At 64.9% G+C, this 53,673-nt stretch carries 57 protein-coding genes; 22 read left to right on the forward strand and 35 right to left on the reverse strand.

All coding sequences use genetic code 11. The features are described 5' to 3' along the window. Positions 1–120: 120 nt before the first annotated feature. Positions 121–1,047, reverse strand: a complete 927-nt coding sequence (gene argF / locus AC4HIX_RS05005) for an ornithine carbamoyltransferase (RefSeq protein ID WP_490398133.1) — start codon at positions 1,045–1,047, stop codon at positions 121–123. A 78-nt stretch (positions 1,048–1,125) separates the two neighbouring features. Further along, positions 1,126–2,301 carry an aspartate aminotransferase family protein gene (locus AC4HIX_RS05010; RefSeq protein WP_490398134.1) on the reverse strand — a complete coding sequence of 392 codons (1,176 nt, stop codon included), beginning with the start codon at positions 2,299–2,301 and terminating at the stop codon, positions 1,126–1,128. Positions 2,302–2,740: 439 nt separating this feature from the next. Between AC4HIX_RS05010 and AC4HIX_RS05015 the strand changes: the two genes are divergently transcribed. Beyond that, positions 2,741–3,652, forward strand: a complete 912-nt coding sequence (locus AC4HIX_RS05015; protein ID WP_490398135.1) for a DMT family transporter — start codon at positions 2,741–2,743, stop codon at positions 3,650–3,652. Positions 3,653–3,688: 36 nt separating this feature from the next. Here the strand turns inward: AC4HIX_RS05015 and AC4HIX_RS05020 are convergent, their stop codons facing one another. Continuing rightward, positions 3,689–4,501 (reverse strand): ABC transporter permease, encoded by an 813-nt coding sequence (locus AC4HIX_RS05020; protein ID WP_490398136.1) that lies wholly within the window; start codon positions 4,499–4,501, stop codon positions 3,689–3,691. Positions 4,502–4,663: 162 nt separating this feature from the next. On the opposite strand from AC4HIX_RS05020, the gene AC4HIX_RS05025 reads away from it, so the two are divergent. Beyond that, on the forward strand, positions 4,664–5,260 hold the full coding sequence (locus AC4HIX_RS05025) for a GcrA family cell cycle regulator (RefSeq protein ID WP_027234793.1): 597 nt from the start codon (positions 4,664–4,666) through the stop codon (positions 5,258–5,260). Positions 5,261–5,558: 298 nt separating this feature from the next. On the opposite strand, the gene AC4HIX_RS05030 is transcribed toward AC4HIX_RS05025, so the two are convergent. From AC4HIX_RS05030 to AC4HIX_RS05050, 5 genes are all read right to left on the reverse strand, one after another. Further along, on the reverse strand, positions 5,559–6,389 hold the full coding sequence (locus AC4HIX_RS05030) for a metallophosphoesterase (protein ID WP_490398137.1): 831 nt from the start codon (positions 6,387–6,389) through the stop codon (positions 5,559–5,561). Positions 6,390–6,453: 64 nt separating this feature from the next. After that, entirely contained in the window at positions 6,454–7,701 is a 1,248-nt protein-coding gene (locus tag AC4HIX_RS05035; protein ID WP_490398138.1) for an ABC transporter substrate-binding protein, read from the reverse strand. A 110-nt stretch (positions 7,702–7,811) separates the two neighbouring features. Then, positions 7,812–8,774: a carbohydrate ABC transporter permease gene (locus AC4HIX_RS05040; RefSeq protein ID WP_490398139.1), complete on the reverse strand. Its 963-nt coding sequence runs from the start codon at positions 8,772–8,774 to the stop codon at positions 7,812–7,814. Then, the gene (locus AC4HIX_RS05045; protein ID WP_490398279.1) at positions 8,771–9,733 is read right to left on the reverse strand and encodes a carbohydrate ABC transporter permease; all 963 of its coding nucleotides are present in this window, start codon (positions 9,731–9,733) and stop codon (positions 8,771–8,773) included. Before AC4HIX_RS05045 ends, AC4HIX_RS05040 begins: the two co-directional genes overlap by 4 nt. A gap of 22 nt (positions 9,734–9,755) precedes the next feature. After that, the gene (locus tag AC4HIX_RS05050) at positions 9,756–10,913 is read right to left on the reverse strand and encodes an ABC transporter ATP-binding protein (RefSeq protein ID WP_490398140.1); all 1,158 of its coding nucleotides are present in this window, start codon (positions 10,911–10,913) and stop codon (positions 9,756–9,758) included. A gap of 110 nt (positions 10,914–11,023) precedes the next feature. On the opposite strand from AC4HIX_RS05050, the gene AC4HIX_RS05055 reads away from it, so the two are divergent. Further along, positions 11,024–11,887 carry a LysR family transcriptional regulator gene (locus AC4HIX_RS05055; protein ID WP_490398141.1) on the forward strand — a complete coding sequence of 288 codons (864 nt, stop codon included), beginning with the start codon at positions 11,024–11,026 and terminating at the stop codon, positions 11,885–11,887. 150 nt (positions 11,888–12,037) lie between these two features. Here AC4HIX_RS05055 and AC4HIX_RS05060 read toward each other — a convergent pair whose 3' ends face one another. Continuing rightward, on the reverse strand, positions 12,038–12,556 hold the full coding sequence (locus tag AC4HIX_RS05060) for a YHS domain-containing (seleno)protein (protein WP_490398142.1): 519 nt from the start codon (positions 12,554–12,556) through the stop codon (positions 12,038–12,040). Positions 12,557–12,829: 273 nt separating this feature from the next. On the opposite strand from AC4HIX_RS05060, the gene yghU reads away from it, so the two are divergent. Next, the gene (gene yghU / locus AC4HIX_RS05065) at positions 12,830–13,705 is read left to right on the forward strand and encodes a glutathione-dependent disulfide-bond oxidoreductase (protein ID WP_490398143.1); all 876 of its coding nucleotides are present in this window, start codon (positions 12,830–12,832) and stop codon (positions 13,703–13,705) included. 66 nt (positions 13,706–13,771) lie between these two features. Here yghU and AC4HIX_RS05070 read toward each other — a convergent pair whose 3' ends face one another. From AC4HIX_RS05070 to AC4HIX_RS05080, 3 genes are all read right to left on the reverse strand, one after another. Further along, positions 13,772–14,185 carry an ester cyclase gene (locus tag AC4HIX_RS05070; protein WP_490398144.1) on the reverse strand — a complete coding sequence of 138 codons (414 nt, stop codon included), beginning with the start codon at positions 14,183–14,185 and terminating at the stop codon, positions 13,772–13,774. 94 nt (positions 14,186–14,279) lie between these two features. Further along, positions 14,280–15,071, reverse strand: a complete 792-nt coding sequence (locus AC4HIX_RS05075; protein WP_490398145.1) for an SseB family protein — start codon at positions 15,069–15,071, stop codon at positions 14,280–14,282. Beyond that, positions 15,068–15,685 carry a uracil-DNA glycosylase family protein gene (locus AC4HIX_RS05080; protein ID WP_490398146.1) on the reverse strand — a complete coding sequence of 206 codons (618 nt, stop codon included), beginning with the start codon at positions 15,683–15,685 and terminating at the stop codon, positions 15,068–15,070. The genes AC4HIX_RS05075 and AC4HIX_RS05080 overlap by 4 nt, the downstream gene beginning before the upstream one ends. A gap of 240 nt (positions 15,686–15,925) precedes the next feature. On the opposite strand from AC4HIX_RS05080, the gene AC4HIX_RS05085 reads away from it, so the two are divergent. From AC4HIX_RS05085 to AC4HIX_RS05100, 4 genes are read left to right on the forward strand one after another with little or no spacing between them, the layout of a single operon-like run. Next, complete coding sequence (locus AC4HIX_RS05085; RefSeq protein WP_475050764.1) at positions 15,926–16,585, forward strand: ABC transporter ATP-binding protein; 660 nt, start codon at positions 15,926–15,928, stop codon at positions 16,583–16,585. Next, on the forward strand, positions 16,563–18,254 hold the full coding sequence (locus tag AC4HIX_RS05090) for a KpsE/RkpR family capsule polysaccharide export protein (RefSeq protein WP_490398147.1): 1,692 nt from the start codon (positions 16,563–16,565) through the stop codon (positions 18,252–18,254). Before AC4HIX_RS05085 ends, AC4HIX_RS05090 begins: the two co-directional genes overlap by 23 nt. A gap of 15 nt (positions 18,255–18,269) precedes the next feature. Next, positions 18,270–19,103 (forward strand): 3-deoxy-8-phosphooctulonate synthase, encoded by an 834-nt coding sequence (gene kdsA / locus AC4HIX_RS05095; protein WP_490398148.1) that lies wholly within the window; start codon positions 18,270–18,272, stop codon positions 19,101–19,103. A 21-nt stretch (positions 19,104–19,124) separates the two neighbouring features. Further along, positions 19,125–20,621: a phosphomannomutase/phosphoglucomutase gene (locus tag AC4HIX_RS05100; protein WP_490398149.1), complete on the forward strand. Its 1,497-nt coding sequence runs from the start codon at positions 19,125–19,127 to the stop codon at positions 20,619–20,621. Between the two features lie 208 nt (positions 20,622–20,829). Here AC4HIX_RS05100 and AC4HIX_RS05105 read toward each other — a convergent pair whose 3' ends face one another. After that, the gene (locus AC4HIX_RS05105) at positions 20,830–22,743 is read right to left on the reverse strand and encodes an AsmA family protein (RefSeq protein WP_490398150.1); all 1,914 of its coding nucleotides are present in this window, start codon (positions 22,741–22,743) and stop codon (positions 20,830–20,832) included. 461 nt (positions 22,744–23,204) lie between these two features. Between AC4HIX_RS05105 and rimO the strand changes: the two genes are divergently transcribed. The 3 genes from rimO to AC4HIX_RS05120 all read left to right on the forward strand — a co-directional run bounded on the left by rimO (position 23,205) and on the right by AC4HIX_RS05120 (position 25,590). Further along, a complete protein-coding gene (gene rimO / locus AC4HIX_RS05110; RefSeq protein WP_490398151.1) occupies positions 23,205–24,623 on the forward strand; it encodes a 30S ribosomal protein S12 methylthiotransferase RimO in 1,419 nt (472 codons plus the stop codon). 20 nt (positions 24,624–24,643) lie between these two features. Further along, positions 24,644–25,174 (forward strand): hypothetical protein, encoded by a 531-nt coding sequence (locus AC4HIX_RS05115; protein ID WP_490398152.1) that lies wholly within the window; start codon positions 24,644–24,646, stop codon positions 25,172–25,174. Between the two features lie 173 nt (positions 25,175–25,347). Beyond that, the gene (locus AC4HIX_RS05120) at positions 25,348–25,590 is read left to right on the forward strand and encodes a CDGSH iron-sulfur domain-containing protein (protein ID WP_490398153.1); all 243 of its coding nucleotides are present in this window, start codon (positions 25,348–25,350) and stop codon (positions 25,588–25,590) included. 75 nt (positions 25,591–25,665) lie between these two features. Here the strand turns inward: AC4HIX_RS05120 and AC4HIX_RS05125 are convergent, their stop codons facing one another. The 5 genes from AC4HIX_RS05125 to AC4HIX_RS05145 form a co-directional block, all read right to left on the reverse strand. Continuing rightward, the gene (locus AC4HIX_RS05125; RefSeq protein ID WP_490398154.1) at positions 25,666–25,941 is read right to left on the reverse strand and encodes a DUF6455 family protein; all 276 of its coding nucleotides are present in this window, start codon (positions 25,939–25,941) and stop codon (positions 25,666–25,668) included. Further along, positions 25,941–26,198, reverse strand: coding sequence for a DUF6455 family protein (locus tag AC4HIX_RS05130; protein ID WP_475050743.1), 258 nt, complete (start codon positions 26,196–26,198; stop codon positions 25,941–25,943). Before AC4HIX_RS05130 ends, AC4HIX_RS05125 begins: the two co-directional genes overlap by 1 nt. Before the next feature lie 43 nt (positions 26,199–26,241). Beyond that, a complete protein-coding gene (locus AC4HIX_RS05135; RefSeq protein ID WP_490398155.1) occupies positions 26,242–26,505 on the reverse strand; it encodes a DUF6455 family protein in 264 nt (87 codons plus the stop codon). A gap of 86 nt (positions 26,506–26,591) precedes the next feature. Then, positions 26,592–26,984 (reverse strand): YigZ family protein, encoded by a 393-nt coding sequence (locus tag AC4HIX_RS05140; protein WP_490398156.1) that lies wholly within the window; start codon positions 26,982–26,984, stop codon positions 26,592–26,594. Positions 26,985–26,986: 2 nt separating this feature from the next. Next, a complete protein-coding gene (locus tag AC4HIX_RS05145) occupies positions 26,987–27,700 on the reverse strand; it encodes a M48 family metalloprotease (protein ID WP_475050737.1) in 714 nt (237 codons plus the stop codon). Positions 27,701–27,851: 151 nt separating this feature from the next. On the opposite strand from AC4HIX_RS05145, the gene AC4HIX_RS05150 reads away from it, so the two are divergent. Then, entirely contained in the window at positions 27,852–28,100 is a 249-nt protein-coding gene (locus AC4HIX_RS05150; RefSeq protein WP_421054140.1) for a DUF8831 family protein, read from the forward strand. A 3-nt stretch (positions 28,101–28,103) separates the two neighbouring features. Here AC4HIX_RS05150 and AC4HIX_RS05155 read toward each other — a convergent pair whose 3' ends face one another. Then, positions 28,104–28,385, reverse strand: coding sequence for a DUF167 domain-containing protein (locus tag AC4HIX_RS05155; RefSeq protein ID WP_490398157.1), 282 nt, complete (start codon positions 28,383–28,385; stop codon positions 28,104–28,106). Positions 28,386–28,576: 191 nt separating this feature from the next. On the opposite strand from AC4HIX_RS05155, the gene AC4HIX_RS05160 reads away from it, so the two are divergent. Together AC4HIX_RS05160 and AC4HIX_RS05165 are read left to right on the forward strand one after the other, a co-directional pair. Next, complete coding sequence (locus tag AC4HIX_RS05160) at positions 28,577–29,155, forward strand: nitroreductase family protein (protein ID WP_490398158.1); 579 nt, start codon at positions 28,577–28,579, stop codon at positions 29,153–29,155. Beyond that, positions 29,152–29,841 (forward strand): EI24 domain-containing protein, encoded by a 690-nt coding sequence (locus AC4HIX_RS05165; protein WP_475050721.1) that lies wholly within the window; start codon positions 29,152–29,154, stop codon positions 29,839–29,841. The genes AC4HIX_RS05160 and AC4HIX_RS05165 overlap by 4 nt, the downstream gene beginning before the upstream one ends. Before the next feature lie 318 nt (positions 29,842–30,159). Here AC4HIX_RS05165 and AC4HIX_RS05170 read toward each other — a convergent pair whose 3' ends face one another. Further along, complete coding sequence (locus AC4HIX_RS05170; RefSeq protein ID WP_490398159.1) at positions 30,160–30,435, reverse strand: DUF1467 family protein; 276 nt, start codon at positions 30,433–30,435, stop codon at positions 30,160–30,162. Positions 30,436–30,491: 56 nt separating this feature from the next. Further along, positions 30,492–30,896, reverse strand: a complete 405-nt coding sequence (gene mce / locus AC4HIX_RS05175) for a methylmalonyl-CoA epimerase (protein ID WP_008557322.1) — start codon at positions 30,894–30,896, stop codon at positions 30,492–30,494. Between the two features lie 176 nt (positions 30,897–31,072). Here mce and AC4HIX_RS05180 point away from each other — a divergent pair, with 176 nt between their 5' ends. Together AC4HIX_RS05180 and AC4HIX_RS05185 are read left to right on the forward strand one after the other, a co-directional pair. Then, on the forward strand, positions 31,073–31,792 hold the full coding sequence (locus tag AC4HIX_RS05180) for a response regulator (protein WP_490398160.1): 720 nt from the start codon (positions 31,073–31,075) through the stop codon (positions 31,790–31,792). A 1-nt stretch (position 31,793) separates the two neighbouring features. Next, on the forward strand, positions 31,794–31,934 hold the full coding sequence (locus tag AC4HIX_RS05185; RefSeq protein WP_475050714.1) for a hypothetical protein: 141 nt from the start codon (positions 31,794–31,796) through the stop codon (positions 31,932–31,934). A gap of 607 nt (positions 31,935–32,541) precedes the next feature. Here AC4HIX_RS05185 and AC4HIX_RS05190 read toward each other — a convergent pair. From AC4HIX_RS05190 to AC4HIX_RS05210, 5 genes are all read right to left on the reverse strand, one after another. Further along, on the reverse strand, positions 32,542–33,762 hold the full coding sequence (locus AC4HIX_RS05190) for a DUF1501 domain-containing protein (RefSeq protein ID WP_490398161.1): 1,221 nt from the start codon (positions 33,760–33,762) through the stop codon (positions 32,542–32,544). A 14-nt stretch (positions 33,763–33,776) separates the two neighbouring features. After that, positions 33,777–35,162 carry a DUF1800 domain-containing protein gene (locus AC4HIX_RS05195; RefSeq protein WP_490398162.1) on the reverse strand — a complete coding sequence of 462 codons (1,386 nt, stop codon included), beginning with the start codon at positions 35,160–35,162 and terminating at the stop codon, positions 33,777–33,779. Between the two features lie 259 nt (positions 35,163–35,421). Further along, positions 35,422–37,200 carry an aspartate--tRNA ligase gene (gene aspS, locus AC4HIX_RS05200; protein ID WP_490398163.1) on the reverse strand — a complete coding sequence of 593 codons (1,779 nt, stop codon included), beginning with the start codon at positions 37,198–37,200 and terminating at the stop codon, positions 35,422–35,424. A 283-nt stretch (positions 37,201–37,483) separates the two neighbouring features. Next, positions 37,484–38,137: an aminotransferase class IV family protein gene (locus AC4HIX_RS05205; protein WP_490398164.1), complete on the reverse strand. Its 654-nt coding sequence runs from the start codon at positions 38,135–38,137 to the stop codon at positions 37,484–37,486. Beyond that, positions 38,080–39,285 carry an aminodeoxychorismate synthase component I gene (locus tag AC4HIX_RS05210; protein WP_490398165.1) on the reverse strand — a complete coding sequence of 402 codons (1,206 nt, stop codon included), beginning with the start codon at positions 39,283–39,285 and terminating at the stop codon, positions 38,080–38,082. Before AC4HIX_RS05210 ends, AC4HIX_RS05205 begins: the two co-directional genes overlap by 58 nt. A 199-nt stretch (positions 39,286–39,484) precedes the next feature. On the opposite strand from AC4HIX_RS05210, the gene carB reads away from it, so the two are divergent. Continuing rightward, the gene (gene carB, locus AC4HIX_RS05215; protein ID WP_490398166.1) at positions 39,485–42,841 is read left to right on the forward strand and encodes a carbamoyl-phosphate synthase large subunit; all 3,357 of its coding nucleotides are present in this window, start codon (positions 39,485–39,487) and stop codon (positions 42,839–42,841) included. 83 nt (positions 42,842–42,924) lie between these two features. On the opposite strand, the gene AC4HIX_RS05220 is transcribed toward carB, so the two are convergent. The 3 genes from AC4HIX_RS05220 to AC4HIX_RS05230 form a co-directional block, all read right to left on the reverse strand. Next, positions 42,925–43,638 (reverse strand): trypsin-like serine peptidase, encoded by a 714-nt coding sequence (locus AC4HIX_RS05220; protein WP_490398167.1) that lies wholly within the window; start codon positions 43,636–43,638, stop codon positions 42,925–42,927. A gap of 636 nt (positions 43,639–44,274) precedes the next feature. Beyond that, positions 44,275–45,003: an arsenical resistance protein ArsH gene (gene arsH / locus AC4HIX_RS05225; RefSeq protein ID WP_490398168.1), complete on the reverse strand. Its 729-nt coding sequence runs from the start codon at positions 45,001–45,003 to the stop codon at positions 44,275–44,277. Further along, the gene (locus AC4HIX_RS05230) at positions 44,996–45,460 is read right to left on the reverse strand and encodes a hypothetical protein (RefSeq protein WP_475050699.1); all 465 of its coding nucleotides are present in this window, start codon (positions 45,458–45,460) and stop codon (positions 44,996–44,998) included. Before AC4HIX_RS05230 ends, arsH begins: the two co-directional genes overlap by 8 nt. A 378-nt stretch (positions 45,461–45,838) precedes the next feature. Here AC4HIX_RS05230 and AC4HIX_RS05235 point away from each other — a divergent pair, with 378 nt between their 5' ends. Then, positions 45,839–46,420 (forward strand): thymidine kinase, encoded by a 582-nt coding sequence (locus tag AC4HIX_RS05235; RefSeq protein ID WP_490398169.1) that lies wholly within the window; start codon positions 45,839–45,841, stop codon positions 46,418–46,420. 75 nt (positions 46,421–46,495) lie between these two features. Next, positions 46,496–46,753 (forward strand): hypothetical protein, encoded by a 258-nt coding sequence (locus tag AC4HIX_RS05240; protein ID WP_490398170.1) that lies wholly within the window; start codon positions 46,496–46,498, stop codon positions 46,751–46,753. Between the two features lie 9 nt (positions 46,754–46,762). Here the strand turns inward: AC4HIX_RS05240 and AC4HIX_RS05245 are convergent, their stop codons facing one another. The 6 genes from AC4HIX_RS05245 to AC4HIX_RS05270 all read right to left on the reverse strand — a co-directional run bounded on the left by AC4HIX_RS05245 (position 46,763) and on the right by AC4HIX_RS05270 (position 50,765). Further along, on the reverse strand, positions 46,763–47,716 hold the full coding sequence (locus tag AC4HIX_RS05245; RefSeq protein ID WP_490398171.1) for a 2-hydroxyacid dehydrogenase: 954 nt from the start codon (positions 47,714–47,716) through the stop codon (positions 46,763–46,765). Position 47,717: 1 nt separating this feature from the next. Next, the gene (locus tag AC4HIX_RS05250; protein WP_475050693.1) at positions 47,718–48,056 is read right to left on the reverse strand and encodes a tRNA-binding protein; all 339 of its coding nucleotides are present in this window, start codon (positions 48,054–48,056) and stop codon (positions 47,718–47,720) included. Further along, positions 48,049–48,864 (reverse strand): pyrroline-5-carboxylate reductase, encoded by an 816-nt coding sequence (gene proC / locus AC4HIX_RS05255; protein ID WP_490398172.1) that lies wholly within the window; start codon positions 48,862–48,864, stop codon positions 48,049–48,051. The genes AC4HIX_RS05250 and proC overlap by 8 nt, the downstream gene beginning before the upstream one ends. A 39-nt stretch (positions 48,865–48,903) precedes the next feature. Then, a complete protein-coding gene (locus AC4HIX_RS05260) occupies positions 48,904–49,404 on the reverse strand; it encodes a type III secretion system chaperone family protein (RefSeq protein WP_475050690.1) in 501 nt (166 codons plus the stop codon). 358 nt (positions 49,405–49,762) lie between these two features. Continuing rightward, the gene (locus tag AC4HIX_RS05265) at positions 49,763–50,314 is read right to left on the reverse strand and encodes a 2OG-Fe(II) oxygenase (RefSeq protein ID WP_475050689.1); all 552 of its coding nucleotides are present in this window, start codon (positions 50,312–50,314) and stop codon (positions 49,763–49,765) included. A gap of 202 nt (positions 50,315–50,516) precedes the next feature. After that, positions 50,517–50,765 (reverse strand): accessory factor UbiK family protein, encoded by a 249-nt coding sequence (locus tag AC4HIX_RS05270; protein WP_421054680.1) that lies wholly within the window; start codon positions 50,763–50,765, stop codon positions 50,517–50,519. A 97-nt stretch (positions 50,766–50,862) separates the two neighbouring features. Between AC4HIX_RS05270 and lgt the strand changes: the two genes are divergently transcribed. From lgt to pgeF, 3 genes are read left to right on the forward strand one after another with little or no spacing between them, the layout of a single operon-like run. Next, entirely contained in the window at positions 50,863–51,762 is a 900-nt protein-coding gene (gene lgt / locus AC4HIX_RS05275; RefSeq protein WP_490398173.1) for a prolipoprotein diacylglyceryl transferase, read from the forward strand. Beyond that, on the forward strand, positions 51,759–52,826 hold the full coding sequence (locus AC4HIX_RS05280) for a class I SAM-dependent methyltransferase (protein WP_490398174.1): 1,068 nt from the start codon (positions 51,759–51,761) through the stop codon (positions 52,824–52,826). Before lgt ends, AC4HIX_RS05280 begins: the two co-directional genes overlap by 4 nt. After that, positions 52,823–53,578, forward strand: a complete 756-nt coding sequence (pgeF, locus tag AC4HIX_RS05285) for a peptidoglycan editing factor PgeF (RefSeq protein WP_475050680.1) — start codon at positions 52,823–52,825, stop codon at positions 53,576–53,578. The genes AC4HIX_RS05280 and pgeF overlap by 4 nt, the downstream gene beginning before the upstream one ends. Positions 53,579–53,673 lie beyond the last annotated feature (95 nt).

The raw sequence follows: 53,673 nt of genomic DNA on the forward strand, positions 1-53,673 counted from the left end.
CCGCAGGCCCGGCGCCACTCCCAACGGTCAGGGCGCATTCCGGGGAATGCGCCGCGGCGGGCGGGAGTGCCCCATCCCCGCAGGCCGGGAGTTCAGGAACCTGACGGTGCCCCGGCAGCCTTAGCCGCCGGCGCACCAGCGCATGATGGCCTTTTGCGCGTGCAGCCGGTTTTCGGCCTCGTCAAAAATCACCGAGTTCGGCCCGTCCATCACCTGGCTGGTCGCCTCCTCCTCGCGGTGGGCCGGCAGGCAATGCATGAACAGCGCGTCCGGCTTGGCGTGGGACATCAGTTCGGCATTGACCTGATAGGGCCGCAGCATGTTGTGGCGGCGCTCTTTAGAGGACTGGCTGTCATGCATCGACACCCAGGTATCCGTGACCACCAGGTCCGCGCCTGCGACCGCCTTGGCCGCGTCGCGCTCGATCACCACCTTGGAGCCCGCCTGGCGCGCCAGACCGACAAACTCGTCTTCGGGGTCCAGCTGCGCCGGGCCCGCAAAGGTGAGGTCAAAGCCGAACTGGCCGGCCGCGTGCAGGAAGGAGGCGCAGACGTTGTTGCCGTCACCGCACCAAACCACCTTCTTGCCCTGGATCGGGCCGCGGTGCTCCTCATAGGTGAGGATGTCGGCCATGATCTGGCAGGGGTGGGTGCGGTCGGTGAGGCCGTTGATCACCGGCACGTCGGAGTATTCCGCCATCTCGGTCAGCACGGTCTCATCAAAGGTGCGGATCATGATCATGTCGACATAGCGGCTGAGCACCCGGGCAGTGTCGGCGATGGTCTCGCCATGGCCCAGCTGCATGTCCTTGCCCGACAGCACCATGGTCTCGCCGCCCATCTGGCGCACGCCGACGTCAAAGGACACCCGGGTGCGGGTCGAGGGTTTCTCAAAAATCAGCGCCACCATCTTGTCTTTCAGCGGCAGCTCATCATCCAGCGCCGCCTTGGGGCGGCCAAGGCGGGCCTGCTTGGTGGCCTTGGCCTGGTCGATGATCGCGCGCAGATCGGCGGGGCCGGTTTGGTGGATGTCGAGCAAATGGTTCATGTCGGTATCGCTTTGTTCGGGCGACGGCCGGGGGCGCCTCCCCCCGGACCCCCGGGAGTATTTCTGCAAAGGTGAAAATCAGGCAGCTTCGACCTGGGCGGCGGTTTTTTCCAGGCGGCTGACGGCCTCGGCGATGTCCTCATCGGTCAGGGTCAGCGGCGGCAGCAGGCGGATCACATTGTCGGCTGCCGGAACGGTGATCAGTTCGTTGTCGTAGCCTGCCTTGACCACGTCGGCGTTCACCGCCTTGCACTTGAGGCCCAGCATCAGGCCGGAACCGCGCACCTCTTCGAACACCTCCGGGTGATCGGCCACCAGCCCTTCCAGCTTCTGCCGCAAGAGGCCCGCCTTGCGGTTCACCTCGGCCAGGAAGGCCTCATCCGCAATGTGGTCCATCACCGCGCAGCCCACGGCACAGCCCAGCGGGTTGCCGCCATAGGTGGAGCCATGGGTGCCCGCGGTCATGCCGCTGGCCGCGTTTTCCGTGGCCAGCACCGCGCCCAGCGGGAAGCCTCCGCCGATGCCCTTGGCCACCATCATGATGTCTGGCGCGATGCCCGCCCATTCATGGGCAAACAGCTTGCCGGTCCGCCCGACGCCGCATTGCACCTCATCGAGGATCAGCAGCAGGCCGTTGTCATCGCAGATCTGGCGCAGCGCCTTCAGCTCCGCATCCGGGACCGGGCGGATGCCGCCCTCGCCCTGCACCGGTTCGATCATGATCGCGGCAGTGCTTTCGCTGATCGCATCGGTCACACCGTCCAGATCGCCGAAGGTCAGATGCACGAAACCGGGCAGCAGCGGGCCGAAGCCCTTGACCATCTTCTCAGACCCCGCGGCGGCGATGCCGGCCGAGGACCGGCCATGGAAGGAGCCGTCAAAGGTGATGATCTCCACCCGCTCCGGCTGGCCTTTGTCATAGAAATACTTGCGCGCCATCTTCACCGCCAGTTCGCAGGCCTCAGTGCCGGAGTTGGTGAAGAACACGGTGTCGGCAAAGGTATGCTCGACCAGCTTGTCCGCCAGCGCCTGCTGCTGCGGGATGTGGTAGAGGTTGGAGACATGCCACAAGGCTTGCGCCTGGGCGGTCAGCGCCTCCACCAGTGCCGGATGGGCATGCCCCAGCGCGTTCACCGCGATGCCGGAGCCCAGATCCAGAAAGCGGCGCCCGTCCGCCGTGGTCAGCCAGGCGCCTTCGCCTTTGACGAATTCCAGCGGTGCACGGTTGTAGGTCGGCAGAACGGACGGGATCATCAGGATCATCCTTTTCACAGATAGAAGCCAAAGCTGTGACGTAAGCTTGGCCTTGGGTCAACGGGGGATCATAGGATTTCGAAGGGGGGATGTGCCGCATGGCAGGCACAACAGATCAGGGGCCGGTCACGCCAGGCGACGTCGGCGTCGCGAAATGGTGGTATGTGCGCGTTTGATCATGGGCAGGTTCCATAGTGGAGGTTTCATCGAAAGAAAACCCCTTTTGCGCACCCCTCCCCGCCAAACCGCCGCAGCGCGCCGCCCGTCCCCTTCACCTTTGCTGAAATACTCCGGGGTGAATTGGCCGCCAGGCCAAGAGGGGCAGCGCCCCTCTCCTTCGCAAAACCGCGGGGCCGCGCCCCTTCTGGCCCTTCAGCGTAAGGCAGGCACCGAACCATTTCCCCTTGCATCCCGCCGCGGCTTGCCGCACCGCTTGGCGATGAGCCGCGACACCCCTGAGAACCCGCCCCTGGCCGCTGCCCTGATCCTGGCAGCGACAACCTTCATTGCCGGCACCACGCTGATGGCCAAGGCGTTGGGGACGGATCTGCTGGGGACGCCGCTTCACCCGATGCAGATCAGCCATGGCCGCTTCCTGTTTGCCTTCATTGCGATCTCAACCGCCGTGCTGATCCTGCGGCCGCGGTTCACCCGCCCGCATTGGGGCTATCACATCGGCCGCACGTCCTTTGGCTGGGCGGGGGTCACGCTGATGTTTGCCTCCGTCGCCTATATCCCGCTGGCCGACGCCACCGCGATTACCTTCCTGAATCCGGTCTTCGGGATGCTGCTGGCCATTCCGCTACTGGGTGAGCGGGTCGGCCCCTGGCGCTGGGGCGCTGCGCTGATTGCCATGATCGGTGCGATGATCCTGCTGCGGCCCACGCCGGCCAGTTTCCAGCCCGCGGCGCTGCTGGCGCTGGCAGCGGCGGCGGTGATGGGGCTGGAGCTGATCTTCATCAAGAAGCTGGCGGGCCGCGAGGCGCCCTTGCAGGTCTTGTGGGTGAACAACCTGCTGGGGCTGGCAATTGCCAGCTGCGCGGTGCTGCCGGTCTGGCAGATGCCCACCCCGGGACAGTGGGGCGCGCTGGCGGCGCTGGGGCTCTTGATGGCCTGCGCGCAGGCCTGTTTCATCAACGGGATGGCGCGCGCCGATGCATCGTTTGTGGCGCCGTTCAGCTATGCCACGCTGGTGTTTGCGGCGCTTTATGATTTTCTGGGTTTTGGCGCGGTGCCGGATGCGGTCTCCGTCCTCGGCGCCGTGATCATCCTGGCCGGCGCCGCCCTCCTCGCCTGGCGGGAGGGACGGCGCAAACCAACCGCCGCCTCAGCCGCCCCCGCCGCGCGGTAAGGCCGGCGCCCGGCAGGACGCCGCCTGGCCGCCGGATCAGGGCTTCAGCCGGTAGCCGGTGCGCAGCATGAGCCAGGCCAGGCCGCAGACCGCCAGGGTCGCGCCGCCGCAGACCGCCAGCCCCAGCCAGGGCGAGCTGTCCGACGTGCCGATCACCCCGAATCGCACCCCGTCGATCAGATAGAACACCGGGTTCAGATGCGAAATCGCCTTGAGCACCGGCGGCAGCGCTTCCACCGAATAGAAGGTGCCGGATAGAAACGCCAAAGGCGTCACGATGAAATTGGTGATCGCCGCCATCTGGTCGAACTTGTCGGCAAAGACCCCCGCAACGATGCCCAAGGCCCCCAGAAAGGCCGCGCCCAGCACGATGAACAAAAGCGCCACCGTCGGATGCGCGGGCACGATCTGCAAGACCGCCATCAGCCCCAGCCCGATGCCCAGCGCCACCAGCGTGCCGCGGGCCACCGCGCCCGCCAGGTAGCCCAGCAGGATCTCCAGCCCCGACAGAGGCGGCATCAGCGTGTCGACGATATTGCCCTGCACTTTGGCAATCACGATGGAGGATGAGGTGTTTGCAAAGGCATTCTGGATCACCGTCATCATCATGATGCCCGGCGCCAGGAAAGTCAGGAACGGCACGCCCATGACGTCGCCGCGCCTGGGGCCGATGGCAATGTTGAAGATCATCAGGAACAGCGCCGCGGTCACCAGCGGCGCCAGCAGGGTCTGGGTCCAGACCACCAGGAACCGCTTCACCTCGCGCCAGGCCAGCGCCTTGAGCCCCAGCCAGTTCACCTGCCCGGACCTGCGCGCGCCCAGTTCGACCTGATACCCCTGATCTGCCATGATGCCCCCTGTGTTTTTGCTGCTTTGCCTGCATAACGGCTGCCGCTTGGGGCGCAAGATGCCTTGTAACTCCGCCCGCAGTGATTAGAATAGAGCGATCACACGGAATATGATGGCGGCCGCAGAACCCCTGGGGCCGCTATTAGCTTGGAAAGGCAACAGATGTCCTGGACAGACGAGCGCGTCGAACTGCTCAAGAAAATGTGGGGCGAAGGCCAGTCGGCCAGCCAGATCGCCAAGGAACTGGGCGGCGTGACCCGCAACGCCGTGATCGGCAAGGTGCACCGGCTCGGCCTGTCCAACCGCAACAGCGGCGGCGCCAAGGCTGCCGAGCCCAAGGAAAAGCCCGCGGCAGCCCCGGCCGCTGCCGCGCCGAAACCGGCCGCGGCGCCCAAGCCCAAGCCGCAGCCCAAGACCGAACCGGCCCGTCCGGCCGCGGCCCAGCCTGCAGCCGACGCCAAGCCCGCAACGCCTGCGCGCCGCCAGATCATCCCGGCCGGCCAGCCGCTGCCGCCGCAGCCCTCCGCCAATGAAATCAGCCCCGAGGCGCTGGCCAAGGTCAACGAGGTCGAGAAGAAAGCCAAGAAGCTGGGCCTGATGGAGCTGACCGAGCGCACCTGCAAATGGCCGGTGGGCGACCCGGCGACTGAGGACTTCTGGTTCTGCGGCCTGCCCGCCCAGCAGGGCAAACCCTATTGCGAGGCGCATGTGGGCGTGGCCTTCCAGCCGATGTCCTCCCGCCGCGACCGCCGCCGCTGAGCGCGTCCGGCAGCTTGAGATATCAAAGCCCCGGCAGTGCGTCCGGGGCTTTTTGTTTTTGAGGGGCCTCCCGTCTTCCAGGAAGGTCTGCATGGCAGGATGCATCCGGCACAAGCGCAGGACACGGCTATCTCTCGCCGCATGTGTCGATTGGCTGGCAAGCGGCGCCCGGTTTGCGCAAATATGGGACCTGGCAGTATCCCAATCTATTTGACTTGTGAGCGGACAGAGCTTCCGTCCGTGCCGCATTGGCCAACGACTGCAAGCAGCCCGTCACGGACTTGCGGAAGACAAGGCTTCATTCCGCTGCCTCGACCGGTTTTGCCCAATCTTCCCATCCTGTTCCAGCTGTCATGACCGGGCCTTCCCATGCAAAGGGGATCTGATGGATGGTGGTGTCGCGCCCGTCGATCTGAAACACAAAATAAGCCGGATCCATCGGGGCACCTTTCAGCAGTTCAGTTTCACTCAGGTCTGGGATTGACTGGTTGCCTGTCGAAGGCACGCTGGCAAAAGGGACCCCCGCCAGGCACCCGTGGATGGGCGCATGGACATGGCCGAAATGGATGTAGTCAATTTTCTCTGCATGGGCTCTGATCAGGTCCTGAAAAGGGCTGCGATCATCCTTGTTCAAGGCGATCTTGTCTTCGGCGGGCAACCCCAACAGCATCGGGTTGTGATGCAGAAAAACGCGTGCGCGTTCGCAACTTTCAAGCTCGGCCCGCAGCCAAGCCCGGCGGACTGCGCAGAAATGCCCGGCATGGGTGCGCTCGCCCACGCTGTCGAGATAGATGAAGCGCGCACCGTCGACAGTTTCAGCATGATTGACGAAGCCGTTTTCGTCCACGGGATGATCCGCAAAAACGGACCGGAAGGTTGCCCGGTCGTCGTGGTTGCCAATCATCAGCCGCACCGGAACCGGCAGATCGGCGACGGCAGCTTGCAGCGCTTCATAGGCTGCGCGTTCCCCCCAGTGGGCCAGATCGCCAGTAATGATAATGCGTGCGGCATCGGCATGGTTTTCCACCACGTGCGCCAGAGCGCGTGCGAACCGGGCATGGGGGTTCAGCCCGCCCATTTCCTCGCCGGGGACTGTCAGGTGAATGTCTGAAATATGGATGATTTTCATTTTCTTACTCTGCCCGAAGAAGAACCGGCCGCACGCAGGTGCGCGCGCAGCCGGAAAGAAGGCGTTAGCCGTTGGGAAGCAGGTCGGCGACTTCTTCGACCATCTCTTGCTGCAGCGCTTTCATGTCGGTGGCGTCGCCGGTGACAATGCGTTCGATGCCGTCGTAAATCACCTGAGTGACCGCCAGACCATTGTCGCCCGGATAAGCCAGCCAGTCGCGCAGCAGCGGCAGCTGATCCACGGCAGTCTGCTTGTTCGGGTTCTGGTCATAGAAATCGGCTAGGATCACCTCGTTCGCGGCCTTGTTCGGCGGCATGTAACCGGTGGTCTTGGCCACTTCGGCTGCGCCTTCGCCGCTGGTGATGAACTTGAGCCAGGCCCAGGCGGCCTCCTGCACTTTCGGATCATCCGACGTTGAGGTCAGCATGGCGGCGTTACCGCCCGCAGGCAGGCCTTTGGGAGTTTCGCCCATGCCGGGGAACGGGCCGGTTTTCAGCGCGAACTCACCTTGCGAGCGTTCGACAGCGCCCAGGGCCGAGGTCGACCAGAACATCATGCCGATCTCACCCGCCGAGAAGGAGGCCAGCGCCGCCTTCCACTCGAGGTTCTGCATGTCGCATTTGGTGAAGATCTCCTGCATCTGCTCCATGGCGGCCAGTGCCTCGGGGCTGTCCAGAGTCACACGGCCGTTGTCGACAATCGCCTTGTCCTGTGACCACATCAGCGCCTGCATGAACCAGTTGCCGGTGATGTTCCAACCCCAGAAAATCGGGTTGTCGATGCCGTTGGCCTTCATGGTTTCGCACATGCCGATCACCTCGTCCCAGGTGGTGGGCAGGGTTTCAACTCCGGCTTCTTTCAGGAGGTCCATGTTGTAATAGCCAACCGGCAGCGAGACCGAGAACGGCAGGCCGTGAACGTTTTCGCCAAAGGTCGACAGCGACAGCATGGCCTCGTGGTAGCCATTCTTGGCAAAGTCCGCTTCTTTGGCGATGAACGGTTCCAGCGATTTGGCGATGCCCTTGTCGACCAGGATCTGCTGGCGGTTCAGACCCTGCATTGTGACATCGGGAAGGTTGCCGGACACTGCTTCGCGCAGGATGGTGTTGGTGCCGTCCTCGTAGGATTCATAGGTGGCGCGGAATTTCACATCAATATTCGGATGCGCTTTCTTGAAGGCCGGCATCATGGCCTCATAGGTGACGTCGAACAGATGGCTGTAGGGATAGGCGAATTCGATGGTCACGGTGTCTTCGGCCATCGCGGCGGCAGCGGTCAGCGCCAGGGCCATTGCAGACAGGGCGGTTTTCATGGAAATCTTCCTCTCATTCCAAACGTGGAGCGCTTGTGTTTGGCGATGCACGCTCCGGGTTGATCCCAGTCGGGATTACGGGAGGGTGCGGGGCAGCCCGCACCCGAAACTCATTTCATTCCGTTCAAGGTGATCCCTTCAATGAAGCGCTTCTGCGCCAGCAGGAAGGCAACGATCAGCGGGGTGACGATCACGGTGGCGGTGGCCATCATCGGGCCAAAGAATGACCCGTCGCCATCTCCCTTGAACTCGCGCAGGCCCAAAGGCGGCGTAAACAGGTCGCGGTTTCCGGTCACCACAATGCGGGGCCAGAAGTAGTCGTTCCAATGGGCCACGATCGAGAAAATGGCAAAGGCCAGCAGCGCCGGGATTGCGGTGGGCAGCATGACCCGCCAGACGATGGCGAATTCGCCCATCCCGTCCATGCGCGCCGCATCAATCAGATCATCCGGCACCGTCATGAAGAACTGGCGCATCAGGAAGATGCCAAAGACCGAAATCGTCCAGGGCACAACAAGCGCGGCATAGGTATTGGTCAGCCCCAGCTTGGCCAGCATGATGTAAAGCGGCAGCGCAATGGCGTGAACGGGGATCAAGAGGCAGAACAGCACCAATCCGAAAACCGCATCCCGGCCCCAGAATTTCAGCTTGGCCAGGGCGTAGGCCGCAGGCAGCGCGACCACGACCTGGATCAGGAAGATCGACGCAGTCACAATGACCCCGTTCAGCAGATAGCGCAGCAGCGGCGCCTCGGTGAAGGCCTTGGAATAGTTGAAGACGACAGGCCGCATCGAGCAGTCAGCCGTAGCCTCTGCCACCAGCAGCTCCCGGATCGCACTGTCGCTTTGCCCCGGGAAACGGTTCGCTGCGGCGGCGATATCATCACGGCCGGGGTCGCGCAGCTTGACACAGCGCTCATCCACCATCATTTCCTGCCGTCCGAAAAATCCGCCCTCTCCCCGGTCAATCTCACCTGGGGATTTGAACGAATAGCTGACCATCATGTAGAACGGCGCAAGGACAACGATCACGCCAAGGATCAGGATCAGGTGCTTCCACCAGTCACGGGTCATTTGTAATGGACCTTTCGTTCCACCAGCCAGCGCTGGATCAGCGTGAGAAACATGACGAAGGCAAGGAACAGCATGGTGATTGCCGAGCCGATCCCGATCAGGTTCTGCTGGATGCCCTTCTCAAAAATGGCAAACATCATCACATAGGTGGACTTGTTCGGCCCGCCGCCCTGCGGCCAGAAGGCCTCGATGGTGTCAAAGACCTGAAAGGCGCGGATGCAGGTGATGGTGACGACAAATACAGTGGTCGGCCCCAGCGCAGGCCAGGTTACCAGCCGGAACCGCTCCCAGGCGGATTTGGCCCCGTCCATCTCTGCGGCGTGATACAGCTCACGGTGGACGCTGGTCAGCCCGGCCAGATACAGCACCATGTTAAAGCCGAACCCCTGCCAGATGCCGATAAAGCATATCACCCAGATCGCATAGCGCTTGTCGCCCAGCCAGACCGGGAAGCGGTCAGCGCAGCCCTGCGCCAGGAAGGGCCAGATCTGTTCCAGAAATGTGCCGCAGCTCATTTCCAGCGTGCGGTTCACCATACCGATTGACGGGTGAAGCATGAACTCCCACGCAATCGCCATCGCCAGAAGCGTCGCCATGACCGGCAGGAAGTAGATCGTCTTGTAGATCTCGCGGAACCGGCCCAGCGAATTGATCAGCAGCGCGGCCCCCAGCCCAAGCCCGACCGAGATCGGCACCACGGTCACCACATAGGTCAATGTGGCCAGAAACATCTTTTCATAGGCCGAACGGGTAAACAGCTTTTCATAGTTGCGGCTGCCGACCCAATCAAAACCGCTGTTTCCAAGCGAATAGCTGGTGAAGGACAGCAGCCCCGCGATGGTGATTGGCACCAGCAGGACGATCACCATCAATACCAGGGCCGGCGCGGTCAAGACCCATGCGGCGCGTCGTTCTTTGGTTGCGTGACCTGCAACTGCCCTTGGTGCTGTATCAGTCATGGAGGTTTCGATGGCTGACATCTCAGGCCACCTCAGAGGTTGCAGCGTTCGGATGACGAAGCCTGCGTACGCGTGCCCCATCCGCATCGAAAACCAGCGCTTTGTCCGCATCAAACGCCAGGGCGACAGGTGCTCCCAGCGCCAAAGCTGCGCGTTGCTCAGGCTCTGCGCGCAGCGTAACGCGCTCCTCCAGGCCCGCGACTTCGACTTGAACGAACAGCTCTGAACCCAGGTTTTCGCTATGAACAACACGGCCGCGGATCGGACTGTATCCGCTTGTCAGCCGAAGCGCCTCGGGCCGGATACCCAGTGAGCCGACACCTCTGCCCCCGTCGATAACGGCAAGGTCCAAGGCGTGATCCAGCAGGCTCAGCCGTCCGTCAGCTGCGATTTCAAGCGGCAGGATGTTGATTTTTGGAGAGCCGATGAATTCAGCAACCTCGATCCGGTCAGGATCTTCATAGACCACATCAGGGGCTGCACATTGCAGGATGCGCCCGCCCATCATCACCGCGATGCGGTCTGACATCGTCATCGCCTCGACCTGATCATGAGTCACATAGATAAATGTCGCTGCCAGACGGCGGTGCAGCTGCGCGATCTCAGCCCGGGTCTGGACCCGCAGTTTCGCGTCGAGATTGGACAGCGGTTCATCCAGCAAAAACGCGGCAGGCTCCCGCACCAGGGCCCGCCCCAGAGCCACCCGCTGGCGCTGGCCACCGGAAAGCTGACCCGGCTTGCGGTCCAGAAGATGCCCGATCTCGAGCATTTCAGCAGCATGGCGGACATCCCGGCCTATACCGCCAGCCACGGCGCCTGCGCCGGGCATAAAGCCGCCGACGACCGGCAGCCGCTGCAACCCGTTCATGCGCCGCATCCTGAGCGGCACCGCGATGTTTTCGCCCACGCTCAGATGCGGGTAAAGCGCATAGGACTGGAACACCATCGACAGATTGCGGTCCGCCGCGCGCTGGCCTGCAACGGAGTGCCCGCCGATCTGGATGACTCCGTCGCATTGGTCTTCCAGTCCGGCGATGATCCGCAGCAGTGTGGACTTACCGCAGCCTGACGGACCAACCAGCGAGATAAATTCCCCGTCGGCAATATCGAGGGATACCCCTTTGAGCACCTCGGTCTCGCCAAAGCGCTTGGTTACATTTTTGATGCTCAGCCCTGCCATCCGATTCCTCCATCTGACAGGGGCTGTCTAAGCAGCTGAGCCTTCACTTTTGTGACGTCATATTAGTGAGACTAATGGCGGCTATGGCCTTGCTCAAAAGGAGGCCAAACATGCGCGCCAACCATCACCAGTTTGTTGCCTTTGCCTATGTTGTCCGCGAGGGCAGCTTCTCAGCCGCTGCCGTGCGGCTGGGTGTGACGCAGTCAGCCGTGACCCAGCATATCGCCAAACTGGAGAAACAAGTCGGCTCGCAGCTGCTGGTGCGAGGCCGGGATGGCATTTCACTTACCCGGACAGGGCAGGAGTTCTATGGCCTGGCCGACCGTATGGTTGCACTGAATTCCGAAATCAGCGAGCGGCTCGAAGGGTATGAAGCCATGGCCCGCGGCCACATCAAGATTATCGCCAACGCCCCTCTTCCCGCGCTCAAGGCGATCAGCCGGTTCAGGCAAGCCTATCCTGATGTCGAGATCGACTTTGCCCTTTATGGCTGGACAACCGCAATCAGCCTTTTGCAGGAGCGGCGCGCGGATGCCGGCCTGATCACGGATCCGCCGCGCTCTGATGACTGGGAGCGCGTGACGGTGCAAAAGAACCAATACGTGGCCTATCTCCTGCCCTCTTCTCCGCTCGCCGAACGTGACATTCTGAGCTTCGAGGATCTTCAGGGGGAAACCATCATCCTGCCGGAAACCGGATCTCTGACGGAACGTGTCGTGCGCGAAGCACAACTAAAAAGCGGGGTGCGATTTCAGCGAACAATAACGATGAGCACGTTCCCCTTGATGTGTGAGGCGGTGTTGCAAGGGGCCGGAACAGCGATATTCCTTGGTAAGAGCGGGTTGATTTCGAGAGGTTTGGCCGAAGTTCCGATTGCTGAACTGACCCAGCAGCACGAAACCGCAATTGTGGCTCCAAAGGACAGAGCAAAACTGCGGCTGGTAAAGGCTTTCATTGGAATTGCCTCCTCCTGACCCCAAGTCGCAATCTGCGCTTCCTGGACATTCGCACCACGCGCAGCGTTCGCCGCGATGAGCTTCAGTACAGGTATTCGCTCCGTTGGCTCTCAATGCCCCCTTTGAGGGTCGTGCAGGCAAAGCCGTCGCCCTGCCTGCATACTCAGATCAGTTCGCGACCGGCCCCTCAGACGTGAACTTCGGGATCACGCTGTCGGAGGCTGCCTTGGGCTCGATCCCCGGCCAGTTGCCTTCGGCCAGGTTGATGTTGCCGGGGATGTCTTCCTCCCAGAAGCCGACCACCACATCGGTGATGTTCAGGTACAGCTTGTCGTCGACGATGCGCCACAGGTTCGGGTTGGCCGGCACCTTACCGCCCTTGGAGACGCCATAGGCGCAGTGGCCGTCATACTGCGGCGCGTAATAGGCCGGGTTTTCCAGGAACTTGTCGCGGTTTTCCTCGGTCGAGAACGCCCAGGTGGCGCCGTTGTAGTCGGCGGTGAATTCAGTGCTGCCCCGCACCGGCGCGGTTTGGGGCGTGCCCACCGGGTTCATCTCCAAGCTGCGGTAAGCGACCACGTCATAGCCGGACACGGCATAGCCGGTGCCATCGACGTACTGCTCCCCGGCAAAGGCCGGCAGGGCAAAGGACAGCGCTGCCGCAGCAGCAAATGCAAGACGCTTCATGAAATCATCCCTTTCATCGGTGATCGGTTCAAATTGGGCACCGGTCCTCGGCACCAGCCTTGGCACTGACATTACTGCCGCTGCGGCAAATGCGAAGGGGGGCTCACGTCTCTGTGTCCGGGGACGAGAGGATGTGAGCGTTTTGTAAAATTTCCGCGGCCCAGACCTTCCAGTCATTGGAATTTCCGATTTTCCCCTTATCTCTGCCAAAGCCGGCCGCCGCGACCCTGCGGGCGGCCTTGAACCGGAAACAATCAGAACAAGGCCCGACAGATGAGCGATACCTCCTACACCCCGCCGAAGGTCTGGAAATGGGAAAAAGGCAACGGCGGCCAGTTTGCCTCCACCAACCGCCCCGTTGCCGGCGCCACCCATGATAAGGAGCTGCCGGTAGGCGAGCACCCCTTCCAGCTCTACTCGCTGGCGACACCGAACGGGGTCAAGGTCACCGTGATGTTCGAGGAACTGCTGGCCGCGGGCCACAAGGGCGCCGAGTATGACGCCTGGCTGATCGACATCGGCGAAGGCGACCAGTTCGGCTCGGGCTTTGTGGAGATCAACCCGAACTCCAAGATCCCGGCGCTGATGGACCGCAGCGGCACTGAGCCGGTGCGGGTGTTCGAGAGCGGCTCGATCCTGGTGCATCTGGCGGAGAAATTCGGGGAGTTCCTGCCCCAGGACGGCCCGGCCCGCACCGAGACCCTGAACTGGCTGTTCTGGCAGATGGGCAGCGCGCCCTACCTGGGCGGCGGTTTCGGCCATTTCTACGCCTATGCGCCGGAGAAGTGGCAATACCCGATCGACCGATTTGCAATGGAAACCAAGCGCCAGCTTGACGTGCTGGACCGGCAGCTGGCGGACCGCACCTATATCGCGGGCGAGGACTACACCATCGCCGATATGGCGATCTGGCCCTGGTACGGCCAGCTGGTTCTGGGCCGCCTCTATGACGCCGCCGAATTCCTGGACGCGGAAAGCTATACCAATGTGGTCCGCTGGGCCAAGGCGATCGACGCCCGCCCGGCGGTGCAGCGCGGCCGCAAGGTGAACCGCTCCTTCGGCGATCTGCACATGCAGCTGCACGAGCGCCACGACGCCAGCGATTTCGAATCCCGCACCCAGGACAAGCTGGAAGCGGCGGCGGAGTAACCCGCTCCGCCCCTTGAGATGACCCAAGCGCCCGCGGCAACGCGGGCGTTTTCGCTTTTCGCGCCCCTACATCCAGCCCAATTGCGTCAGGGCGTGCACATCGTTCCAAACCTTCGTCATATGGCGGATCTTCGGCCCGTCGAAATCCAGCACATAGACATAATCCGAGGCCACTTTCTTGCCCGTCGGCGCGCCGTTTCCGGCATCTGCCGTGTGGGTGCCGTGAAAGACGGCAAACAGGATCGCGCGGTTGCTGTCCTCATCCACAGCAAGGGATTTGAACTCGGCATGGGCGTCCGGCATCGGCACGAGCAGCCCCTTGGCCCATTCGGTATAGTCTGCCAGCGTCCTGATCTCCGCCAGCGCGTCCGACTGGACCGCGAAGGTGGCGTCCGGCATGCACCATTCCTGGCACACGTCCCAACCCTTGCCGGCGTCGCAGGCTTCGCAGAAATCATGTGCGGTCTGTTTGATGGACATCGTTCTCTCCCTCCCTGCTGGGTCGCCGGGCATGGCGCTTGGCCACGCCCTTGCAGCAGCAGATAAGGCGAAAACGGCCACGGGCGAGGCCGGGCTACTTGAGGCGCGGCGGTTTATCGGGGTCGCTGCCCGGCGTCACCGGCGTGTACTCCTGCGGGGCTTGCGGCTGCGGCAGGTCAAAGCGCAGCCCTGCGCGGGCAAGCTTGGCCGCCGCCGGGTCCTCCGCTTCGAAAAACGCCACATCCATCGCCCCGGCCTCGATGCCGGAAAAGGTCAGCGCCTCACCGGCCGCCTTGGCGAGCGAGGCCTGCGCCGCCTCCTTGGCGCCGACAAAGCCCAAGAGATGCCCCTGCCCGCCGCCGGCATAGCGCACACCAGCCAGATAAGCCGCCGCCGCCAGCCCGCCCGCAGTGGCCAGCTTGGCATCCAGCGCCGTCAGCAGCGCCTCCGGCAACCCCTTGGGCGCCGTGAACATCTCCACCGCGGCCTCCACCTCATCCGGCGCGTGCCCCAGCGTCTGGTGCAGCCAGCCGACCGCCTCTGCCGGGATCAGAATGGCAGAGGGCGCCACCTCCAGGTTCAGCCCCAGGCCAATGCCCTGCCCGGCCAGCATCTGCGCAATCACCCGGCCTGACAGCGCCGCGTAAGGCACAGGTTTGCCTGCGAACTGCGCCAGCCGTTCCTCGCGGTCGAACACCAGCACAAAGGCCCCGTCCGGCGTCTCGAACAGCTCCGGCGAGATTTGCTCGCCCTCCGCCTCCGCCGCCAGCATCAGGAACAGCTCACAATCCGCCAGCCGCTCATAGAACCGCAGGCGCGCGGCATGATCGGCGGGTGCTGCCTCCATCGCGGCATGGGCCAGATCCAGCGGGGTTTCATCTGTCATCGCATCAGCTCCTTCACCCGGGCCTGCAGCACCGGCAGCAGCTCGGCCTCGAACCAGGGGTTTTTCTTCAGCCACCCGGTATTACGCCAGGACGGGTGCGGCAAGGGGAAGACCTGCGGCGCATGATCCCGCCAGCCGCGCACCAGCTCTGTCAGCGGCCCCTTCACCCCCAGGTGATAACGCTGCGCATGGGCCCCGACCAGCACCTTGAGCCGGACTTCCGGCAGCTGCGCCATCACCAGGTGATGCCAGGTCTTGCCGCAAATGGCAGGCGGCGGCAGGTCGGCTTTCTTGTCATTATAGCCGGGAAAGCAAAAGCCCATCGGAACCACCGCGACGTGGTCCTTGTCATAGAATTCTGCCTCCGAAAGCCCCAGCCAGGCCCGCAGCCGGTCGCCGGAGGGGTCGGTAAACGGCCTGCCGCTTTCATGCACCCGCGCCCCTGGCGCCTGGCCTGCGATCAGGATGCGGGCGGTGGGGCGGAACCAGACCACCGGACGGGGGGCGTGCGCGGTTGCGGTGGCGGCAAAGCGGTCGGCACAGAGCCGGCAGTTGCGAATCTGGGCCTTAAGCTTCCCGCTGCCGCTCATTGTTTCGCATCTGGAAACAGCCATCCACCGCTCCGCTTGTCCGGTTTGCCCTTAAAGACCCGCCCGGGACACCCGCTGACGGCTCAATTCGTTAAAACTTCGTTGAACATCTATGACACAATTCGACATAATAAGGTCAAATTCGCCACCTATGCCATTAACACTCTTTTGATAGGAAGAAGACGCGGGCACGCAAGAAAGCCTGCGCAGGACGAGGCAGATTGAGCCGGCCGCAGGGCCGCACGGGCAGTACCGGAACAAGCAATGCTTGAGTTTGAAAACGTCAGCAAGTCCTTCTGGACGGGAACCCAGCGCAAGGTGATCCTTGACCGCGTGTCGTTCCGCGTCGAGCCGGGCAAATCGCTGGGCGTTCTGGCCCCGAACGGCACTGGCAAGACCACGCTGATCAACATGATGGCCGGGCTGGAAAAGCCGGATGAGGGCGAGATCCGCCGCAACTGCAAGATTTCCTTTCCGCTGGGCTTCATGGGCGGGGTCATCAGCCGCCTGTCGGCGATGGAAAACAGCCGCTACATTGCCAAGCTTTACGGACTGGACCCGGATTACGTGGAGGCCTATTGCCGCTGGCTGTGCGGCCTCAAGGAGTATTTCGACCAGCCGATCGGCACCTATTCGGCGGGTATGCGGGCGCGGTTCAGCTTCTCGCTGATGCTGGCGCTGGATTTCGACATCTACCTGATCGACGAAGGCATGCCGAGCACCACCGACGTGGAGTTCAACCGCAAGGCCGGCGAGATCCTGCAGGAGCGCTTGCAGACCACCACCATTATCATCGTCTCGCACCAGGCCAAGACGCTGGAGAAATTTGCCCGTTCCGCGGCTGTCCTGCTGCAGGGACAGCTGCATATGTTTGACACTTTGGAAGAAGCGAAACAGCTCTATGACTACGAAACCGAGAGCTAAGAAGTTCCGCATCCGCCGCAGCACTGCGGCGGCCGGGGCCCGCGATGCCGGCACCTCTCCTGCGGCGCCGGGCGCTGCTGCAGCGGCCGGGCAGCCCCAGCCGGGCCAGCAGGCTGCCGCCGCCTCTGCCGTCCGGCCCGCTGCGGCCTCCTCTGCGCCGGCCAAGAACACCGCGACGGGCGGCACGCCGCTCTCCGGCATGGTCAGTTCCGCGCGCGAAACCAAACTGGAAACCGATATTGATGCGATCCGCCGCGAAGGGCTGACCGGCCGCCAGCTGCGCCTGGCCCGGCGCATGGCGCAAAAGCACAACCTGCCCGCCACCTCGGATTTTGAGGCGGTGCGGATGCTGCGCGAGCGCGGTATCGACCCGTTCCAGCGCACCAATATGCTGGAACTGGTGGTGCCCCAGAACAAGTCGCAGCCCGCAGGCACCCCGCCCGCGCCGGGCTCTGTGCAGCTGCCGCAGACCGTGCCCGCCGCCAACACCACCCTGCCCTCGACCGAGCTCAGCCCGGCTGAGCGGCGCAACCGCGAAATCCAGGAAATTCAGCGAGATATCGCGCGGCGCCGCCGCCGCAAGCTGTCGCTGCTGGCGGCGCGGCTGGCGTTCTTCGTGCTGCTGCCGACCCTGGCCGCGGGCTATTACTTCTATTCGGTGGCCACGCCGATGTATTCGTCGAAATCGGAATTTCTGGTGCTCAAGGCCGACAGCGCGGCCGGCGGCGTCGGCGGGCTGCTGTCCGGCACCCAGTTCGCCACCAGCCAGGACTCGATTGCGGTGCAAAGCTACCTGATGTCCAAGGAGGCGATGCTGCGGCTCGACCGGGAGGCGGGCTTCAAGGCGCATTTCACGCAAGACTGGCTGGACCCGATCCAGCGGCTGGAGAGCGCCCCCACCAACGAGGAGGCCTATGCCACCTACAGCCGCAACGTGAAAATCGGCTATGACCCGACCGAGGGCGTGGTGCGGATGGAAGTGTCCGCTGCCGACCCCGAAGCAGCAGCGGAGTTTTCGCGCAAGCTGATTTCCTATGCGCAGGAAAAGGTGAACAACCTGTCGCAGCAGAAACGCGCGGACCAGATGTCTGAAGCGGAAACAGCCCTCGCAGATGCAGAGGCCCAGCGCCGCGCCGCGCAGCAGCGGCTGGTGGTGCTGCAGCAGCAGGGTTCCGTGCTGGACCCTGAGGGCGTGGTCGCCTCCCTGCGCCAGCAGATCAGCACCTTTGAAATCCAGCTGGAGGAGAAGCGGCTGGAACTTGCCGCCTTGCAGGACAACGCCCGCCCCAACCGGGCCAAGGTCAGCGGTGCCGAGGCCGACATCCGGCGGCTGGAAGCGGTGATCAGCAGCCTCAACAACCGGATGGTCGATGCCTCGGCCGGCGAAAACTCGCTTGCCAACCTGCGCATCCAGATCCAGATGGCCCAGGCCGACCTCGCCACCCGCGACCTGATGCTGCAATCGGCCTTGCAGCAAGTGGAAACCACCCGGCTGGAGGCCAACCGCCAGGTCCGCTACCTGACCACCGCGGTGGAGCCGGTGCCCAGCGACGAACCCTCCTATCCGCGCAAGTTCGAGAATACCGTTTTGGCATTCCTGATCTTTTCCGGTATCTACCTGATGTGTTCGCTCACCGCGTCCATCCTGCGGGAGCAGGTGTCATCGTAAAGCCATCGGGTACCCATGAAAAACATCGATATCGCCGGCCTCACCATCGGCAATGACCGTCCGCTGACCATCATTGCCGGCCCCTGCCAGCTGGAAACCGCGGACCACGCCCGGATGATCGCAGGCGCCCTCAAGGAGGCCTGCGAGAAGGCAGGCGCCCAATTCGTGTTCAAGGCCTCCTACGACAAGGCCAACCGCACCTCGCTCTCCGGCAAGCGCGGGCTTGGCATCGACGAGGGGCTGAAGGTTCTGGACACCATCCGCAGCGAATTCGGCGTGCCGGTGCTGACCGACGTGCACACCGAGGCGCAATGCGCGGCCGCGGCCGAGGCCGTGGACATCCTGCAGATCCCCGCCTTCCTGTGCCGCCAGACCGACATGCTGCTGGCCGCAGGCAACACCGGCAAGGCGGTCAACATCAAGAAGGGCCAGTTCCTGGCGCCCTGGGACATGGCCAATGTGGTCGCCAAGGTGGAAAGCACCGGCAACCAGAACATCCTGCTGACCGAACGCGGCACCTCCTTCGGCTACAACACGCTTGTGGCCGACATGCGCTCGCTGCCGCAGATGGCGCAGGGCGGCTACCCGGTGGTGATGGACGCCACCCATTCCGTCCAGCAGCCCGGCGGCAAGGGCGGCTCCACCGGCGGCCAGCGCGAATTTGCCCCGCTGATGGCGCGCGCCGCTGTCTCGCTCGGCATCGCCTCCGTCTTCATCGAGACCCACCAGGACCCCGACAACGCGCCCTCTGACGGGCCGAACATGATTTACCTTGACCAGATGCCGCAGCTGATCGAAAGCCTGATGCGCTTTGATGCGCTGGCCAAGGCCGACCCCATCCGTATTTGATCCAGTAAAGAGATTTCAGACATGACCAAACCGCAGCCTGAGGTGACCCCGAACACCTGGAGCTTTCTGCGTGACGCGATGATCAAGCCCACCGGCTTTCGCGAATATGACGCCCGCTGGAAGTACCCGGAGGAGATCAACCTCCCCGGCATGACCGCCCTGGGCCTCGGCCTTGGCACCCAGATGCGCAAGCGCGGCATCGAACCGGTGATCGCGGTCGGCAACGACTACCGCGACTATTCGCTGGCGATCAAGAACGCCCTGATCCTGGGCCTGATGCAGGCCGGTATTCAGGTCAAGGACATTGGCCCGGCACTGTCGCCGATGGCCTATTTCGCCCAGTTCCATCTGGATGTGCCCGCGGTCGCCATGGTCACCGCCTCGCACAACCCGAACGGCTGGACCGGCGTCAAGATGGGCTTTGACCGCCCGCTGACCCACGGCCCCGATGAGATGGCAGAGCTGCGCGATATCGTTCTGAACGGCGAAGGCCAGCCCGCGCCCGGCGGCTCTTATGAGTTCGTGGAGGGCGTCAAGGAAGCCTATCTCGACGATCTGGCCGGCGATTTCAAAATGTCCCGCCCGCTCAAGGTGGTCTGCGCTACCGGCAACGGCACCGCATCGGCCTTTGCGCCGGAGCTGTTCAAGCGCATCGGCGTCGAGGTGGTGGAGAGCCACAACGAGCTGGACTACACCTTCCCGCACTACAACCCGAACCCCGAAGCCATGGAAATGCTGCACGACATGTCTGCCAGCGTGAAGGCCTCCGGCGCCGATCTGGCGCTTGGCTTTGACGGCGACGGCGACCGCTGCGGCGTGGTCGACGACGAGGGCGAGGAGATCTTTGCCGACAAGGTGGGCGTGATCATGGCCCGCGACCTGTCGAAACTGTACCCGAACTCCACCTTTGTGGCGGATGTGAAATCCACCGGCCTGTTTGCCTCCGACCCGGAACTGCAGAAGAACGGTGTGACGGCGGACTACTGGAAGACCGGCCACAGCCACATGAAGCGGCGGGTGAAGGAAATCGGCGCCCTGGCGGGTTTCGAGAAATCCGGCCACTACTTCCTGGCTGAGCCCGTTGGCCGCGGCTACGACTGCGGCATGCGGGTGGCGGTTGAGGTCTGCAAGATGCTGGACCGCAACCCGGACCAGTCGATGTCCGACCTCAGGAAGGCGCTGCCCAAGACCTGGTCCACCCCGACCATGTCGCCCTATTGCGCCGACACCGAGAAATACACCGTGCTGGAGCGGCTGGTGCAGAAGCTGGTGGCCAAGCACGAAGCGGGCGAACAGCTGGCAGGCCGCGCAATCAAGGAAGTCGTCACCGTAAACGGCGCCCGGGTGATCCTGGACAACGGCTCCTGGGGGCTGGTGCGGGCGTCGTCCAACACCCCGAACCTGGTGGTGGTCTGCGAAAGCTCCGAGAGCGAAGCCGAGATGCGGGCGATCTTTGCCGACATCGACGCGGTGATCCGCACCGAGCCGCTGGTGGGCGATTACGACCAGACCATCTGAGTTCGGCGCAAATGAGGGATTTCGCCTGCTTCGCAGGCGATCCGCGCCCGCCTTCGGCGGGCGCTTTTTTTCTGGGAAGCGATTTAAGCGCAGGTCTGCCCTTAAATGCGCCAATTCGAGTGCAAGGCGCCTGCAGCCGCGTCAAGGACACGCCGGGCTGTGCCCGGGGGCCTTCGGCCCTCCTTGACCCGGCTTGCGGCTGGGGCGCTCAGTTGCCGCCGAGCAGTTTCAACAGCTGGTCGCGGGCTTCCTGCTCGATGCGCTGTTTCAGCAGGTCGTTCAGATCCTGCTCAGGGGCGGTTTCCGGGGTCAGGTTCAGCTCCTCGCTGATCTTCTGGCGCACCCGGTCCTTGGCGCTTTGCTCCACCTCATCCACCCGCGTCTGCAGCGCCTGGCTCAGATCCGGGCGGATGTGCGGATCTTCCCACGGACCGGTGATCCGAACCGGAATGGTCAGCACCTGATCGCTCCCCGCCCGCACCAGCTGCGGTGTGAACAGATAGTCGATGTCGCGCGCACCCAGCCCGATCCGCCCTTTGCCATCGGCGCGGAACCCTTTGAGCAGCACCAGCAGGTCCTGGTTTCTGAGGTTGCCGCCCTCGATCGTGTAGCTTGCGGTCAGCTGGTCGAACACGGTGCTGCCGCCATTGCCGCCGGAGCGCATCAGCTGTTCCAGGTCAAAGCCGGTAAAGAACCCCTTGCCCGCTTCCAGCCAGCCCTTGCCGCTCAGCGACCGCATGATCGCGTCCACCGAATTGCCGGAGCCGAGGAACTCCAGCCCGCCCAGCGCCTCGCCGTTCAGGCGGCTGTAGCCCGCGGTCTCGCCCAGGGCGCGCTCCAGCCGGATACCGGTGAAGGTGAGGTTGCCGCCCACCGACAGGCCGTCGCGGTTGTTCGCCACAACCTGCCCCTGCACCTGGCCGCCGAACATTGATGCCGGCAGGAATTTCACCACCGCACGCTCGCGCTCGAGGCTCAGGTTCAGCTGGCTTGGCCCCAGTTTGACACTGCCGGTATCAAGGCTGTCAAAGGTCAGATCCACCCCGGCATCAGCCAGCCCCAGAGCCGAGGCGTCGATGCGCTGCTTCGGCCAGCCGTCCGCCGCCGCGCCGCGGCTGTCCGGCCCGCCAGCCCCCCCGAGGCCGGCGAAATCGAGCGCCCTGCCCTGCAACTGGGCGGTGATCTGCGGGCGCCCGGCAAACTCCACATCCGCCGCACCCGTCAGTTTGTTCTTGCCCAGCTCCACCGCCAGATCGCGCATCGAGAGGCGCCCGTCGGCGGTATAGGTCACATCGGCGCCAAGCACCGCCTTCTGCGCCAGCGCGTCGGGCAGGAACACCCCCAGCGCCAGCCCTGTTTGCAAGGCATCCTCAGCCCCGAAAGTCAGCCGCCCGCTGGCCTCGCCATTGATACCCGCGTGGCCATCAAACCGCCCCTTGCCGCCGGGCGCCGTCACCGTCGCGCCGACCGAGGACACCTCGCCCGCCAGAAACGCCGCAAAGGTGCCGATCTCCGCGTCGATCTCCACCGGCTCGCCCGCCGGGCGCAGCGTGAACTTGGCGTTCACCGTGCCGTCAAGCTCCGGCCACATCAGGCTGAGGTCGGCGTTCTTCATCTCCACCGGCTCTTCCCCATGCGCCGTGTAGCGCACGGAGGCCCCCGTCAGCTCCACCGCCTCGATCCGCAAGGACTGCCCGGCGCTGCCCGCGGACCCGGTGCCGGCCGCTGCCGCCCCGCCGCTGCCAAAGACCCAGTTGCCAACACCTTCCGCGTTGGTGGCCAGGTTCAGATGCGGCAGGATGGCAGAGACCTCGGTGACCCGCACATTGCCCTGCAGCAGATCCGCCGCCGCAACGCCGATGGTCACCCGCTCTGCCCGCAGCATCGGCTCCGGCCCGGCCCAGTCCGCATTGGACAGCGTCACCGCATCCGCCTTGACCCCCAGCGTCGGCCAGAAGGTAAAGCTCACCTTGCCGCCAAGCCCCAGCTGCCGCCCGGTCTGCGCCTCCAGCTGATCGGCGGCCAGCCGCGCGACCTTCTCGCCCGGCAGCAGCAAGACCAGCCCCGCCAGCAGCACCACCGTCAGAACCAGCGCCATCACGACCCGGATTATCAGCTTCATCGGCCCACTCCTCATGCCTTGTCCCCCTGTTCCCCGAGGGTCTTTTCCCCAGCTTACCTTTTGCGGAGAGGTGCGCAATGCAGGAAGCCCCCTGCCAACATAAAGCGTCATCACAATGCAGCAGGGGCCGCGAGGACAGGCTTCAGCCAGGCTTCGGGATGACAAGGGCCAGCGCTTCAACCTCGCACGCATCAATCGCTCTCGTCATGCAAATCGCTTTTGCCGCAGGCTAAGGGCTTTGGCGCACTGGCTTCCACACCTGACGGAGGGCAGCGCCTGACCTTGGGGAGGTGCAAAGCGCCTTCCCAGGGGGAAGGTCAGGCGCTGCCCGGCCTATCGTCCGGGCAAGGGGAAAATGCAGCCCCTGGTGCACAGGGGGGTGCACAGGCGGTGTACAGGGGGTGCACGCCTGGCACCCCGTTTTCCTTGCCTCCTGCCGCATTCCTGATATATGCGCGCGCATGACCAGTACCCCGCCCAGCAACCCGCCCAGCCTCCGCCCTGACCTAGCTCCGGAACCGCAGTTCCGCGAGATGCCCCGTGACGGCCAGCCGACCCTCGGCATGGTCTCGCTCGGCTGCCCCAAGGCGCTGGTGGACAGCGAGCGCATCCTGACCCGGCTGCGCGCGGAGGGCTATGGGATCTCGCCCGATTACGCGGGCGCCGATGCGGTGATCGTCAACACCTGCGGCTTCCTCGACAGCGCCAAGGCGGAGAGCCTGGAGGCCATCGGCGAGGCGCTGAAGGAAAACGGCAAGGTAATTGTGACCGGCTGCCTGGGCGCCGAGCCGGACTACATCCGCGAGCATCACCCGCGCATCCACGCGGTCACTGGCCCGCACCAGTATGAGCAGGTGCTGGACGCGGTGCATTCCGCGGTGCCGCCCTCTCCGAACCCCTACGTGGACCTGCTGCCCGCGGCCGGTGTGAAACTCACCCCGCGGCACTTCAGCTATCTCAAGATTTCAGAGGGCTGCAACCACAAGTGCAAGTTCTGCATCATCCCGGACATGCGCGGCAAGCTGGCGTCGCGCCCGGTCCACGCGGTGCTGCGCGAGGCGGAGAAATTGGTCGAGGCCGGGGTGCGCGAACTGCTGGTGATTTCGCAGGACACCTCTGCCTATGGGCTGGACCGAAAATACTCCGCGCATCCCTGGAAAGGCGCCGACGTGCGCAGCCATATCCAGGACCTCTCCCGCGAGCTGGGCAGGCTGGCCCCGGCGGATGAGCTGTGGGTGCGGCTGCACTATGTCTACCCCTACCCGCATGTGCGCGAGCTGATCCCGCTGATGGCGGACCCCGAGAACGCGCTGCTGCCCTACCTGGACATCCCCTTCCAGCACGCCCACCCGGATGTGCTGCGCCGCATGGCGCGGCCCGCGGCGGCGGCCAAAACGCTGGACGAGATCCGCGCCTGGCGCGCGACCTGCCCGGACATCACCCTGCGCTCCACCTTCATCGTCGGCTTCCCCGGCGAGACCGAGGCCGAATTCCAGCACCTGCTCGACTGGATGGACGAGGCGCAGCTGGACCGGGTGGGTTGTTTTAAATACGAAAACGTCGACGGCGCGCGGTCCAACGACCTGCCGGACCACGTTCCGGAAGAGGTGAAGCAGGAGCGCTGGGAGCGGTTCATGGAGAAGGCGCAGGCGATTTCCGAGGCCAAGCTGGCGGCCAAGGTCGGCCAGACTATGCAGGTGATAGTCGATGACATCGACGAAGACGGCATCGCCACCTGCCGCACCAAGGCCGACGCGCCCGAGATCGACGGCAACCTGTTCATTGATGAGGGGACAGAGGGCCTGCAGGCCGGTGATCTGGTGACGGTCGAGGTCGACGAGGCCGGGGAATATGACCTGTGGGGCGTTAGATCCTACTAGGTGAAAGTTCGAATTCAGTCATGTTTCAGCCGATCGAACTCCAGCCTTTTATCTCTGATTGGGACACCAACAAAGGAAACTCTGAGAGCTATAGCGTTGGGTACGATGCATTGCTGGCTTTCGGTTCGGAAGTTCATGACAAGGCAGGCATGCTCGTCTTGGCACACGCCGTTTATGGCTGGATGCCGACAATCCTGAAGTCATACAATTTGGACGGCCTTTGTGTTGAGGACATCCGCGGCGGTTTCCTCCCAGAAAAGCCAACGCTAAATAATTCTTGGGTTGGAACGTCCAAAATGTTCCACTTTCTCGCTCCCGATGTCTGGCCAATTTGGGACAGCCGTGTCGCGTTGCATTTTGGTTTGCCACGCAGTGACCAGCATAATCGACGCGATGTGTATCAGGATTATTCGGAGTTCATGCGTGTTGAGGCCCAGTCGCGCAAGAACCCGACAAAGTACAGCAATCTGCGGTTTCTGGAGTTGTGCTTATTTTCGGCTCGCCCCGTAGAAAACGAGACCGAGGAAGCCGCACGCCTTCCTAGCGCCTGACCCTGCGCGGGTGCGAAGCGCCCTCTCCGTTTTGCCGTAGGCAAACCTACGGCTTGACGTGAGGGTCGGGCACTGCCCGCGCTTTGCGCGGGCTTTGGGTTTACTCCTCCCCTCGCGGCAAATCCCTGCTACGCTCTTCCCCAACCGCAACAAGCCAGGGAGAGCCCCCAGCCATGACAGAGACACCGGACATCGCCCAGAAAGCCCCCTTCCCCGTCGAGGTGACGGAGGGAAAGACTTACTTCTGGTGCGCCTGCGGCAAGTCCTCGCGGCAGCCGTTCTGCGATGGCTCGCACAAGGACACGGAGTTCGAGCCGGTGAAATACAAGGCAGAGAAAGACGGCAAGGTGTTCTTCTGCGGCTGCAAGCATTCGGGGAAGAAGCCGCTGTGCGACGGCACGCATTCAAAACTGTAGGGGATCAGGCCTGAGCGCCCGAACAGCAGCAGACCGCCACGCAAGCCGGGCTTGCGGGGCGGGTCTGTTACGGGGTCAGGGCATCAGCCGCTTGAACAGGTCTGCGCTGGGGCAGAAGTCCGGCACCGCGGGCGTGTCATCGCGGCGCGACGAGATCCACAGGGCGCAGGACTTGCTGCAGCCCGCGCCGCGGCAGGAGGTCACCATCCGGGCGTAGTCCAGCCCGTTCAGCCGTCCGGCCTTCATTTCGCGGTCCAGGTCGATGCCCGCCGCCTCTGCCACCGCGCGCAGCAGCCACATGTGGCGGAAGATATTGCCCAGACCCTCGGCCTCCGCTGTCATGTCCTTCATCAGGCGAGGTCCTTCAGCTGCATCAGCGCGTCCGCATTGCGGCAGCCTGGCATCGGCGCGTCCGCGCGCTCATGGGCGGCCAGGAAGGCCTCGCATTGATCCGGCACCGCGCAGCCGCGGCAGCGGGTGATCATGGCGGCCCAGTCCTCGTGGCTGATCTTGCCTGCTGCGAAGGCGCCGGTCAGATCGGCACCTGCGGTGTCGCCCATCCGGGTCATCAGCCGCAGATGGTAAAGGGGATCCCCCAATGGCTGCATCTCTTGAACTCCTATTGAATTCCGGGCCAAGCGCCGGGGCGTATCAGGCCTGCTGCTCGTTCAGGTAGCCGAGCAGGTCGCGGTTGCGGCAGAAATCCGGGGCGTCTGCCCCGGGGCGCAGGCCCTCGGCCAGCCATTTGCGGCAGGCGCCGACGCCGCCGCAACGCGTGCAGCGCAGCACCGCCTCGGCGATCTCGTCGAACCGCAGGGTGCCCGCCACCGCCTCTTCTTCCAGATCCAGGCCGACGGTTTCGGCCATCCGGTCAAACAGCTCGGCGTGCTTCTTCAGGTCAGCATGGGTGGTCATCGCGCTCTCCCGGAATCATTTATTCCGGGTGCAGCTTAGCCGCGGGCGCGGAGGGAGAATTTGACTCAGGTCAAACGGGATAGAAATTATAACGTTTTCGCGCCAAGGTGGTCGAGATAGGCTCGCACCGCATCCTGCACCCGGCGGAAGCGGTCGCCGCCCAGCTTCTTGCCGCCGTACCAGCGCGTTACGATGATAACGTGATCCTTGAGGCCCTCGCGCTCCATCATCCGCAGGATCACCATCCCCGCCCCGGACTCGCCGTCATCGGCCTTGAGCCCGCCCGCGGGCAGCATCGCCGCCCAGGTGTTATGGGTTGCCTTGGCATAGGACCGGTCGGATTTCAGCTCTGCCAGAACAGCATCCACCTCCTCGCGCGAGGCGGCCGGCGCGCCAGTCACCGCATAGCGCGAGCCGCGGTCGGTCAGGACCACGCCCAGCATCGTCAGCTCAGGCGCGGCCTGTCCCCTAGAGGCCATGCTCAGTTCAGCCCATAGCGGTCGATGGTTGCCTGCACCACCCGCACCCGGTCGGGGTTGGCGGGGTGCGTGCCCAGGAAACGGTCGCCGGGATCCGGCAGCCGGTTGAAGAAGCGCACGCCGATGCTGGGGCGGTAACCGGATTTATGGGTAATGATGGTGCCCAGTTCATCCGCCTCCAGCTCAAAATCCTTGGAATAGGTGCGCGCGCCGACAAAGCCGCCAAGGTCCTGCGCTGTCGAAACGCTGGACGATCCGCCACCCGCCAGTGCGGTGATCAGGCCGGCGCCGGCGCTCACCAGTGCAGAGTTCTGCGCCTGACGTGCCAGGTGGCCGCGGATGTGGTGGGCGGCCTCATGCGACATGACAAAGGCAAGCTCGTCATGGTTGGCGATCTGCCCCAGCATCCGCTGGGTGAAGGTGATCACCGGGCGGCCATTGCGGTCGAGGCTCTGGTAGGCGTTGGGTGCTGCGTTCGGGTTGGGGTCAATGCGGATCAGGAAATCGCAGTTCAGCCCCTGGGTGCGGCTGCGGCACTCGCGCTCAGCCACCGGCTCCACCCGCCGCGACACGGAGGCAAATGCGTTGCGCGCCTCGCCGGGGGCCATCCCCTGCACCCGCGGCGCCTGAACGACCGGCGCGGACTGCGAGGCGGGCTCAATCGCCACATTACAGGCGCTGACAGCAAGGGCAAACAGACACAGAAAACGGCGCATGGCAGATCCTTTTGCAATTCGCCGCCAACATACCGCGCAAGCCCGGGGGATAGCAATTGCGGCGGCGGCGGAAGATTGCCGTTACATTGGTACGATAGCGAATGTTTGCAAGGTCTTGCCAGCAGGCAGGCCGCAGTGGCAGGCTGGTTCCATGTTTACAATCGAACATGAATTCGACTCGACGGTTATCACCCTGGTGGATGAGGGCGGCGCCCCCCTTGCCGAGGATGTGACCATAAATTCCTTTGCAGAATGCGTCACGGTCGAACAATACGACCCGCGCACCGACAGCGTGCAGAAAATCACCCTGTCGCATCTTCAGGTGCGCGACCTGGCGGCGGCGCTGGACCTGCCCGAAGGGGTCTACCGCCTGGTGGGCGGCGAAGACGGGGAAGACTAGGCGTCAGCCCGCTCCCTGATAGACAAAGACCTTGTCGCGCGAGGCTGCGCCGCGGCGCAGCTCCAGGCCCGAGGGGGCCGTTCCCATGGCCGTTGCCAGCAGCTGGCGGATCGCCTCATTCGCCTTGCCGTTCTCCGGGGCTGCGGTGACGGAGATTTTCAGCACACCCTCAGCCTGCACGATTGAATTGCGCGCCGCCTTCGGCGCGGCCCGCACCGGAATTTCCGTTCCCGGCATGCGCAGATGGCTCAGATCCGGCAGGTCTTTCTTCTTTGGCTTTCCCATATGGCCACACATGCCCTGTGCAGGCGGCAAAAGCCATAGACTTTGGCCGCCCGGCGCAGCTATCACCCCAGCAGCGAAACCCAGCCCTGCTGCCTCTGCAGCACAGATGCAGCGCGCAAGGCCCGTTGGCTCTTGAAAAAACGCCCATGCCTGCCGAGATAGGCAGCAACAGATGTAAAAAGGTTTCACATATGCCCGCACGCAATGACGCTGCCCTTGAATTCCTGCTGTCGCGCCGCTCGCGCCCGGCCAAAACGCTGGTGGCCCCGGCCCCCACGCGCGAGGAGCTGCGGCCGATCCTGACCGCCGCCGCCCGCACGCCGGATCACGGCAAGCTGGAGCCCTGGCGCTTTATCGTGGTGGAAAAGCCCGCCATGGCACGGCTGGCCGCCCTGTGCGAGGACACCGGCACCCGGCTGGGCAAAAGCCCCGAGGACATCGCCAAGGGCCGCAGCCAGTTCGACCTGGGCCAGCTTGCCGTTGCGGTGGTCGAGGTGCAGACCGACAGCCCCAAGGTGCCCGCCATCGAGCAAAGCTACTCCGCCGGCGCGGTGTGCCTGTCGCTGCTCAACGCGGCGCTGGCGGCCGGCTGGGGCGCCAACTGGCTCAGCGGCTGGGCCAGCCATGACCGCGGCTTCTGCGAGGCCGCCTTTGGCCTGGCAGAGAATGAGCGCATTGCCGGCCTCATCCACATCGCCACCGAAAGCACCGCCCCGCCCGAGCGCCCGCGCCCGGACCTTGACGCAATCACCACCTGGATGAGCGCATGATCTTTACCGCCTTTTTCAAGACCCTTGGCCAGACCGGCGATCCGCGCTTCCGCAAGGTGCTGTTTCTGGGCCTGGGCCTGACCGTCGCCCTGCTGATCGCCGCCTACGCGGGCTTTCTGGTGCTGATCCAATGGCTGGTCGGCCCCGAAGCGACGGTGCCGGTGCTGGGCGAGATCACCTGGCTCGATGATCTTCTGTCCATCGGCTCGCTGCTCCTCATGCTGCTGCTGTCCGTCTTCCTGATGGTGCCGGTAGCCTCGGCGATCACCTCGATGTTCCTGGACGAGGTGGCGCAGGCGGTGGAGGACAAGCACTACCCCGCCCTGCCGCCCGCGGCCAAGGTGCCGTTCTGGGATGCGGTCAAGGACACGGTGAATTTCCTCGGCCTGCTGATCGGGGCCAATATCCTGGCGCTGTTCCTCTATGTGCTGTTTCCGCCTGCGGCGGTGTTCATCTTCTGGGGGCTGAACGGCTTTTTGCTGGGGCGTGAATATTTCACCCTCGCCGCCGCCCGCCGGGTGGGCACGGCAGAGGCAAAGAAGCTGCGCCGCCGCCATGCCACCACGATCTGGGCGGCCGGCACGCTGATGGCGATGCCGCTGTCGGTGCCGCTGGTGAACCTGGTGGTCCCGATCCTGGGGGCCGCAACCTTCACCCACCTCTACCACGCGCTGGCCCGCAGATAAGACGGGCCGCGCGCCCCGGCCGCAGCCGGGTCAAGGCCGGCTTGAGCCGCCGCGCGGCACGCGCGGTTCAGCCTTGACGCGGCGGAGGACGGAATACACTGGAATAGGCGCCTTGAGGGGCAGACCTGCCCCTCAAGCGCTTCTCAGCAAGCTTTCCAACATCAAAACCGGAACCCTGCCCCGCCCCAGCCCGCCTGGGCTGGCCGCAACCGCGCCGCGCCCCAGCGCGGCGCCACGCCCAACCGGCACGCAGGCATGCCAATGCCTCCCGGCCGGGCGGGAGAACTTCTTCCATTTTAGAAAAAGAGACCGGCGGCCTCACTCCCGCTCGGGCAGCATCCCCATCCAGTCGAAGTCCCGCACCGAGATCACGCCGGAAAAGATGATGCCGGCAACAATCGCCCAGATCACCGCAGCCACCCCGGTGGTGATCCAGGCTTTCTGCTTCAGGTAATGGTTCTCGGGCGCGCCCGCATGGGTGCCCGGCACCACGTCGCCCTTGTCGCCCTGGGTTTCCAGCCGGATCGGAATAACCACCAGAAAGGTCATGAACCAGATCACCGCATACAATACGATCGCTGATGTAATGCCCATGGCTCCGGCTCCTCTGCTTTGCCCTGCCCCGCAGCCGGGGCAGGACGCTCATAGCGTCAAACTTCCTCGAGTTCCACTAGGCAGCCGTTGAAATCCTTGGGATGCAGGAACAGCACCGGCTTGCCATGCGCGCCGATCTTCGGCTCGCCCGTGCCCAGCACCCGCGCGCCTTGCGCCTTCAGATGGTCACGCGCCGCCAGGATGTCCTCCACCTCATAACAGACATGGTGGATGCCGCCTGCCGGGTTCTTCTCAAGGAAGCCGTTGATCGGCGAGTTCTCCCCCAGGGGATACAGCAGCTCGATCTTGGTGTTGGGCAGTTCGATGAACACCACGGTCACCCCGTGATCCGGCTCATCCTGCGGCTCCCCTACCTTGGCGCCCAGCGCGTTGCGGTACTGGGCCGAGGCTGCCTCCAGGTCCGGGACAGCAATGGCAACATGGTTCAGACGGCCAATCATATTTGGTGTGCTCCTCTCACAATCTTTCCTCGCATCCGGTTATGCGGCGGATGCTGCGCCGCGGCAAGTGCGCCATTGCGCACGGGGGCCTCCGGACGCGGCAGCGCACGCGCTGTTAACCGGGTGTTAGCCTAGAGTTCCTAGCGTCGGTCCATATCCCGCAAGGAGGATACGTTATGGACGATTCGGAACTGTTTGCTGCCGCTCAACGCCTGCCCACCACCCGGCGCCCGCTGCTGGGGCTGACCATTCTGGTTGTCGAGGACAGCCGCTTTGCCTGCGAGGCGCTGCGGCTCCTCTGCCTGCGCAGCGGTGCCCGCATCCGCCGGGCCGATTGCCTGAAATCCGCCCGCCGCCACCTGCAGGTCTACCGCCCCTCCGTGCTGATTGCCGATGTCGGGCTGCCGGATGGCTCCGGTCTCGATCTCATCCGCGAACTGGCGGGGGCCAGCCCGCGCCCCAGCGTGATCCTGGCCACCTCCGGCGACCCCACGCTGGAAGCCGCTGCGATTGAGGCCGGCGCTGCCGGCTTCCTGGAAAAGCCGATCACATCGCTGGCCGCCTTCCAGCAGGCGATTCTGTCGAACCTTCCCGCCGACCGCCAGCTGGCCGGCCCGCGCGCCCTGGATGACGAGACGGTAGAGCCGGATTTGCTAGCTTACCGGGACGACATGGCGCACGCCGCGGACGTGCTCAGCATGTCGCAGGAAGAAAAAACCCTGGCCTATCTGGCGCAATTCCTGGGCGGCGTCGCCCGCAGCGCCGGCGACCGGCCGCTTGCGGATGCGGCGGACCGGCTGGACAGCGCCCGGCAAAAAGGCAAGCCGCTTTCGCAGGATACCGCCGCACTGGCCGGCCTGGTTCAGGAACGGCTCGACCGCCGCGCGGCGATCTGACATGGCAGAGGTTTTCCTGATCACGCTCGCCACGCTGGTCATCGTGCTGTACGGGCAGACCCGGCTCGACGCGCGGGCAATCCGCCGCAACCGCGGTCAGACGGACAACCGCCCGCTGATTATCAGTCAGCCAAACCGCTGACCGGGATCCGCCCGCCGGGCTTTCGCTGGCTCTGCCGGCTGCGGTTCAAATTGCCACGCAGTTGCCGATGCAACAAAGCGCCCCTGGCGCTGGCGTCCCGGTTTTCCCCCTGCGCCGCCTTGGTCCCCAGCAAACCCCGGATCGTCAGCCCAGACGTCCCGTTCCATGCCCCGCCCCTGCAGCAACGCAGGCGAACCGGCAGTTCGATTCTCCGGCAGCATGGTGACGTCCTGAGACCCTAAGTCCAGCCAAACGCCCGCTACGTCGCCGCTTCCTCCGATTGGATTGCGCGCAGGTGGTTGCGGCCCCGCGTCCGCTGCCCATCTCTGCCAGCAGATCACGCGCCGTCTGAGCGATCTTTCAGCCAGCCCTTTCCGGTCCTCTCCCGCGCCCGCGGCAGCGCGGCCAAGGCCGCACCGCTTGGCGGGCTGGGGCCCGGCCCCCCCGCCGGCGGGGCCGGGCCCAACGGCTCAGGTCATTCCGCGAATGATCTGAGCGGGCGGGAGCAGCCGGCTGCTATGCCGGACGCACCGGGCAGCGGAGTACACGCCCGCAGCCGGAGCGGGTCACCTTTGTCAGCGGCGCGGGAAGACCCGGCAACCGGCCGCTACAGCAGCAGTCCCGGATCGTCCTCCATCGCAAGCCCCGGGAACACTGCCGCTTCAAGCCCGCTTCTCTGCGCGCCTGCAAGCCCGTGCAGCAGCCAGGCGAGGTAGCGGCGCACATCCGCGGTCGGCATCAGGTCGCGCCGGTCATAAAGGTCGGCCTCCGCCAGCCCCGGCCAGCGCCCCAGCACCCGGCCGCCGCGGACAGCGCCGCCCGCCAGCAGCATCGCGCCGCCAGTGCCGTGGTCGGTGCCGCCGGTGCCGTTCTCCCGCACGGTGCGCCCGAATTCTGTCACCGCCGCAACAGCGGTCTTGCCCCATATCTCCGGCCCTACGCCGCGGCGCAGCTCCAGAACCGTATCGGCCAGCCGCCCCAGCGCTGCCTTCAGACCGCCCGCCTGGCGGTAATGCGTGTCCCAGCCGTTGATCGAGAACGCCGCAATCCGGCTGTCGCCCCGCAGCTGTTCGGCGGCATAGGCGGCAATGGCGGTATGCGCCTTGCCCTTCGGCGTCTTCATCATCTCCATCATGCCGCTGTCCGCGCTGCCGCCGCCGCCATCTTCAAGACCCAGGGACATGTCCTGACGGGTCAGCTCCAGCGCCTCGTTCAGCGCCGCGTGGAACAGCGGGTCGTCCTCCATCAAAAGCGCCGCCAGCCGCTCCGCCTGCGGGCTCATCGCCAGCCCGGCCCCGGGCGCCCATTGCGACACCGGCGCAGCACCCTCCAGCAGCAGCATCCGCTCCTGGCCGATGGCAAAGGCGGTGCGCGCATCCGTCCCCGGCGTCTGCTGCAGCAGCCGGTTCAGCCAGCCGTCCCGCGCCTCGCCCAGCCCGGCGGTGCCCGCCTCCAGCAGGTCCTGCCCGTCGAAGTGGCTGCGCCGGTCGCGATAGGGTGTGGAGACCGCGTGCACGAACCCAAGCTCGCCCTTGCGCCACAGCGGCAGCAGCGGCGCCAGCGCCGGGTGCAGGGCGTAAAAGCCGTCAAGATCGGCAGCCCCGGCGGCGGGCCCGCCCGACAAGGTCTGCCGCAGCCCGGCAAAATCCGGGTCGCCATAGGGCTGCACCACATCCAGCGCGTCCATGCCGCCGCGCAGGATAATCACCACAAGCCGCGTGTCCCAGGGGGCGGCCGCAAAACTGACTGGCGTGACCAGCGGGCTGGCCGCCAGCGAACAGCCCAGCAGGGCGGAGCGGGTCAGGAGAGATCGGCGGGTCAGCTGCATCGGATGGCCTCCTGCTAGCGGCGCTGAAAGGCGGGAGAGGCCAGGATGAGCCCGACCGCCTCGGCTTCGGTTTCGGCGGCACGGGCGGCAAACATCACCCGCTCATTGGCAAAGCCGCCCAGCGCCGCAGAGGCAAAGCCGCGCGGATCGGGCAGCGGCTGCGCAAGCCGCCGCGGGGCCGCCATCGCCCAGCGCAGACGGGCGGCCAGAGCCTGCGGCGTCACCCACGTGGCGTCTTCTTCCGGCCAGCCGTCCGGCCCGCCGGAAAACTCCCAGCGCTGTCCCATCGGCGTCAGCGGCGCCAGCAGCAAACGGTTCACCTGTCCCGGCCTGAATCCCGCAATCCGCGCTTCAGGCACCGCCAGCGCCCGGCAGGCCGATGCCACATAATCAAACGGCGGCTTCACGTTGCGCAGCTGCGGCTCCCAGGCGGCCGGATGCTCCAGCAGCGCCGCATAGACCTGCATGAGGTCGCCGCCGCTGCCCTGAAACCGCGCTGCCACATGGGACACCAGCGCCGGATCCGGCGTGTCGGAGACGAAATGCACAGCCAGCTTGCGGGCGATATGCTGCGCGGTGACGGGATGGCGGGCCAGATCGCGCAGCGCGCTCAGCACCTGCTCCAGCTGCGGCTTGCCGCCGCCATAGGTGTTCCCCAGCACGGTTTCCGCCCCCGGCTCCGCCATCCCTGGGTGAAAGACAAACTGGGCTTCCTTGGACACGGTCAGACCGGTGAACAGTTCCGCAAGCTGGCGCACATCGGTCTGGCTGTAGGGCCCGTCCACCCCCAGCGTATGCAGTTCCAGCACCTCCCGGGCCAGGTTTTCATTCAGCCCGCTCAGCCGCTTGCGCCGCGCGGCGGCGCGGCTGCCCGGCCCGACAGAGCGGTTCTGGTCCAGGTACATCAGCATCAGCGGGCTGGTGGCAGCAGCGATCAGCAAATCCTCGAAACGGCCGCTGAGATGCGGCCGGATCACGCTCTCGGCATAGGGCGCGGCCAGCACCCGGGTCGCTCCCGATTTCCCTTGCGCGGTGAAATGGTCCGCCCAGAACAGCACCAGCCGTTCGCGGAACCCGTCGCGGGTATGGACATGGCGCAGCAGCCGCTGGCCGTGCCATCCGAAACGGGTGTGGTTCTGCAACCGGCGGAAGTCCTTGAACGCCTTGTCCGCGGCCTCATAGCCGGGCTTGCCGTCTTGCCGCTTGCGCTTCCGCCGCAGCCGCCGGTACGTCGCAGCGCCCGAGACCGCGTCTTCCAAAGGGGTGACCGGAAACCGCTGCGCCATTTCGTCAGGGCCCCGCAGACGGCTGAGCATCTCATCCGCCGATGCCGGAGGCGCAACCGCCGGCGACAGCCCGGCGCCAAAGCGGATCTCGGCCAAGTCTCCGTCAAATTGCATCGCCCTGCTCTCTCCCTGCACTGCCGGCCCTGCACAGCCGCCCTGCCCGCAGGTTAGAGCATTGCCGCCCTGCCCCACAGGTGATTTTCAGGTGATACGCGGTTCATCGCGGTTTCCGTCGCCTGCCCGGCGGAATTCCGGCAGAGCGATTCCCCGCGCATCGCGCACGCCGGATTTCCCGGGAAACTCTGCACCAGCACGGCGGCAAAAGAAAAGGCCCGGGCGAATACCCGGGCCTCCATCAAAGCTTGTGAACGGTTTACTGATCCTGCGGGATCACGCGCAGGCCCAGTTCCATCAGCTGTTCGGCCATCGGCTCAGACGGCGCAGCCATCATCAGGTCTTCGGCGCGCTGGTTCATCGGGAACATGATGACTTCGCGGATGTTGGCCTCGTCGGCCAGCAGCATCACCATGCGGTCGATACCGGCCGCGCAGCCGCCGTGCGGCGGGGCGCCGTACTGGAAGGCGTTGACCATGCCGCCAAAGCGCTTGCGCACTTCTTCCTCGCCGTAACCGGCGATTTCAAAGGCCTTGAACATGATCTCCGGCTTGTGGTTCCGGATCGCGCCGGAGACCAGCTCATAGCCGTTGCAGGCCAGGTCGTACTGATAGCCGGTCACAGCCAGCGGATCGCCTTCCAGCGCTTCCATCCCGCCCTTCGGCATAGAGAACGGGTTGTGGTCGAAGTCCAGCTTTCCGCTCTCCTCGTCCTCCTGGTAGATCGGGAAATCCACGATCCAGGCAAAGGCAAAGCGGTCCTGCTCGGTCAGCCCCAGCTCCTCGCCGATCACGTTGCGCGCCTTGCCCGCCACGGTCTGGAATGTCTTGGGCTTGCCGCCGAGGAAGAAGGCGGCATCGCCCACGCCCAGTTCCAGCTGCTGGCGGATCGCCTCGGTGCGCTCGGGGCCGATGTTCTTGGCCAGCGGGCCCGCGGCTTCCATGCCGTCCGCGCCCTCGCGCCAGAAGATGTAGCCCATGCCCGGCAGGCCCTCTTTCTGGGCGAATGCGTTCATCCGGTCGCAGAACTTGCGGGAGCCGCCGGTGGGCGCCGGGATGGCGCGGATTTCGGTGCCTTCCTGCTCCAGCAGCTTGGCGAAGATCGCAAAGCCCGAGCCGCGGAAGTGGTCGGAGACCACCTGCATCTTGATCGGGTTGCGCAGGTCCGGCTTGTCGGTGCCATACCACAGCGCCGCGTCCTTATAGGAGATCTGCGGCCAGGTCTGGTCCACCTTGCGGCCGCCGCCGAACTCCTCGAATACGCCTTTCATCACCGGCTCGATGGTGTCGAACACGTCCTGCTGGGTGACAAAGGACATCTCCATGTCGAGCTGGTAGAAGTCGGTGGGCGAGCGGTCGGCGCGCGGGTCCTCGTCGCGGAAGCAGGGCGCGATCTGGAAATACTTATCAAAGCCCGACACCATCATCAGCTGCTTGAACTGCTGCGGCGCCTGCGGCAGCGCATAGAACTTGCCCGGGTGCAGGCGCGACGGCACCAGGAAGTCACGCGCGCCTTCGGGCGAGGACGCGGTGATGATCGGGGTCTGGTATTCGTTGAAGCCGATGTCCCACATGCGGCGGCGGATCGAGGCCACCATGTTGGAGCGCAGCAGCATGTTCTTTTGCATCTTCTCGCGGCGCAGGTCCAGATAGCGGTAGCGCAGGCGGGTTTCCTCCGGGTATTCCTGGTCGCCGAACACCATCAGCGGCAGTTCCTCGGATTTGCCCAGCACCTCCAGGTCGCGGATGAAGACCTCGATCTCGCCAGTCGGGATCTTGGGGTTCACCAGGCTCTCGTCGCGCGCCTTCACCTCGCCGTCGATGCGGATGCACCATTCGCTGCGGACCTTCTCGATTTCGGCAAACACCGGGCTGTCCGGGTCGGCCATGACCTGGGTCATGCCGTAATGGTCGCGCAGGTCGATGAACAGCAGGCCGCCGTGGTCGCGGACGCGGTGGACCCAGCCCGACAGGCGGACGGTTTCACCCACGTTGGATTTGTTCAGTTCGGCGCAGGTATGGCTGCGGTAAGCGTGCATCGGTTGACCTTTCGTTATACCGGTCTTGTGCCCGGGCGGGCCGTCGTTCGGGAGATGCGCACGGAAACGGCGCGGAATTCGTCCGGGGTGGTACACAAGTTTGCGGCTCAGTTGTCAAGCAAACAGGGCCATTTCCGCCCCGGCAGCGGCCCGGTTTTTGCCGGTTCCGCCTGCTGACGGCGTCAAGGCTCCCGCCCCTTGCCCGCCCCGCCGCTGCGCGGCCCGGCGGCAAGCGTTGGGCCCGGCGCCCCCCCAGCCGCGGGGCGCCGGGGGCGTTTCGCCGCTACACCAGCCGGGCCGGGATCAGCCCGCGCAGGGAATTGCCCATGTGGAGGGCTTGCGCGTTCTGCAGGTCGTCGAGGCTAAGCACAGCTTCCACGCACTGGCCGCTTTCCAGCATCACCTGCCGCAGGATGCCTGGCAGCAGTCCGCAGCTCAGCGGCGGCGTCACTACCTGCCCGTCCGCGCAGGTGACAAAGAGATTGGTGATCGTGCCCTCGCACAACTCCTCACGCTCGTTCAGGAACAGCAGCTCCTCCACCCCGTCAGGCAGGTTTGCCCGCGCCTCGTCGTATAGCGCGCGGCGGGTGGTCTTGTGCTGCAGCCAGAGGTCCCCGGCCTCCAGCCGGGTATCCGCGATGCCCAGCCGCCATTCGGCAGGCGTGCGGCCCAGCGGCGCCGTGGTCAGCGCCAGCCGGCCATCCGCATCCAAGGTCAAGCGGCAGCGCAACGGCGCATCGCCTGCGGCTTCCGCCAGCACTACCCGCGCCTGCTCTGGATCGAAGGGAATCCCAAACGCCGAAGCGCTGCGCTCCATCCGGGCCAGATGCAGCGGCAGATGCCGGAACCCCTCGCCCGGGTGCCAGCCCAGCGTTTCGATCAGGCGGAAAGCGGGATCGTTCTGGAGGGCGTCACGCGGGCGAACCGGGCTTTCCATAGCGCTTCCTCATATTCCGATTCCGCGGTGCTGTCCCAGACCACGCCGCCGCCCACGTTGAGCGTCGCGCGGCCCTTGTCCAGCATCAGCGTGCGGATGGCCACGTTGAACTCCGACGATCCGTCCGGCGCCGCCCAGCCGATGGTGCCGCAGTAGATGTCGCGCGCCCAAGGTTCCAGCTCCGCCAGGATCTCCATCGACCGGATCTTGGGTGCGCCGGTGATGGAGCCGCAGGGGAACAGCGCGGTGAAAATATCCGCCAGCCCCGCATCGGGCCGCAGCTTCGCCCGCACCAGCGACACCATCTGATGCACGGTGGCATAGCTTTCCACCGCAAACAGCTCCGGCACATGCACCGAGCCGGTTTGCGCCACCCGGCTGATGTCGTTGCGCAGCAGATCGACGATCATCAGGTTCTCGGCGCGGTTCTTCTCATCCTGGCGCAGGAAGTCGCGGCGCCGCGCATCCTCCACCGGATCGTCGCTGCGCGGCTGGGTGCCCTTCATCGGGCGGGTCTCAATGACGCCATCCGCACCGGTGCGGAAGAACAGCTCCGGCGAGCGCGACAGCAGGTCCGGCAGGCCGTCCTGCTGGACCAGCGCGCCGTAGCCCACAGCCTGCCGGGCCTGCAAGGCGGCATAGAGCTCCTCAGTGGTGCCATAGGCCACGGCATCAATCGGGAAGGTCAGGTTGGCCTGATAGATATCACCCCTGCCGATGTTGCGGTTCACCTCGGAGAAAGCCTCGGCGTAGCGGTCATAGGTCCATCGGGGTGTGATGCTTTCTAATCCTGCATCGCCCGGCGGAACGCCGGGCAGCGCCCGTCCGCCCCCCTGGGCGGGCGCTATCGCTTCCGCCCGCGGCCGGGCACCGCCCTCAGTGGCAAACTGGGACGGTTCCGCATAAACCCCAAAGCAGATCAGCGGCAGCCGCCGCCCCGCGGGCATCCGCCCGGCCAGTTTCGGCTCCAGCGCATAGCCCAGCTCATAAGAGGCATAACCCGCCAGCCAATGCCCGGCATCGCGCGCCGCATCCAGCGCGGCCAGTGCAGCGGGCACCTCTTCCGGGCCGTCCGCGCGGATCACACGCAGCGGCTGGTCGAAACACGTGCCGGCCCCCTTGGGCCCCTGATCAAAGCGAATCCGCACCGCAATTGACTCCCCGAGGTCTTGGCCCCCACATATATCTGTTCGCTATGCGAACAAAAGAGGCGGATGCGGCATTTTCAAATCCGTTTCCGATCCCCCTTGAACCTTTCGGCGCGGTCCCTATAACGCAGGACAATTTGGGCGCACGATGGCGCCCCTGATTCAAAGCTGCCCGCGCGTCAACCAAAGGAATATGGCCATGCCCAAAAGAACCGACATCCAGTCGATCATGATCATCGGAGCCGGTCCGATCGTCATCGGGCAGGCCTGCGAGTTTGACTACTCCGGCGCCCAGGCCTGTAAAGCGCTGCGCGAAGAAGGCTACCGCGTCATTCTGGTGAACTCCAACCCGGCCACCATCATGACCGACCCGGGCCTGGCCGACGCCACCTATATCGAGCCGATCACCCCGGAAGTGGTTGCCAAGATCATCGAGAAAGAACGCCCCGACGCGCTGCTGCCGACCATGGGCGGGCAGACCGGCCTCAACACCTCGCTGGCGCTGGAAGAGATGGGCGTGCTGGAGAAATTCGGCGTTGAGATGATCGGCGCCAAGCGCGACGCCATTGAGATGGCCGAAGACCGCAAGCTGTTCCGCGAAGCGATGGACCGCCTGGGCATTGAGAACCCCAAGGCCACCATCGTCACCGCGCCCAAGCGGGAAAACGGCACCGCCGACCTGGAGGAAGGCGTCCGCATCGCACTGGAAGCGCTGGATGAAATCGGCCTGCCCGCAATCATCCGCCCCGCCTTCACCCTCGGCGGCACCGGCGGCGGCGTAGCGTACAACCGCGACGACTACATCCATTTCTGCCGGTCCGGCATGGATGCCTCGCCGGTGAACCAGATCCTGGTGGATGAAAGCCTGCTGGGCTGGAAGGAATACGAGATGGAAGTGGTCCGCGACAAGGCGGACAACGCGATCATCGTCTGCTCCATCGAAAACGTCGATCCGATGGGCGTCCACACCGGCGACTCGATCACCGTGGCGCCGGCCCTGACGCTGACCGACAAAGAATACCAGATCATGCGCACCCACTCGATCAACGTGCTGCGCGAGATCGGCGTGGAAACCGGCGGTTCCAACGTGCAATGGGCGGTGAACCCCGCCGACGGCCGCATGGTGGTGATCGAGATGAACCCGCGCGTCAGCCGCTCCTCCGCGCTGGCCTCCAAGGCAACCGGCTTCCCGATTGCCAAGATCGCGGCCAAGCTGGCGGTCGGCTACACGCTGGACGAGCTGGACAACGACATCACCAAGGTGACCCCGGCGTCGTTTGAGCCGACCATCGACTATGTTGTCACCAAGATCCCGAAATTCGCGTTCGAGAAGTTCCCGGGTTCCGAACCGTACCTGACCACCGCAATGAAATCGGTGGGTGAGGCGATGGCCATCGGCCGCACCATCCATGAATCGCTGCAAAAGGCGCTGGCCTCGATGGAATCGGGCCTCACCGGGTTTGACGAGGTGATGATCGACGGCGTCGGCGCCGGCCCGTGGGAACCCGCAGGCGACACCGCCGCGGTGATCAAGGCCATCGGCCAGCAGACCCCCGACCGGATGCGCACCATTGCCCAGGCAATGCGCCACGGCCTGTCTGATGACGAAATCCACGCGGTCACCAAGTTCGACCCCTGGTTCCTGGCCCGCATCCGCGAAATCGTCGAGGCCGAGGCTGAAATCCGCGAAGGCGGCCTGCCGTCTGATGAGGCGGGCCTGCGCGCGCTGAAAATGCTGGGCTTCACCGACGCCCGCCTCGCCAAGCTGACCGGCCAGAAAGAAGCTGACGTCCGCAAGGCCCGCCGCGCGGCCGGCGTCAACGCCGTGTTCAAGCGGATCGACACCTGCGCCGCCGAATTCGAGGCGCAGACCCCCTATATGTACTCGACCTACGAGACCCCGGCATTTGGCGACGTCGAATGCGAGGCCCGCCCCTCGGACAAGAAGAAAGTCGTCATCCTCGGCGGCGGCCCCAACCGGATCGGCCAGGGCATCGAGTTCGACTACTGCTGCTGCCACGCCTGCTTTGCGCTGACCGATGCGGGCTATGAAACCATCATGATCAACTGCAACCCGGAAACGGTGTCGACCGACTATGACACTTCGGACCGGCTGTATTTCGAACCGCTGACGTTCGAGCACGTGATGGAGATCCTGCGGGTCGAGCAGGACAACGGCACCCTGCACGGCGTCATCGTGCAGTTCGGCGGCCAGACCCCGCTGAAACTGGCGAACGCGCTGGAAGAGGAAGGCATCCCGATCCTGGGCACCTCCCCCGACGCCATCGACCTGGCCGAAGACCGCGAGCGCTTCCAGGCGCTGGTCAACAAGCTGGGCCTCAAGCAGCCCAAGAACGGCATCGCTTCCACCGACGAACAGGCGCTGGAAATCGCAGGCGAAATCGGCTTCCCGCTGGTGATCCGCCCGTCCTACGTTCTGGGCGGCCGCGCGATGGAAATCGTCCGCGACATGGACCAGTTGAAACGCTACATCGCCGAGGCGGTGGTGGTTTCCGGCGACAGCCCGGTTCTGCTGGACAGCTACCTGGCCGGCGCGGTTGAGCTGGACGTGGACGCGCTCTGCGACGGCAAAGACGTGCACGTCACCGGCATCATGCAGCACATCGAGGAAGCCGGTGTGCACTCCGGCGACTCTGCCTGCTCGCTGCCGCCCTACTCGCTTGAGAAGGACATGATCGAGCAGATCAAGGTCCAGACCAACGCCCTGGCGCTGGCACTCAACGTGGTCGGCCTGATGAACGTGCAGTTCGCGATCAAGGACGGCGAGATCTACCTCATCGAGGTGAACCCGCGCGCCTCGCGCACCGTGCCGTTTGTCGCCAAGGCCACCGACAGCGCCATCGCCTCCATCGCCGCCCGCGTGATGGCAGGTGAGCCGCTGTCGAACTTCCCGCTGCGCCCGCCCTACGGACCGGATGCAGGCTATGACGTCAACACCCCGATCGCCGACCCGATGACCCTGGCCGACCCGGACATGCCCTGGTTCTCGGTCAAGGAAGCGGTGCTGCCGTTCGCCCGCTTCCCGGGCGTCGACACCATCCTCGGCCCGGAAATGCGCTCCACCGGCGAAGTCATGGGCTGGGACCGCTCCTTTGCCCGCGCCTTCCTCAAGGCGCAGATGGGCGCCGGCATGGTGCTGCCGTCCAAGGGCCGCGCCTTCATCTCGATCAAGGATGCCGACAAGGGCCAACTGATGCTGGAAGCGGCGCAGATCCTTGTGGAACAGGGCTTTACCCTGGTCGCAACCCGCGGCACCCGGACCTGGCTCGAAGGCCAGGGCGTGGCCTGCGAGCTGGTGAACAAGGTCTATGAGGGCCGCCCACACGTGGTCGACATGCTCAAGGACGGCGACGTCCAGCTGCTGATGAACACCACCGAAGGCGCGCAAGCTGTTGAGGACAGCAAGGAAATGCGCTCCGTCGCGCTCTATGACAAGATCCCCTACTTCACCACCGCGGCCGGCGCCAACGCGGCTGCCCGCGCGATCAAGGCCCAGGCCGAAGGGGACGTTGAGGTAAAGAGCCTGCAGGGCTGAGCAAGGCCCGACGGCTTACAGACGAACACAGCAAAGCCCCGGGAACTCCCGGGGCTTTTTCTTGCGGCGCGGGTCTGGGAGGTTCAGCCTGCCTGACGCATCAGCCTTTGCAGCGAGTGGTCCAGCGGGGCTGCCAGCGACACGCCTTTACCGCCCAGCTGCGCCTTGGAAGAAATCACCGAGACCAGCCGCGGCGCACGGCCAGGGCGTGTCTGCAGCACCGGCGAGCCGGACGCCCCGAGACCAACCCGGCACGAGGTGATCAGCGAGCTTTGGCGTGCCACCAGCACCTGGCAGGCGGTCTGCAGCCGGGGCGATCTGGCGTTGCGGTGGGAATAGGACATCACGTCCACCCGTTCCCCCCGCTCCGGGGCGCCGGCCAGCACCAGCGGGCGCACCACATCGGCGCTGATCGGCCGCTCCAGCCGCAGCACGGCAATATCGGTGCTGGTCTGGAACTGCCCGGTCCGCCCATGCTGGTATCCCGCGTGGATCGCCACCTTGGACACTCTGCGCGCGGCCTTCGACTGGCGGCCGTTAAGGCCCGCCTCAAACTCGACGCTCCGCGGATTGACCGCACGGCCGGTGCGGATGTCGTACATGCAATGCGCAGCGGTCAGCACCATGTCCGGAGCAATCAGGCTCGCTGTGCACATGCTTCGCCCGCCGATGTTCAACCGGCCCACCGCCTCCCATCCGGGGACGGACTGCACCGGCGCCCGCTGCCCGTCTGCGGCGGCAGCTCCGGCACCAAAACTCATCAACACAGCGGCGGCAATTCCTAGAAATCGTCTCATGACCCACTCCATTTTCCCACACCGGCATGGTGCGTGAGTCCTGAGGCTTGAATGCGGCTTGCTGCGGTGCCGCGCGGGCAGAAACATGGGCAGAATGCGACAGGATTAACAGAAGGTTAAAACCCGCCCCGCGTGCATCGGCCACGGTGGGGAAACCCCTTATTTTCTTAACACCTCTTTCCGGTTTTCCTAAAATGCAGGTCAAATCACTGGAAAACCTTATGGTTTTCGTTAGGAAGACAGGCGGCAATTTCCCCTGTTTTCGCGGGAAAACTGCGTTTGGCGGTAACTTCGCGGCCCAAATGCGGCACAAATGAGCCTTAACAAATGCCTAAATCCAACGTCCGGCGCGGCCCGAGTCTTTAACAGCACAGCGCGCCGTGCCGGCGGCGCAATCCGCGCATGTTCCCGCTTGTGAGAGACGCGGGCACTTGCCGCGGTTGCAACAGCAGGGCAGTGTTCGCGGCAACTGTAATACACATAGAAGGAGCCCCCGGATGCGGCTACCCCTGCTTGTCACTGCGCTGCTGATGCTCGCCGCCTGCGATGTCCCGCTGATACCGCTGATCTGACACGCAAAAAGCCCCGGCAGCAGCGCCGGGGCTTCTTTTTGACCTGGGGCAAACCTTGTCAGGGTTACTTCTGCGACACGCGCTTGTGCACCTCTTCGGCGCTTTCCACCCGTTCCGAGTAGCGGTCGACCAGATAGTCCTTGCGCCCCCGCACCAGCCAGGTGAATTTCACCAGCTCCTCCATCACGTCCACCAGACGGCGGTAGTACGGGCCTTCCGGCAGCCGCCCGCCCTCGCTGAATTCCAGCCAGGCCTTGGGGATCGAACTTTGGTTCGGGATCGTCACCATCCGCATCCAGCGGCCGAGGATGCGCATCTGATTGACCGCGTTAAAGCTTTGCGATCCGCCCGAGACCTGCATCACCGCCAGCGTCTTGCCTTGCGTGGTGCGGATGCCCCCCTGCAGCGACAGCGGCAGCCAGTCGATCTGCAGCTTCATGATGCCGGTCATCGCGCCGTGGCGCTCCGGGCTGGACCAGACCATGCCCTCGGACCAAACCGCCAGATCGCGCAGCTCCGCGACCTTGGGATGCTCCGCCGCGCCCGCATCATCGGGCAAAGGCAGGCCGGAGGGGTCAAAGATCCGCGTCTCGCAGCCCAAGGCCTGCAGCACCCGCGCCGCCTCCTCCGCCGCCTTGCGGGAATAGCTCACCTCGCGCAGGCTGCCATACAGCAGCAGGATGCGCGGCGGATGGCGCGGATCACCGGGCGCGGCCAGCGCGTCCACGTCAATCGGGTGCAATTCCCCTGCCGCAACCGCAGGCAGGCCGCTCAGATCAGGCGTTTCAGGCACTTTCTTCTTCCAGGTGCAGTTTCATGTCCAGCAGCACCTGCTGCAAAAGCACGGTTTCCCGCAAGAGCCGCTTGGCCTCATTGACGGTGATGATGCCGTCCTCGATGGCCGCCTGGTATTCGCTCATCAGCTGGGCAAACCGCTGGCTCAGCGCGATCACATCCGCATTCACCCCGCCGCTGCGGCCGGTCTCCTCGGCGGAGCCGTTGCCGTTGTAGGACAGCGTGATGTTCTTCAGGTCCGCCAGCGCAGAGGTCACATGCGGATAAGACGCCGCGCCTTCCAGCTTGGCCACCGCATCCACCGGCATGAACCGGTCCGTATGTTCGGCATTGTCCGAGTAATACCGTCCCAGCGTCGCCTTGGACTTGCCGGTAATCTGGCAGGCCGCTTCGATGCCGACATCCTTCACCAGCGCTTCGGTGTGCTTCTTCAGATACGTTCCGATTTCAGCCATATACATCCTACCTGGCTTGCCTGCCGCCCCCATGGGGAACGAACCGGTTAATTTCCCATTCCTGAGTTGTAGAGGAATTGCGATACCTTATCCATCCCTCAGGTTTTCAGGGATTTAGCGAGTGACATGGTGCGATTGGCATCTGTTGTCCGGTGCGAAGCGGGACGGGTGAGTGACGTCCCGCGGTAAGGGTAATTGGTCTGCCCGGAACTTGCGCCTTCCGGGGCTATTGGCGTTGGCCGTTACACGGGGTTTTGTTCCACCCCGGCCATGCCAGCCCCGGGGGGCCATCCCAGCTGATGCCGCTCTGCCGCTGCCGCGGAAAAACCTGCGCGAATCCGGTTTTCCCTCCGCCCCTGTGCGGGTAAACCCGCCGCCATGGCCAAGCTCTATTTCAATTACTCCACCATGAACGCGGGCAAGTCGACGGTGCTGCTGCAAGCCTCGCACAACTACCGCGAAAATCGCATGGACACCTACCTGCTGACAGCCCAGCTGGATGACCGGGCCGGCGCGGGCAGAATCGCCTCCCGCATCGGCATCGGCGAGGAGGCCGACATGTTCTCGGCCGGCGACGACCTGTACCAGCGCATCGAACAGCGTCTGGCCCGCGGCCCGGTGGCGGCCATTTTCGTGGACGAGGCGCAGTTCCTGGAGCCGGAGCAGGTCTGGCAGCTGGCCCGCGTAGTCGATGACCTGCGGGTGCCGGTGCTGGCTTATGGCCTGCGGGTGGATTTCCAGGGCAACCTGTTCCCCGGCTCCGCCACCCTGCTGGCGCTGGCGGACGAGATGCGCGAGGTGCGCACCATCTGCCACTGCGGCAAGAAGGCCACAATGGTGGTGCGCCAGGACGATCATGGCCGTGTCATGACCGAGGGCGACCAAGTTCAGATCGGCGGCAATGAGACCTATGTCTCGCTGTGCCGCCGCCACTGGCGCGAGGCCGTCGGCAGCCGCTAGAGCGCCACCGGTGCGGAACCCGGCCGGCACCGTCTGCGTTTTCCTCCTGTGCAACCTTTACTACAGGAGATCGTCATGACCGCACGGGATCCGCTCGCAGGCAAGCTGCGCTTTCACATGGCCAGCCTGGCAGGCGCCTGCATCGCAGGCGCCCTGATCATCGCTTCTTTCACCCTTGGCTACTACTCCTGGCAGTCCATTGCCGTCTGTGTCGCCGTCGCCGCCGTAACGGCCTGGCCCGCAGGCGCCTGGATGACCCGCAAGATCAAGGAGGACGACCCCGCCTGGGATCACCGCCGCGACGAGCCCCGCGATGATCCCAAGGACAGCTGACCGCCCGCGTCAGACCCGGTTCGGCAGCGCCTCTCCAGCCAAGTAAGCCGCGACATTATCCAGCGCCATATGGCCCATGTTGCTGCGCACTTCTTCTGTGGCGGTGCCCAGATGCGGCAGCAGGGTGGCGTTGTCCAGATCAATCAGCGCCTGCGGCACCTTCGGCTCGAACTCATAGACGTCCAGACCCGCCCCGCCGATGCGGTTGTTTTGCAGCGCGTCGATCAGCGCCGCCTCCTCCACCACTTCGCCGCGGGCAATGTTGATCAGATGCGCGTGGGGCTGCATCGCGTTCAGCACCTCGGCGTTGATCAGGTGATAGGTCTCCGCTCCGCCCGGAACCGCCACCACCAGGAAATCCACCTGCCCCGCCATCGCCGTCAGCCTTTCAGCGCGGTCGGCCGGGAAATCCAGATCCTTGGCGGAGCGCGCCACATAGGACACATCCATGCCGAACCCGAAGTGGCAGCGCCGCGCAATCGCCTGGCCGATGCGGCCCATGCCGGCGATACCCACGCGCTTGCCGGTCGCATGCAGGCCCAGCATCTGGGTCGGGTGCCAGCCCTCCCAAGCACCCTTGCGCAGCATCCGCTCGCCCTCGGAGGCGCGGCGCGCCGACATCAGGATCAGCGTCATCGCGATATCGGCGGTGGCATCGGTCACCGCGCCCGGCGTGTTGGTCACCTCGACACCAGCAGCGCGCGCGGCCTCCACGTCGATATGGTTGTAGCCGACCCCGAAGTTGGCCAAGAGCTTGCAGCGGGGCGTGCCCGCCTTGGCAAAGATCTCCGCCGTGAACTTGTCGCCCAGCGTCGGCACGACAATGTCGAACTCCTGGAGTGCCCGCAGCATCTCCGCCTCGCTCATCACCGCGTTGGTCTCACGGATTTCCAGATCGGCAAAGGCCTCCCGCGCCCGTGCCGTGACCGCTGCCGTCATCGGCCGCGCAATCCAGATTTTCATCTCAGTGCATCCTCCCGCCCAGCGGGACCTTTCCGTCGGGGCCCGCCAGGAATATCTCTCCGTTTTCATCCGGCAGGCCCAGAACCAGGATCTCTGACATGAACGTGCCGATCTGCCGCGGCGGGAAGTTTACGACGGCCAGAACCTGCTTGCCCACCAGCGTTTCCGGCATGTAATGCGCCGTAATCTGCGCTGAGCTCTTTTTTACGCCGATTTCGCCCCCGAAATCGACCCACAGCTTGATTGCCGGCTTGCGCGCCTCGGGAAACGGCTCCGCTCGGACCACTTCGCCGACGCGGACGTCGACCTTCAGGAAGTCGTCAAAAGTAATCTCAGCCACGCGACAGCTCCTTTGACCGCTCCGTTGCCGCCGCAACGGCGCGTTTCAGCAGCGGCGGGAAGCCGCCCTGATCATCCATCAGCACTTCCAAGGCCGCCTGTGTGGTGCCATTGGGGCTGGTCACGTTGATGCGCAGCTGACTGGGGCTGTCCTCAGCCGCCTCGGCCAGCGCACCGGCGCCGCCCACGGTTGCCTTGGCCAGTTTCATCGCCAGCTCCGCCGGCAGCCCCTGCGCCTCACCCGCGGCAGCCAGCGTCTCGATCAGGTGGAACACATAAGCCGGGCCGGAACCGCTGACGCCGGTCACCGCGTCCATCTGGCCCTCGTTTTCCAGCCGCACGGTCTGGCCGACGGCTTGCAGCAGACCCTCGGCCCGCTCCAGATCCTTGGGCGCGACGTGGGCGTTGCCGATCAGCGCCGTGATACCGCGGCCCACCGCGGCGGGCGTGTTGGGCATTGCCCGCACGATCGGGGTTTCGGCCCCCAGAACGTCCTGGAACGTCGCAATCGAGGTGCCCGCCGCCACCGAAATGAACAGCGTCTGGCCATTGCCATAGCTTTGCAGGGTGGGCAGCGCCTCGCCCATCATCTGCGGCTTCACCGCAATCAGCACGATGCCCGGCGCCTTGGGCAGCTCCGCATTCAGGTGAACGCCGGTGCCCTTCAGCCAGTCCGAAGGGTGCGGATCAATCACCCAGACCGAGGATGCGCGCAGACCGCCCTCCAGCCAGCCGGCCAGCATCGCCGATCCCATCTTGCCGCAGCCCAGCAGCACCAGCCCGCGCGCAGCGATTTCCTGCATATCCATCTTTCGCCCCTCCCCTAAATCTCAGGTTCAGGGCAAGGTTTACGCGCGCCCGTAAGCCTCTGCAATGGCGACCTGCATCGCCTCCTGCGGGCTGCGCTTGCCCCAGACCGCCAGCTGGATCGCCGGATAGTAGCGCTCCGCGTTGGCCACGGCTGCGTTCAGCATCGCGTCGATCTGCTGCGGGCTGGCCATCTGGCCGCCGGCCAGCATCAGCCCATAGCGGAACAGCATCAGCTTGTGATCCGCCCAATAGGTAAAGGAGCCTTCCCAGCACTGGTCGTTCATCTGGTTGATCAGCTCATAGAGCCGCGGCAGCTCCGCCTCCGGCGGCTCCATCTCAAAGCTGCAGACCAGCCGCAGGCATTCCTCATAGCCCGACCAGGCCAGTGTCAGCGAATAGGTGCGCCACTGCCCTTCCACCGACATCGCGATCTGGTCATCGCCCACTCTGTCAAAGTCCCAGTCGTGGTGCGACGCCAGGGTCTCGACGATGTCGATGGGATGGATGTCTTCTTCCAGGTGAAGCTCGGATAGTGCCATGATGCCACCTCTCTATTTTGCCCGGCTCACCGGGCACAGAGGCGCCCAATAGCCAGGTTTTTGTGCTACGGGCCGGGGAGGCATCCCCGCTCCCATACTAAATATGGTGGGGCTGATTTCATAATCTGGCAACCCTTTATTTGGGGATATCTGCAATAACTTGTGGACGAACTATCCACAGCCCCCAAAATGCCGGCATTTTGCAGAGGGGTGCGCGAAACGAGCGGGCGCCAGAAAAGCCCCATATATTGCGTTGCCGTCAACCGCATGCCGTGTCGCCGGCCACCGCCCGCAGCGCCGCACAGACGGCCTGCGGGGCGGCCTGCCAGCCGTACGCCCGCAGGCCAGCCTGCATCTCTCAGCGGAAGGCGGGACCGTGGGCCCAGACGGTCAGCGACCGGCGCGTGCCGCGGGTGACCGGCGTCACCTGGTGCAGCAGGAAGCTGGGAAACACCGTGCAGCTGCCCTGCACCCGGCTGGCGGCTACCACATGGGCGCCCGGCATGATTTCCAGTTCGCCGCCATCATAGGATCCCGGCTTGCTCAGCTGCACCACCAGGGTCAGCTTGCGCTTGCCCGCCACCGGCCCGTCTCCGATGTCGGAATGCCAGGTGAAATGACCGTTTTCCTCTCCCGCGTAGCTGGCCACCTGCGGGCTTTCGGCAAATTCGCGCAGATCAAAGTTGAACTGCTCCCGGTTGGCCCGGCGCACCACAGAGATCAGCCGGTCCATCACCCAGCCGGTGCCCGGCACGTCATCCAGCCACACCACGCTGGCCCGGCGCAGGTTGTGGTCGCGGGTCTGCCCCACCAGCCGCGCCTCGCTGTCCGGCTCCGCTTCCACTTTCCGTAAAATCTCTGCGCATTCCTGCGTGCTGAACGCATTGGGCACCGAATAGACCGCAACCATGCCACACTCCTCTTCAAGCAGCAGAGGCAGCATGTACTGGACAACACCTCCAGCGCTGGACGGTTTTCGACCCGGCGGACAGAAAGCGACCTGAAAATTTGCACGGCAGCCATGCACAGGACGCAAAAGAAAGCCCGCCGCAGATCCCTCTGCGGCGGGCCTCAATTCAGCGCGGGACGGGCAGCCTGCCCCGGTCCAGGGCTCAGGCCTTGTCTTTCGCCTCCAGCGCGTCCAGCCGCGCCTTCAGCGCCTCGTTTTCCTCGCGCGCCTTCTGGGCCATCGCGCGCACCGCGTCGAATTCCTCGCGGGTCACGAAATCACGGTCGGCCAGCCAGCGGTCAATCATGCCCTTCAGCGCCGTGTCCGCCTCGTCCTTGGCGCCCTGGGCCACGCCCATCGCATTGGTCATCAGCTGCGAAATATCGTCCAGGATCTTGTTGCGGGTCTGCATGTTCTTCTCCGTCTCAAGGTTGTCCTCTATATGGGCAAGCAAAGCCGCGGCGGCAAGCCGTTGACTTCCCATAACCCGCAAAGGCATTCAGTCGCACATGCAGGCCTTGATCCAATTCCCCGACCTCTCGCCCGAGATTTTCTCGATCTCCCTCGGCTCGTTCGAGTTCGCCCTGCGCTGGTACGCGCTGGCCTATATCGCTGGCATCGTCATTGCCTGGCGCCTGGCGGTGGCCGCGCTGCGCCGCCCCGCGCTTTGGCCCGCCAGCCAGCCGCCGATGCGCCCCGAACAGGTCGAGGATCTGCTGACCTGGATCATTCTCGGGGTGATCCTGGGCGGGCGCTTGGGGTTCGTGCTGTTCTACCAGCCGGCCTATTACCTGGCGAACCCTGCGGAGATCCTGAAGATCTGGCAGGGCGGCATGGCCTTTCACGGGGGGCTGATCGGCGTGGTGCTGGCCACCCTGATCTTTGCCGCGCGGCACAATATACCGAAACTGCAGATCTCCGACCTGGTCGCCCACACGGTGCCGCCGGGGCTGCTGCTGGGGCGGCTTGCGAATTTCATCAACGCGGAACTATGGGGCCGCCCGACGGACCTGCCCTGGGGTGTCGCCTTCCCCGGCCAGGCGGCGCAGGACTGCGGCCAGGCGCTGGGTGAGCTCTGCGCCCGCCACCCCTCTCAGCTCTATGAAGCCATTCTGGAGGGGCTGATCCTCGGCGCCGTGCTGCTGTACCTCGCCTGGCGGCGGGGCGCCTTCCACACCCCGGGACGGCTGTTGGGCCTGTTCCTGGCGGGCTACGGCCTGGCCCGGTTCATCGTCGAATTCTTCCGCCAGCCGGACGCGCAGTTCGTCACCCCGGGCAACCCGCTGGGGCTGGCCTGGCACATTGATGGTATCGGCCTGACCCAAGGCCAGGCGCTGTCGCTGCCGATGATCGCCATCGGGCTCTACTTCCTGATCCGCGCCCGCCACGCCGCCCGGAGCCCGGCATGAGCCTGATGGATCACCTCACCGCCCGCATCCGGGAGGACGGCCCCATCTCGGTGGCGGACTACATGGCGGAGTGCCTGCTGCACCCGCAATTCGGCTATTACACCACCCGCGACCCGCTGGGGGTTCAGGGCGACTTCACCACCGCGCCGGAGATCAGCCAGATGTTCGGCGAACTGCTGGGCCTCGCCCTGGCGCAGGCCTGGCTCGATCAGGGGTCGCCTGCCCCCTTCACGCTGGCCGAACTGGGCCCCGGCCGCGGCACCCTGATGGCCGACCTGCTGCGCGCCACACGCGGCGTGCCGGGGTTTCATGCGGCGATGGAAATCCGCCTGGTCGAGGCCTCGCCCGCCTTGCGTGCGGCGCAAGCCAAGGCGCTGGAGGGCTATGCCCCGGAATGGCTGGACAGTGTCACAGACCTGCCGGACCAGCCGCTGTTCCTGGTGGCAAACGAGTTTTTCGACGCCCTGCCCATCCGCCAGTTCCTCCGCGCGGGCAACGGCTGGAGCGAAAAGCGTATCGGCCTCAGGGACGGCGCGCTCAGCCTCGGCCTTGAGGCTCCCGCGCCGCAGCCCGCGCTGGACCACCGGCTGGAAGATACACAAGACGGCGATGTGGTCGAACTGTGCGAGGCCGCCGGCCCCGTCACCGCCGCCATCGCCGCGCGAATCGCCTCCCGCGGCGGCGCGGCGCTGATCGTGGATTACGGCGACTGGCGGGCGCTCGGGGACACCCTTCAAGCCCTGCGCGCGCATGAACCTGCCGATCCGCTGCAAACGCCGGGCGAGGCCGACCTTACCGCCCATGTGGACTTTGAAGCGCTGGCCATGGCCGCAAAAACCAATGGTTGCGGCTTCACCCGCCTCACCCCCCAAGGGGTATTCCTCGAACGGCTCGGCATCACCGGCCGCGCCCGCGCCCTCGCCGCGCCGCTGCAGGGCGAAGGTCTGGAAACCCTGATCGCCGCACATCGGCGGTTGACGCACCCGGAGGAAATGGGAAACCTGTTCAAAGTGCTCGGTCTCTACCCTTCGCAGGCCGCCCCTCCGCCAGGATTGAACCCATGACGCTTGAAATTCTGACGTCCGAACTGCTTGGCCCGGTGCGGCACGGGTTTTTCACCCGCAGGGGCGGTGCTTCTTCCGGCATCTACAAGGGCCTCAACTGCGGGCTGGGTTCGACCGATCAGCGCGAGGCGGTGCAGATCAACCGCAACCGCGTCGCAGCCGCGATGGAGGTGCCGGCAGAGCATCTGAGCGCGGTGCACCAGGTCCACAGCGCAGATGTGGCCGTTATCACTGAACCCTCGCAGGACCGCCCGCGCGCCGATGCGATGGTCACCAATGTGCCGGGCCTGGCGCTGTCGATTCTGACCGCCGACTGCCAGCCGGTGCTGTTTTCCGACCCTGAGGCCGGCGTCATCGGCGCCGCCCATGCGGGCTGGCGCGGTACCTTGGACGGGGTGCTGGAAGCCACGCTGGACGCCATGGAATCCCTCGGCGCCCGGCGCGAAAACACCGCCGCGGTGATCGGCCCGACCATCTCCCAGCGCGCCTATGAAGTCGGCCCGGAGTTCTTTGACGACTTCATGATGCAGGACGACGCCTACGCCCGTTTCTTTGCCAACGGCGAGGGCGGCCGCTACCTGTTCGACCTGCCGGGCCTGGGCCTGCACAAGCTGCGCGAGGCCGGCGCCGGCGCCGCGGAATGGACCCGCCACTGCACCTATTCCGATGCGGAGAAATTCTTCTCCTACCGCCGCGCGACCCACGCGAAAGAGGCCGACTACGGCCGCCTGATCTCCTGCATCCGGCTTTAAGCGCCCGTTAACCCGGCGAATTGTGGCGGATTTTAAGAATTTCCGCCGCAATTGCTGTCTTCGGCCGGGTAAGCCGCGCTCAAAGGGCAGAATTT

This window comes from Leisingera sp. (genome assembly GCF_982940295.1).

Excerpts from the sequence above, each read along its gene's own strand:
- argF (WP_490398133.1), bottom strand. The coding sequence starts at position 1,047 with ATGAACCATTTGCTCGACATCCACCAAACCGGCCCCGCCGATCTGCGC.
- AC4HIX_RS05010 (WP_490398134.1), bottom strand. The coding sequence starts at position 2,301 with ATGATCCCGTCCGTTCTGCCGACCTACAACCGTGCACCGCTGGAATTC.
- AC4HIX_RS05015 (WP_490398135.1), top strand. The coding sequence starts at position 2,741 with ATGAGCCGCGACACCCCTGAGAACCCGCCCCTGGCCGCTGCCCTGATC.
- AC4HIX_RS05020 (WP_490398136.1), bottom strand. The coding sequence starts at position 4,501 with ATGGCAGATCAGGGGTATCAGGTCGAACTGGGCGCGCGCAGGTCCGGG.
- AC4HIX_RS05025 (WP_027234793.1), top strand. The coding sequence starts at position 4,664 with ATGTCCTGGACAGACGAGCGCGTCGAACTGCTCAAGAAAATGTGGGGC.
- AC4HIX_RS05030 (WP_490398137.1), bottom strand. The coding sequence starts at position 6,389 with ATGAAAATCATCCATATTTCAGACATTCACCTGACAGTCCCCGGCGAG.
- AC4HIX_RS05035 (WP_490398138.1), bottom strand. The coding sequence starts at position 7,701 with ATGAAAACCGCCCTGTCTGCAATGGCCCTGGCGCTGACCGCTGCCGCC.
- AC4HIX_RS05040 (WP_490398139.1), bottom strand. The coding sequence starts at position 8,774 with ATGACCCGTGACTGGTGGAAGCACCTGATCCTGATCCTTGGCGTGATC.
- AC4HIX_RS05045 (WP_490398279.1), bottom strand. The coding sequence starts at position 9,733 with ATGACTGATACAGCACCAAGGGCAGTTGCAGGTCACGCAACCAAAGAA.
- AC4HIX_RS05050 (WP_490398140.1), bottom strand. The coding sequence starts at position 10,913 with ATGGCAGGGCTGAGCATCAAAAATGTAACCAAGCGCTTTGGCGAGACC.
- AC4HIX_RS05055 (WP_490398141.1), top strand. The coding sequence starts at position 11,024 with ATGCGCGCCAACCATCACCAGTTTGTTGCCTTTGCCTATGTTGTCCGC.
- AC4HIX_RS05060 (WP_490398142.1), bottom strand. The coding sequence starts at position 12,556 with ATGAAGCGTCTTGCATTTGCTGCTGCGGCAGCGCTGTCCTTTGCCCTG.
- yghU (WP_490398143.1), top strand. The coding sequence starts at position 12,830 with ATGAGCGATACCTCCTACACCCCGCCGAAGGTCTGGAAATGGGAAAAA.
- AC4HIX_RS05070 (WP_490398144.1), bottom strand. The coding sequence starts at position 14,185 with ATGTCCATCAAACAGACCGCACATGATTTCTGCGAAGCCTGCGACGCC.
- AC4HIX_RS05075 (WP_490398145.1), bottom strand. The coding sequence starts at position 15,071 with ATGACAGATGAAACCCCGCTGGATCTGGCCCATGCCGCGATGGAGGCA.
- AC4HIX_RS05080 (WP_490398146.1), bottom strand. The coding sequence starts at position 15,685 with ATGGCTGTTTCCAGATGCGAAACAATGAGCGGCAGCGGGAAGCTTAAG.
- AC4HIX_RS05085 (WP_475050764.1), top strand. The coding sequence starts at position 15,926 with ATGCTTGAGTTTGAAAACGTCAGCAAGTCCTTCTGGACGGGAACCCAG.
- AC4HIX_RS05090 (WP_490398147.1), top strand. The coding sequence starts at position 16,563 with ATGACTACGAAACCGAGAGCTAAGAAGTTCCGCATCCGCCGCAGCACT.
- kdsA (WP_490398148.1), top strand. The coding sequence starts at position 18,270 with ATGAAAAACATCGATATCGCCGGCCTCACCATCGGCAATGACCGTCCG.
- AC4HIX_RS05100 (WP_490398149.1), top strand. The coding sequence starts at position 19,125 with ATGACCAAACCGCAGCCTGAGGTGACCCCGAACACCTGGAGCTTTCTG.
- AC4HIX_RS05105 (WP_490398150.1), bottom strand. The coding sequence starts at position 22,743 with ATGAAGCTGATAATCCGGGTCGTGATGGCGCTGGTTCTGACGGTGGTG.
- rimO (WP_490398151.1), top strand. The coding sequence starts at position 23,205 with ATGACCAGTACCCCGCCCAGCAACCCGCCCAGCCTCCGCCCTGACCTA.
- AC4HIX_RS05115 (WP_490398152.1), top strand. The coding sequence starts at position 24,644 with ATGTTTCAGCCGATCGAACTCCAGCCTTTTATCTCTGATTGGGACACC.
- AC4HIX_RS05120 (WP_490398153.1), top strand. The coding sequence starts at position 25,348 with ATGACAGAGACACCGGACATCGCCCAGAAAGCCCCCTTCCCCGTCGAG.
- AC4HIX_RS05125 (WP_490398154.1), bottom strand. The coding sequence starts at position 25,941 with ATGAAGGACATGACAGCGGAGGCCGAGGGTCTGGGCAATATCTTCCGC.
- AC4HIX_RS05130 (WP_475050743.1), bottom strand. The coding sequence starts at position 26,198 with ATGCAGCCATTGGGGGATCCCCTTTACCATCTGCGGCTGATGACCCGG.
- AC4HIX_RS05135 (WP_490398155.1), bottom strand. The coding sequence starts at position 26,505 with ATGACCACCCATGCTGACCTGAAGAAGCACGCCGAGCTGTTTGACCGG.
- AC4HIX_RS05140 (WP_490398156.1), bottom strand. The coding sequence starts at position 26,984 with ATGGCCTCTAGGGGACAGGCCGCGCCTGAGCTGACGATGCTGGGCGTG.
- AC4HIX_RS05145 (WP_475050737.1), bottom strand. The coding sequence starts at position 27,700 with ATGCGCCGTTTTCTGTGTCTGTTTGCCCTTGCTGTCAGCGCCTGTAAT.
- AC4HIX_RS05150 (WP_421054140.1), top strand. The coding sequence starts at position 27,852 with ATGTTTACAATCGAACATGAATTCGACTCGACGGTTATCACCCTGGTG.
- AC4HIX_RS05155 (WP_490398157.1), bottom strand. The coding sequence starts at position 28,385 with ATGGGAAAGCCAAAGAAGAAAGACCTGCCGGATCTGAGCCATCTGCGC.
- AC4HIX_RS05160 (WP_490398158.1), top strand. The coding sequence starts at position 28,577 with ATGCCCGCACGCAATGACGCTGCCCTTGAATTCCTGCTGTCGCGCCGC.
- AC4HIX_RS05165 (WP_475050721.1), top strand. The coding sequence starts at position 29,152 with ATGATCTTTACCGCCTTTTTCAAGACCCTTGGCCAGACCGGCGATCCG.
- AC4HIX_RS05170 (WP_490398159.1), bottom strand. The coding sequence starts at position 30,435 with ATGGGCATTACATCAGCGATCGTATTGTATGCGGTGATCTGGTTCATG.
- mce (WP_008557322.1), bottom strand. The coding sequence starts at position 30,896 with ATGATTGGCCGTCTGAACCATGTTGCCATTGCTGTCCCGGACCTGGAG.
- AC4HIX_RS05180 (WP_490398160.1), top strand. The coding sequence starts at position 31,073 with ATGGACGATTCGGAACTGTTTGCTGCCGCTCAACGCCTGCCCACCACC.
- AC4HIX_RS05185 (WP_475050714.1), top strand. The coding sequence starts at position 31,794 with ATGGCAGAGGTTTTCCTGATCACGCTCGCCACGCTGGTCATCGTGCTG.
- AC4HIX_RS05190 (WP_490398161.1), bottom strand. The coding sequence starts at position 33,762 with ATGCAGCTGACCCGCCGATCTCTCCTGACCCGCTCCGCCCTGCTGGGC.
- AC4HIX_RS05195 (WP_490398162.1), bottom strand. The coding sequence starts at position 35,162 with ATGCAATTTGACGGAGACTTGGCCGAGATCCGCTTTGGCGCCGGGCTG.
- aspS (WP_490398163.1), bottom strand. The coding sequence starts at position 37,200 with ATGCACGCTTACCGCAGCCATACCTGCGCCGAACTGAACAAATCCAAC.
- AC4HIX_RS05205 (WP_490398164.1), bottom strand. The coding sequence starts at position 38,137 with ATGGAAAGCCCGGTTCGCCCGCGTGACGCCCTCCAGAACGATCCCGCT.
- carB (WP_490398166.1), top strand. The coding sequence starts at position 39,485 with ATGCCCAAAAGAACCGACATCCAGTCGATCATGATCATCGGAGCCGGT.
- AC4HIX_RS05220 (WP_490398167.1), bottom strand. The coding sequence starts at position 43,638 with ATGAGACGATTTCTAGGAATTGCCGCCGCTGTGTTGATGAGTTTTGGT.
- AC4HIX_RS05230 (WP_475050699.1), bottom strand. The coding sequence starts at position 45,460 with ATGGCTGAAATCGGAACGTATCTGAAGAAGCACACCGAAGCGCTGGTG.
- AC4HIX_RS05235 (WP_490398169.1), top strand. The coding sequence starts at position 45,839 with ATGGCCAAGCTCTATTTCAATTACTCCACCATGAACGCGGGCAAGTCG.
- AC4HIX_RS05240 (WP_490398170.1), top strand. The coding sequence starts at position 46,496 with ATGACCGCACGGGATCCGCTCGCAGGCAAGCTGCGCTTTCACATGGCC.
- AC4HIX_RS05245 (WP_490398171.1), bottom strand. The coding sequence starts at position 47,716 with ATGAAAATCTGGATTGCGCGGCCGATGACGGCAGCGGTCACGGCACGG.
- proC (WP_490398172.1), bottom strand. The coding sequence starts at position 48,864 with ATGGATATGCAGGAAATCGCTGCGCGCGGGCTGGTGCTGCTGGGCTGC.
- AC4HIX_RS05260 (WP_475050690.1), bottom strand. The coding sequence starts at position 49,404 with ATGGCACTATCCGAGCTTCACCTGGAAGAAGACATCCATCCCATCGAC.
- AC4HIX_RS05265 (WP_475050689.1), bottom strand. The coding sequence starts at position 50,314 with ATGGTTGCGGTCTATTCGGTGCCCAATGCGTTCAGCACGCAGGAATGC.
- AC4HIX_RS05270 (WP_421054680.1), bottom strand. The coding sequence starts at position 50,765 with ATGCAGACCCGCAACAAGATCCTGGACGATATTTCGCAGCTGATGACC.
- lgt (WP_490398173.1), top strand. The coding sequence starts at position 50,863 with ATGCAGGCCTTGATCCAATTCCCCGACCTCTCGCCCGAGATTTTCTCG.
- AC4HIX_RS05280 (WP_490398174.1), top strand. The coding sequence starts at position 51,759 with ATGAGCCTGATGGATCACCTCACCGCCCGCATCCGGGAGGACGGCCCC.
- pgeF (WP_475050680.1), top strand. The coding sequence starts at position 52,823 with ATGACGCTTGAAATTCTGACGTCCGAACTGCTTGGCCCGGTGCGGCAC.